At 65.8% G+C, this 57132-nt stretch carries 50 protein-coding genes and 1 pseudogene (1 of these 51 only partly in view); 29 read left to right on the top strand and 22 right to left on the bottom strand.

The annotated features are described in order from the left end of the window. Both AB4Z51_RS15455 and AB4Z51_RS15450 read left to right on the top strand, forming a co-directional pair. Positions 1–760, top strand: partial view of a ribonuclease HII gene (locus tag AB4Z51_RS15455; RefSeq protein WP_085402590.1) — the 3' portion only. 92 nt of this gene lie to the left of the window's left edge; 760 of the gene's 852 nt are visible here — the last part of the coding sequence; its start codon lies beyond the left edge, outside the window; it ends in the stop codon at positions 758–760. Between the two features lie 99 nt (positions 761–859). Further along, entirely contained in the window at positions 860–2368 is a 1509-nt protein-coding gene (locus AB4Z51_RS15450; protein WP_085402547.1) for a glycosyltransferase family 39 protein, read from the top strand. A gap of 122 nt (positions 2369–2490) precedes the next feature. Here AB4Z51_RS15450 and AB4Z51_RS15445 read toward each other — a convergent pair whose 3' ends face one another. Continuing rightward, positions 2491–3297 (bottom strand): uracil-DNA glycosylase, encoded by an 807-nt coding sequence (locus AB4Z51_RS15445; protein ID WP_071916142.1) that lies wholly within the window; start codon positions 3295–3297, stop codon positions 2491–2493. Positions 3298–3436: 139 nt separating this feature from the next. Between AB4Z51_RS15445 and AB4Z51_RS15440 the strand changes: the two genes are divergently transcribed. The 3 genes from AB4Z51_RS15440 (at position 3437) to AB4Z51_RS15430 (ending at position 8131) form a co-directional block, all read left to right on the top strand. Further along, the gene (locus AB4Z51_RS15440; RefSeq protein WP_085402548.1) at positions 3437–5098 is read left to right on the top strand and encodes an electron transfer flavoprotein-ubiquinone oxidoreductase; all 1662 of its coding nucleotides are present in this window, start codon (positions 3437–3439) and stop codon (positions 5096–5098) included. Between the two features lie 329 nt (positions 5099–5427). Next, on the top strand, positions 5428–7221 hold the full coding sequence (locus AB4Z51_RS15435) for a tetratricopeptide repeat protein (protein WP_094184200.1): 1794 nt from the start codon (positions 5428–5430) through the stop codon (positions 7219–7221). 25 nt (positions 7222–7246) lie between these two features. Further along, positions 7247–8131, top strand: coding sequence for a 4-(cytidine 5'-diphospho)-2-C-methyl-D-erythritol kinase (locus AB4Z51_RS15430; protein WP_441497607.1), 885 nt, complete (start codon positions 7247–7249; stop codon positions 8129–8131). A 127-nt stretch (positions 8132–8258) separates the two neighbouring features. Here AB4Z51_RS15430 and AB4Z51_RS15425 read toward each other — a convergent pair whose 3' ends face one another. Further along, on the bottom strand, positions 8259–9131 hold the full coding sequence (locus AB4Z51_RS15425; RefSeq protein ID WP_441497606.1) for an alpha/beta fold hydrolase: 873 nt from the start codon (positions 9129–9131) through the stop codon (positions 8259–8261). 483 nt (positions 9132–9614) lie between these two features. On the opposite strand from AB4Z51_RS15425, the gene AB4Z51_RS15420 reads away from it, so the two are divergent. Continuing rightward, the gene (locus tag AB4Z51_RS15420; RefSeq protein WP_085402592.1) at positions 9615–9878 is read left to right on the top strand and encodes a hypothetical protein; all 264 of its coding nucleotides are present in this window, start codon (positions 9615–9617) and stop codon (positions 9876–9878) included. Positions 9879–9942: 64 nt separating this feature from the next. Here the strand turns inward: AB4Z51_RS15420 and AB4Z51_RS15415 are convergent, their stop codons facing one another. The 4 genes from AB4Z51_RS15415 to AB4Z51_RS15400 all read right to left on the bottom strand — a co-directional run bounded on the left by AB4Z51_RS15415 (position 9943) and on the right by AB4Z51_RS15400 (position 13851). Further along, positions 9943–10575, bottom strand: a complete 633-nt coding sequence (locus AB4Z51_RS15415) for a LysE family translocator (protein WP_135215917.1) — start codon at positions 10573–10575, stop codon at positions 9943–9945. A 44-nt stretch (positions 10576–10619) separates the two neighbouring features. Continuing rightward, a complete protein-coding gene (gene fabF / locus AB4Z51_RS15410) occupies positions 10620–11882 on the bottom strand; it encodes a beta-ketoacyl-ACP synthase II (RefSeq protein WP_135215918.1) in 1263 nt (420 codons plus the stop codon). Between the two features lies 1 nt (position 11883). Continuing rightward, a complete protein-coding gene (locus AB4Z51_RS15405) occupies positions 11884–12399 on the bottom strand; it encodes a winged helix-turn-helix transcriptional regulator (RefSeq protein ID WP_085402554.1) in 516 nt (171 codons plus the stop codon). Positions 12400–12843: 444 nt separating this feature from the next. Continuing rightward, positions 12844–13851: a polyprenyl synthetase family protein gene (locus AB4Z51_RS15400; protein ID WP_085402593.1), complete on the bottom strand. Its 1008-nt coding sequence runs from the start codon at positions 13849–13851 to the stop codon at positions 12844–12846. Between the two features lie 133 nt (positions 13852–13984). On the opposite strand from AB4Z51_RS15400, the gene AB4Z51_RS15395 reads away from it, so the two are divergent. The 6 genes from AB4Z51_RS15395 to glyS all read left to right on the top strand — a co-directional run bounded on the left by AB4Z51_RS15395 (position 13985) and on the right by glyS (position 19676). Beyond that, entirely contained in the window at positions 13985–14212 is a 228-nt protein-coding gene (locus tag AB4Z51_RS15395; protein WP_014497336.1) for a putative signal transducing protein, read from the top strand. Next, complete coding sequence (locus AB4Z51_RS15390) at positions 14205–15035, top strand: tRNA1(Val) (adenine(37)-N6)-methyltransferase (RefSeq protein ID WP_135215919.1); 831 nt, start codon at positions 14205–14207, stop codon at positions 15033–15035. The genes AB4Z51_RS15395 and AB4Z51_RS15390 overlap by 8 nt, the downstream gene beginning before the upstream one ends. Before the next feature lie 151 nt (positions 15036–15186). Continuing rightward, positions 15187–16095, top strand: a complete 909-nt coding sequence (locus tag AB4Z51_RS15385) for a S49 family peptidase (RefSeq protein ID WP_085402555.1) — start codon at positions 15187–15189, stop codon at positions 16093–16095. Between the two features lie 104 nt (positions 16096–16199). Continuing rightward, positions 16200–16391, top strand: coding sequence for a hypothetical protein (locus tag AB4Z51_RS15380; protein WP_071916131.1), 192 nt, complete (start codon positions 16200–16202; stop codon positions 16389–16391). Between the two features lie 238 nt (positions 16392–16629). Continuing rightward, the gene (locus tag AB4Z51_RS15375; RefSeq protein ID WP_028153882.1) at positions 16630–17577 is read left to right on the top strand and encodes a glycine--tRNA ligase subunit alpha; all 948 of its coding nucleotides are present in this window, start codon (positions 16630–16632) and stop codon (positions 17575–17577) included. Continuing rightward, on the top strand, positions 17577–19676 hold the full coding sequence (gene glyS, locus AB4Z51_RS15370; RefSeq protein WP_085402556.1) for a glycine--tRNA ligase subunit beta: 2100 nt from the start codon (positions 17577–17579) through the stop codon (positions 19674–19676). Before AB4Z51_RS15375 ends, glyS begins: the two co-directional genes overlap by 1 nt. Positions 19677–19975: 299 nt before the next feature. Here glyS and AB4Z51_RS15365 read toward each other — a convergent pair whose 3' ends face one another. Continuing rightward, positions 19976–20329, bottom strand: coding sequence for a DUF1236 domain-containing protein (locus AB4Z51_RS15365; RefSeq protein WP_038944551.1), 354 nt, complete (start codon positions 20327–20329; stop codon positions 19976–19978). A gap of 223 nt (positions 20330–20552) precedes the next feature. On the opposite strand from AB4Z51_RS15365, the gene AB4Z51_RS15360 reads away from it, so the two are divergent. From AB4Z51_RS15360 to AB4Z51_RS15350, 3 genes are all read left to right on the top strand, one after another. Next, positions 20553–20708: a DUF3096 domain-containing protein gene (locus AB4Z51_RS15360; RefSeq protein ID WP_014497329.1), complete on the top strand. Its 156-nt coding sequence runs from the start codon at positions 20553–20555 to the stop codon at positions 20706–20708. A 96-nt stretch (positions 20709–20804) separates the two neighbouring features. Continuing rightward, entirely contained in the window at positions 20805–23768 is a 2964-nt protein-coding gene (ppdK, locus tag AB4Z51_RS15355) for a pyruvate, phosphate dikinase (RefSeq protein WP_085402557.1), read from the top strand. Between the two features lie 505 nt (positions 23769–24273). After that, positions 24274–25728 (top strand): cell wall hydrolase, encoded by a 1455-nt coding sequence (locus AB4Z51_RS15350; protein WP_441497605.1) that lies wholly within the window; start codon positions 24274–24276, stop codon positions 25726–25728. A gap of 108 nt (positions 25729–25836) precedes the next feature. Here the strand turns inward: AB4Z51_RS15350 and nadC are convergent, their stop codons facing one another. From nadC to nadA, 3 genes are read right to left on the bottom strand one after another with little or no spacing between them, the layout of a single operon-like run. Continuing rightward, positions 25837–26715, bottom strand: coding sequence for a carboxylating nicotinate-nucleotide diphosphorylase (gene nadC, locus AB4Z51_RS15345; protein ID WP_441497604.1), 879 nt, complete (start codon positions 26713–26715; stop codon positions 25837–25839). Between the two features lie 11 nt (positions 26716–26726). Then, the gene (locus tag AB4Z51_RS15340; RefSeq protein ID WP_441497603.1) at positions 26727–28334 is read right to left on the bottom strand and encodes an L-aspartate oxidase; all 1608 of its coding nucleotides are present in this window, start codon (positions 28332–28334) and stop codon (positions 26727–26729) included. 9 nt (positions 28335–28343) lie between these two features. After that, positions 28344–29450 (bottom strand): quinolinate synthase NadA, encoded by a 1107-nt coding sequence (nadA, locus tag AB4Z51_RS15335; protein WP_085402562.1) that lies wholly within the window; start codon positions 29448–29450, stop codon positions 28344–28346. Positions 29451–29787: 337 nt separating this feature from the next. On the opposite strand from nadA, the gene AB4Z51_RS15330 reads away from it, so the two are divergent. The 8 genes and pseudogenes from AB4Z51_RS15330 (at position 29788) to AB4Z51_RS15295 (ending at position 40886) form a co-directional block, all read left to right on the top strand. Then, positions 29788–31041: an MFS transporter gene (locus AB4Z51_RS15330; RefSeq protein WP_135215921.1), complete on the top strand. Its 1254-nt coding sequence runs from the start codon at positions 29788–29790 to the stop codon at positions 31039–31041. Between the two features lie 41 nt (positions 31042–31082). Continuing rightward, positions 31083–32069 (top strand): acrylyl-CoA reductase (NADPH), encoded by a 987-nt coding sequence (gene acuI / locus AB4Z51_RS15325; protein ID WP_085402564.1) that lies wholly within the window; start codon positions 31083–31085, stop codon positions 32067–32069. A 112-nt stretch (positions 32070–32181) separates the two neighbouring features. Next, positions 32182–32781, top strand: a complete 600-nt coding sequence (locus AB4Z51_RS15320; protein WP_085402565.1) for a hypothetical protein — start codon at positions 32182–32184, stop codon at positions 32779–32781. A 154-nt stretch (positions 32782–32935) separates the two neighbouring features. Further along, positions 32936–33169, top strand: a complete 234-nt coding sequence (locus AB4Z51_RS15315) for a DUF6894 family protein (protein WP_028152150.1) — start codon at positions 32936–32938, stop codon at positions 33167–33169. Between the two features lie 224 nt (positions 33170–33393). After that, a complete protein-coding gene (locus AB4Z51_RS15310) occupies positions 33394–35136 on the top strand; it encodes a methyl-accepting chemotaxis protein (protein ID WP_085402595.1) in 1743 nt (580 codons plus the stop codon). 180 nt (positions 35137–35316) lie between these two features. Beyond that, the gene (locus AB4Z51_RS15305) at positions 35317–37023 is read left to right on the top strand and encodes a methyl-accepting chemotaxis protein (protein ID WP_085402566.1); all 1707 of its coding nucleotides are present in this window, start codon (positions 35317–35319) and stop codon (positions 37021–37023) included. Positions 37024–37228: 205 nt separating this feature from the next. Continuing rightward, positions 37229–39199 (top strand): methyl-accepting chemotaxis protein, encoded by a 1971-nt coding sequence (locus tag AB4Z51_RS15300; protein ID WP_441497602.1) that lies wholly within the window; start codon positions 37229–37231, stop codon positions 39197–39199. 284 nt (positions 39200–39483) lie between these two features. Next, a pseudogene (locus AB4Z51_RS15295) lies at positions 39484–40886 on the top strand (MCP four helix bundle domain-containing protein). 3 nt (positions 40887–40889) lie between these two features. Here the strand turns inward: AB4Z51_RS15295 and AB4Z51_RS15290 are convergent. The 6 genes from AB4Z51_RS15290 to ygfZ form a co-directional block, all read right to left on the bottom strand. Continuing rightward, on the bottom strand, positions 40890–43631 hold the full coding sequence (locus AB4Z51_RS15290; protein ID WP_135215922.1) for a DUF2339 domain-containing protein: 2742 nt from the start codon (positions 43629–43631) through the stop codon (positions 40890–40892). A 51-nt stretch (positions 43632–43682) separates the two neighbouring features. Further along, the gene (locus AB4Z51_RS15285; protein WP_085402571.1) at positions 43683–44651 is read right to left on the bottom strand and encodes an NUDIX hydrolase; all 969 of its coding nucleotides are present in this window, start codon (positions 44649–44651) and stop codon (positions 43683–43685) included. 19 nt (positions 44652–44670) lie between these two features. Then, the gene (locus AB4Z51_RS15280) at positions 44671–45177 is read right to left on the bottom strand and encodes a tyrosine phosphatase family protein (protein WP_028152156.1); all 507 of its coding nucleotides are present in this window, start codon (positions 45175–45177) and stop codon (positions 44671–44673) included. 144 nt (positions 45178–45321) lie between these two features. Next, on the bottom strand, positions 45322–45936 hold the full coding sequence (locus tag AB4Z51_RS15275; RefSeq protein WP_085402572.1) for a YfbR-like 5'-deoxynucleotidase: 615 nt from the start codon (positions 45934–45936) through the stop codon (positions 45322–45324). Beyond that, a complete protein-coding gene (locus tag AB4Z51_RS15270) occupies positions 45933–46559 on the bottom strand; it encodes a DNA-3-methyladenine glycosylase I (RefSeq protein WP_063985089.1) in 627 nt (208 codons plus the stop codon). Before AB4Z51_RS15270 ends, AB4Z51_RS15275 begins: the two co-directional genes overlap by 4 nt. Next, positions 46556–47431 carry a CAF17-like 4Fe-4S cluster assembly/insertion protein YgfZ gene (ygfZ, locus tag AB4Z51_RS15265; protein WP_085402573.1) on the bottom strand — a complete coding sequence of 292 codons (876 nt, stop codon included), beginning with the start codon at positions 47429–47431 and terminating at the stop codon, positions 46556–46558. Before ygfZ ends, AB4Z51_RS15270 begins: the two co-directional genes overlap by 4 nt. A gap of 101 nt (positions 47432–47532) precedes the next feature. On the opposite strand from ygfZ, the gene AB4Z51_RS15260 reads away from it, so the two are divergent. The 5 genes from AB4Z51_RS15260 (at position 47533) to AB4Z51_RS15240 (ending at position 51644) form a co-directional block, all read left to right on the top strand. Continuing rightward, on the top strand, positions 47533–48867 hold the full coding sequence (locus AB4Z51_RS15260) for a dihydroorotase (RefSeq protein WP_441497601.1): 1335 nt from the start codon (positions 47533–47535) through the stop codon (positions 48865–48867). A gap of 143 nt (positions 48868–49010) precedes the next feature. After that, on the top strand, positions 49011–49874 hold the full coding sequence (locus AB4Z51_RS15255; RefSeq protein ID WP_085402575.1) for a sulfurtransferase: 864 nt from the start codon (positions 49011–49013) through the stop codon (positions 49872–49874). 127 nt (positions 49875–50001) lie between these two features. After that, positions 50002–50691 (top strand): RNA polymerase sigma factor, encoded by a 690-nt coding sequence (locus AB4Z51_RS15250; protein ID WP_085402576.1) that lies wholly within the window; start codon positions 50002–50004, stop codon positions 50689–50691. A gap of 88 nt (positions 50692–50779) precedes the next feature. Next, a complete protein-coding gene (locus AB4Z51_RS15245) occupies positions 50780–51313 on the top strand; it encodes a DUF4142 domain-containing protein (protein ID WP_085402577.1) in 534 nt (177 codons plus the stop codon). A gap of 10 nt (positions 51314–51323) precedes the next feature. Then, positions 51324–51644 carry a cupredoxin domain-containing protein gene (locus tag AB4Z51_RS15240; RefSeq protein WP_085402578.1) on the top strand — a complete coding sequence of 107 codons (321 nt, stop codon included), beginning with the start codon at positions 51324–51326 and terminating at the stop codon, positions 51642–51644. Positions 51645–51840: 196 nt separating this feature from the next. Here AB4Z51_RS15240 and AB4Z51_RS15235 read toward each other — a convergent pair whose 3' ends face one another. The 4 genes from AB4Z51_RS15235 to AB4Z51_RS15220 form a co-directional block, all read right to left on the bottom strand. After that, positions 51841–52107, bottom strand: coding sequence for a hypothetical protein (locus tag AB4Z51_RS15235; RefSeq protein ID WP_014497305.1), 267 nt, complete (start codon positions 52105–52107; stop codon positions 51841–51843). Between the two features lie 294 nt (positions 52108–52401). After that, complete coding sequence (locus AB4Z51_RS15230; protein WP_011085347.1) at positions 52402–52779, bottom strand: TIGR02301 family protein; 378 nt, start codon at positions 52777–52779, stop codon at positions 52402–52404. Positions 52780–52826: 47 nt separating this feature from the next. Further along, a complete protein-coding gene (locus tag AB4Z51_RS15225) occupies positions 52827–53261 on the bottom strand; it encodes an NUDIX hydrolase (RefSeq protein WP_085402579.1) in 435 nt (144 codons plus the stop codon). Positions 53262–53291: 30 nt separating this feature from the next. Then, positions 53292–53792 carry a hypothetical protein gene (locus tag AB4Z51_RS15220; protein WP_028152167.1) on the bottom strand — a complete coding sequence of 167 codons (501 nt, stop codon included), beginning with the start codon at positions 53790–53792 and terminating at the stop codon, positions 53292–53294. 63 nt (positions 53793–53855) lie between these two features. Here AB4Z51_RS15220 and AB4Z51_RS15215 point away from each other — a divergent pair, with 63 nt between their 5' ends. Beyond that, a complete protein-coding gene (locus AB4Z51_RS15215) occupies positions 53856–54626 on the top strand; it encodes an SOS response-associated peptidase (protein WP_135215924.1) in 771 nt (256 codons plus the stop codon). A gap of 108 nt (positions 54627–54734) precedes the next feature. Here AB4Z51_RS15215 and AB4Z51_RS15210 read toward each other — a convergent pair whose 3' ends face one another. Together AB4Z51_RS15210 and AB4Z51_RS15205 are read right to left on the bottom strand one after the other, a co-directional pair. Beyond that, on the bottom strand, positions 54735–55928 hold the full coding sequence (locus AB4Z51_RS15210; protein WP_085402581.1) for a CaiB/BaiF CoA transferase family protein: 1194 nt from the start codon (positions 55926–55928) through the stop codon (positions 54735–54737). Between the two features lie 36 nt (positions 55929–55964). Beyond that, complete coding sequence (locus AB4Z51_RS15205; protein WP_441497600.1) at positions 55965–56894, bottom strand: glycine reductase; 930 nt, start codon at positions 56892–56894, stop codon at positions 55965–55967. Positions 56895–57132: the final 238 nt, after the last annotated feature.

Below are 57132 nucleotides of genomic sequence, written 5' to 3'. Positions count from 1 at the left end.
GAAGGCGGCCAAGGGGGCGGCCGGTAGGCAGCGCGCCATCATCGCCGTCGCCTCGCCGAGCTTCCGCCGCGAGCGCGCGCTGATCAAGCGTGGCATCTGGCCGGTTGCCGGCTGCGACGAGGCCGGCCGCGGGCCTCTGGCTGGTCCCGTGGTGGCGGCCGCCGTGATTCTCGATCCCGACCGCATTCCGCGCGGCATTGACGATTCCAAGCGCCTGACGGCCGAGGAACGGGAAAGACTGTTCGACAAGATCTGCGCCACCGCGCAGGTGTCGGTCGCCGTCGCCTCGCGCTCCCGGATCGACCGCGACAACATCCTGCGTGCCTCGCTGTGGGCGTTGAAGCGCGCCGTGGTGGCGCTGCCCGACACGCCGCGTCATGTGTTTGTCGACGGCCGCGATCGGCTCGACACCGCCTGCGACTGCGAGGCCGTGATCGGCGGCGACGGCATCGTCCTGTCGATCGCCGCCGCCTCGATCATCGCCAAGGTAACGCGCGACCGGCTGATGTGCGCGCTGGCGCAGGACTGCCCCGGCTACGGTTTCGAGCAGCACAAGGGCTACGCCGTTCCCGAGCACCTCGACGCGCTCGACCGCCTCGGCCCCACCGTCCACCACCGCAGCTTCTTCGCCCCCGTCGCCGCCGCCCGCGCCAAGCACATGCCCTGGACGGTCGAGCCGGTGCGGGACTTGTTTGCGGTGACCGAGATGGACGTGCAGGTGGAAGCAAGCGTTGAAATTGATGCGCCAGCGGGCCTCTAGGGCAGACGGTCGTTGCCACAACGCGCAGCGCCCTTTATCAAAACAGATGTGAGCGAATAGGGCCGGCTGGACGGGTTGGCTGCATCTTTCGGACGTTGTATGCGGTTTACCTCCCTGGTCATCGAGCTCATTCGCGCCCGGCCGCGGCTGATCGTGTGGATCGCCGTGCTGCTCCAGGCCGCGATGTGGCTGTTCGTGGCGCTGGTGTTCTATCGCAGCCCGCCCGGCACCCTCGCGACCCTGCTCGCCTTCGGGCGCGAGTACCAGGTCGGTACTGATCTGGGCCCGCCGCTCCCGGTCTGGCTCGCCGACATCGCCTATCGCGCCGCCGGCGGCCACATGTTCGGCGTCTATGTCCTCGCCCAGCTCTGCGAGGTCGCGACCTTCATCGCGCTCTATCATCTCTCCCGCGCCGTGGTCGGCTCACAGCAGGCGGTGCTCGCCGTGCTGCTGACCATGACGGTGCTGGCCTTCTCCTCGCCGGCGCTCGACTTTGGCCCGCTGGTGCTGGCGCGGCCGCTCTGGGCGCTGCTGCTGTTGCATTCCTGGCAGATCATCGGCCAGCGCCGCGGCAATGCCTGGTTCGCCTGGTCGATCGAGGCGGGCCTCTTGCTGCTGACGACGCCCGCGGCGATCTTCCTTCTCCTCCTGCTCGTCGTCTTCGCGATCTCGACCGCCGGCGGACGCCGGACGCTACGCGCGCTCGATCCGCTGTTCGCGCTGATCGTCGTCGCCGTGCTGGCGCTGCCCTATGCGGTCTGGCTGATGCGCGCCGAGACGCTTGTCATGCCGACCCTGCCTGAAGTCGCCGCGCTGAACGCCCGCGCGCTGCACGCGGCCTGGCTGCTCGGCGGGCTCGTGCTTGGCGCGGCGGCGATCCCGGCGCTGACCTTTCTCAATAGCGGCCTGTTCGTCGCCAAGGGCGAGGAAGCGCCGATCATCTACCGGCCGCCGGTCGAGCCGCTCGCGCACAACTTCGTCTATTTCTTCGCGCTGGCGCCTGCGCTCGGCGCGGTCCTGATCTCCGGGCTGCTCGGGCTCGATGCCGTCGTCGGCGGTGCCGGTGTCGTACTGGTCATGTCGGGACTTGCCGTGGTCGTGACGGCCGGGGACCTCATCGCGATGCGCCGCGCGCGGGTGCTGCGGACGGTGTGGGCTGCCGCCGTCCTGGCGCCCGCAGCCGGCGTCGTGCTCGCCGTGCTGTTTCTGCCCTTGACCGGCGCCAACGAGATTGCGACCTCGATGCCGGCGCGCGCGATCTCGGATTTCTTCGACGAGAGCTTTGCCCGCCGCACCAATCATCGCCTGCGCGCGGTCGCCGGCGAGACCCAGCTCGCGAGCCTGATCACGCTGCATTCCGGCCGGCCGCATCTCTTCATCGATGCTCAGCCCGCGCGCACGCCGTGGATCAATCAGGCCAAATTCAGCGAGACCGGCGGCGTCGTGGTCTGGCGCGCCTCCGACACCGCCGGCACCCCGCCGCCGGAAATCCTCGCGCGCTTTCCCGGCATCGTTCCGGAAGTGCCGCGCGCGTTCGAATGGCTGGTGACTGGCCGCCAGCAGTTGCTGCGCATCGGCTGGGCCATCGTACGGCCGAAGGGGACGTAGCGACAAACGCTGAAATCGTAGGGTGGGCAAAGGCGCAAAGCGCCGTGCCCACCATCAAGTCTATCCGTCGTCGACCTAGTGATGGTGGGCACGCTTCGCTTTGCCCACCCTACGACAGCTCGCTATCCCGCCAGCACCTTCGCGATCGCGCGCAGATCCTGCCAGGCCAGCCGCTTGTACGACGGTGAGCGCAAGAGATAGGCCGGGTGGAACGTCGGCAGCGCGCGGATGGTGCGCCCACCCGTCTCGTAGTCGAACCAGCGGCCGCGGGTGCGCATGATGCCCTCGCGCGTCGACAGCAGCGTCTGCGTTGAGGGATTGCCGAGCGTCACCAGCACGTCGGGATTCACCAGCTCGATCTGGCGCTGGATGAAGGGCAGGCAGATCTGCGTTTCCTGCGGCGTCGGCGTGCGGTTGCCGGGCGGCCGCCAGGGAATCACGTTGGCGATGTAGGCGGTGGTGCGGTTGAGCCCGATCGCGCCGATCATGAGGTCGAGCAGCTTGCCGCTCCGCCCGACGAAGGGCAGCCCCTCGATGTCCTCGTCGCGGCCCGGCGCCTCGCCGACGAACATGATGCGCGCCTGCGGATTGCCGTCGGCGAACACCAGCCGCGTCGCGGTATGCTTCAGCGCGCAGCCTTCAAAATTCTGCATCAGCTCGCGCAGTGCCTCGAGCGTCGGCGCGGTACGCGCGGCCTCGCGTGCGGAGGCGATCGCAATGTCCGGCGCAGGTGCGGCCTCGCCGCGCATCACCGCGGGCGCGGCAACAGGCCGTGGTGCCTCGACCGGAGGTGCGGCGCGCGGGGCCGGCGGCGGAGCATCCAATTCCGCCAGGCGGTCGACAGGTTCCTCCGCGAGCGCGCAATCGACCCCGGCCTCCAGATAGAAGGCGAGAAGCTCTCGGACGGTGGGTGCGGGCTCGGGGATCATTTGGAAAGTCAGACTTTTACTATATCAGTTTGGGGTGCCTTGCATCCCAGTGGAACGCATTTCCGTGGTTGTCCTACCCGGAAAAATCGGAAACAAGGGGGCGCAAATGACGAGGAACCGTCTCAAGGGCTGAGATCAGATGAGCACCGAAGAACTTCCCCCGCGCGAATCCATGGAATTCGACGTCGTCATCGTCGGCGCCGGCCCGTCTGGCCTGGCGGCCGCGATCCGGCTGAAGCAGCTCAATGCCGATCTCAACGTCGTCGTGGTGGAGAAGGGCTCCGAGGTCGGTGCGCACATTCTCTCCGGCGCCGTGATCGATCCGGCCGGGCTCGACAAGCTGATCCCGGACTGGCGCGAGGATTCCGACTGTCCGCTGAAGACGCAGGTGAAGGACGACCGCTTCTACTGGATGACGGGAGGCGGCGCGATCAAGCTGCCGAACTTCATCATGCCGCCGCTGATGGACAATCATCACTGCTATATCGGCTCGCTCGGCAATGTCTGCCGCTGGCTGGCGCGCAAGGCCGAGGCGCTTGGCGTCGAGATCTATCCGGGCTTTGCCGCCGCTGAGGTGCTCTATGACGAGCAGGGCGCGGTGAAGGGCATCGCCACAGGCGACATGGGCATCGGCCGCGATGGCAAGCCGAAGGACTCCTTTACCCGCGGCATGGAACTGCTCGGCAAGTACACTCTGTTCGCCGAGGGCGCGCGCGGCAGCCTGACCAAGCAGCTGATCGCGAAGTTTGCACTGGATTCCAAGAGCGAGCCGGCGAAGTTCGGCATCGGCCTCAAGGAAGTCTGGCAGATCGATCCCGCCAAGCACCAGAAGGGCATGATCCAGCATTCGTTCGGCTGGCCGCTCGACCTGAAGACCGGCGGCGGCTCGTTCCTTTATCACTATGACGACAATCTCGTCGCCGTCGGCTTCGTCGTGCATCTCAACTACGACGATCCGTATCTGTCGCCGTTCGACGAGTTCCAGCGCTTCAAAACCCATCCCTCGATCCGCGGCACCTTCGAGGGCGCCAAGCGGCTCGCCTATGGCGCGCGCGCCATCACCGAAGGTGGCTATCAGTCGGTGCCGAAGCTGAGCTTCCCCGGCGGCGCGCTGGTCGGTTGTGCGGCGGGCTTCGTCAACGTGCCTCGCATCAAGGGCGTGCACAATGCGATGGGCACCGGCATGCTCGCCGCAGAGCATGTCGCGGCCGCGCTCGCTGCCGATCGCGCCAATGACGAGATCGTCGACTACGAGAACGCCTGGCGGTCCTCGGCGGTCGGCAAGGACCTGTTCCTGGTCCGCAACGTCAAGCCGCTATGGTCGAAGTTCGGCACCGTGCTCGGCGTCGCGCTCGGTGGCTTCGACATGTGGTGCAACACGCTGTTCGGTGGCTCGCTGTTCGGCACGCAGTCGCATGCGAAGCCCGATCGCGCCACGCTTGATCCGGCGAAGAGCCACGCGCCGAAGAACTACCCGAAGCCGGACGGCAAGATCTCGTTCGACAAGCTCTCGTCGGTGTTCCTGTCCAACACCAATCATGAGGAGGACCAGCCGGTCCATCTCAAGGTCGCCGACATGAACCTGCAGAAGACCTCGGAGCACGACGTCTTCGCCGGTCCCTCGAATCGCTATTGCCCGGCCGGGGTCTATGAGTGGGTCGAGGAAGGCGCGAGCCCGCGCTTCCAGATCAATGCCCAGAACTGCGTCCACTGCAAAACCTGCGACGTGAAGGACCCCAACGGCAACATCACCTGGGTTCCCCCGGAGGGCGGCGGCGGTCCGAACTACGAGGCCATGTAAGCTAGGCCATGCAAGCCGGGATCATTGGACCAAAGCGATCGAGCCGGGGCCAATGTGACGTGCCCCCGGCATTGTGACGCACGTTCGCGTGAGAACCGGCCCGGGGTAGCGGTCCGCGGCCACGATAAGGCCATACTGGCAGCGTCTTGGGGCGTAGTCGGCCGATTTGGGGCGTGCGGAGGGGATCGCATGCCCGAATCCTTGCGGTGAAGCGCCAAAAGCGGCATTGTCGGCCCGACGGTTCCGGGTCCCCATGCCACCGGCCGCGTTCGCATGCGATACGGCCTACTGCTGCAAACCCAGGCACTACAACTCAAGGCGAGCCCCTGATGTTCTCAAATCGTTTCAACCGCTGGACTGTTGCCGCCATCGCCCTCATGGGCACAGCGATCGCGACGGTCCCCGGCGCGGTCCTGGCGCAGACGCCGGACCATCCGTCCGACACGGCGGCGCAATTCCCGACCCGGAACGATCTGAAGTCGCTGACGACCTCCGGCAGCTATCTCGCCGCCCGCCACGCCAGCGTCGAGCGCGACGCGGCCTCGGCCGCCGCATTCTACCGCTCGGCGCTCCGCACCGATCCCAAGAACAACGAGCTGCTCGATCGCGCCTTCATCTCGTCGGTTGCCGACGGTGACATCGACGAGGCGGTCAAGCTCGCCGAGCGCGTCCTGACCATCGACAAGACCAACCGCGTCGCGCGTCTCGTCGTCGGGGTGCACGATCTCAAGATGAAGAAATACGCGACCGCGCAAACCAACATCAACCAGTCGATCCGCGGTCCGATCACCGATCTCGTCGCCACGCTGCTGTCGGGCTGGGCCGCCTATGGCGCGGGCGATGCCAAGGGCGGCGTCGCCACCATCGACAAGCTCGCCGGTCCGGAATGGTATCCGCTGTTCAAGGACCTCCATGCCGGCATGATCCTCGAGCTCTCCGGCAAGGAGAAGGACGCCGGCGTCCGCTTCGAGCGCGCCTACAAGCTCGACGATTCCATGCTGCGCGTCACCGAGGCCTATGCCCGCTGGCTGTCGCGCAACAAGGATTCCGCGGCCGCGACCACCGTCTACCTGGCTTTCGACAAGAAGCTCGCCCGCCATCCGCTGATCGTGGAAGGTCTGCGCGACACCAAGGCCGGCAAGAAGATGCCGCCGCTGGCCGACTCCGCGCAAGCTGGTGCCGCCGAAGCGCTCTACGGCATCGGTGCCACGCTGACCCGCCGCGGCGGCGAGGATCTGGCGCTGGTCTATCTTCAGCTCGCGCTCTATCTCCAGCCGACCCATCCGCTGGCGCTGCTCTCGCTCGCCGATCTCTATGAATCGGTGAAGCGGCCGCAGATGGCGATCAAGGTTTATGAGCGGGTGCCCGCGACCTCGCCGTTGAAGCGCAACGCGCAGATCCAGCTCGCCATCGATCTGGATTCCGCCGACCGCACCGACGAGGCGATCAAGATCCTCAAGGGCGTCACATCGGACGATTCCAAGGATCTCGAAGCCATCATGGCGCTCGGCAATATCGAGCGCGGCCGCAAGAAGTTCGGCGATTGCGGCGCGACCTATTCGCGGGGCATCGACGTGCTGCCGGCCGGCAACGACAAGGCCAACAGCGTCTGGTATTATTATCGCGGCATTTGCGAGGAGCGCTCCAAGGAGTGGAGCAAGGCCGAAGCCGACATGAAGAAGGCGCTCGAGCTCCAGCCCGACCAGCCGCATGTCCTCAACTATCTCGGCTATTCCTGGATCGACCAGGGCGTGAATCTCGACGAAGGCATGAAGATGATCAAGCGTGCCGTCGAGCAGCGTCCCGACGACGGCTACATCGTCGACTCCCTCGGCTGGGCCTATTACCGCATCGGCAATTACGAAGAGGCGGTGAAGAACCTCGAGCGCGCGATCGACCTCAAGCCCGAGGATCCCACCATCAACGATCACCTTGGTGATGCCTATTGGCGCGTCGGCCGTACGCTGGAAGCGAAATTCCAGTGGGCCCACGCCCGCGATCTCAAGCCCGAGCCGGAGGAGCTTCCGAAGATCGAGGCCAAGATCGCCAACGGTATGACCGACGATTCGAACTCTTCGGCCGCGCAGGCGGACAAGAAGAAGGACGACGGCAAGGGCGGCTAAGAGCGCGTTTGGGGGCTGATCGCCAATGTCGGCGTTGATTGAAGAAGGGCGCGCGAAGGTCAATCTGAGCCTTCGCGTCGTCGGCCGTCGTGCCGACGGCTATCATGATCTCGAAAGCGTGGTCGCGTTTGCCGACTGCGCGGACCAGCTGACGCTGGAGCCGGGCGGCGAGCTGAAGCTCGTCACCACCGGGCCGCTGGCCGCGGCCTGCGGCGATACCGCGGACAATCTCGTGGTCAAGGCGGCCAGGCTCCTGGCCGAGGCCGTGCCGAACCTGAAGCTCGGGGCCTTCGCGCTCGACAAGGTGCTTCCCGTCGCGGYCGGCATCGGCGGCGGCTCGGCCGATGCCGCGGCGGCACTGCGGCTGCTCGCACGTCTCAACAATCTCTCGCTCGACGATCCGCGCCTGCAGAAGGTTGCGCTCGCCACCGGCGCCGACGTGCCGGTGTGCCTGTTCTCGCGCGCCTGCGACATGACCGGCGTCGGCGAGCAGCTCCTGCCGCTGGCGCTGCCGAGCATGCCCTGCGTGATGGTCAATCCGCGCGTGCCTGTTGCCACCAAGGACGTGTTCCAGGCGCTGGGCCTGCGCAACGGCGAACTCTTGGTCGGCGCAACGTCCGTTCTCGACGCTCCGGCGTGGCCCGAAGAGGGTGAGTCGATCGCCGATTGGGTCGACGTTCTCGAAACCGTGGCCAACGATCTCGAAGCCCCTGCGCTGCGCATCGAGCCTGTGATCGGCGAGGTGCTGGAAGCCTTGCGTGACTCCGCCGGCGTCAAGCTGGCCCGCATGTCCGGCTCCGGCGCGACTTGCTTTGCGATCTATGGCGCAGCGAGCGATGCGCATGCCGGCGCGGAAAAGATCCGGCGCACCCACCCCGGTTGGTGGGTGCATGCGGGGACGTTGAGCTAGGTTTTTCCGGGCTACGATTCTGCCGTAGGGTGGGCAATGCGAAGCGTGCCCACCAAACTTATTCTCGCAATCTGGCTGCGTGGTGGGCACGGCGCCTTGCGCCTTTGCCCACGCTACGGCAGTGGAGCTAGCCGCCGTCTTCGGCGAGCCCGAGAAACCGCCGGATCTCACTCAACACCTCTTGCGGCTTGTCATGCTGTAGCCAGTGCCCCGCGCCGGCGATGGTCTCGATGCGTGCCTGCGGGAAATAGCGCTCCAGGCCTGCGGCCCTGGCACCCGCGAGAAAACTTTCTCCGGCATTCAGCAGCAGCGTCGGACTTGTGATGCGCGACCACAGCGCGACGTGATCGTCCGGCCAGAGCCGGTGCGGCGCAGAGGYGCGCTGGTAGGGATCGAACTTCCAGCTATAGGTGCCGTCCTCATTCCGCCGCGAGCCGTGCGTTGCAAGATGCAGCGCGAGGTCGCGGGCGAGGCGCTTGTTGTGAAGCACCATCTGCGCGGCCGCGTCTTCGAGGGTCGCATAGCGGCGCGGCGTGCGGTCGTGCAGCCTGTCGAGCTGGCTGACCCATTTGCTGATGCGCTCATGCGTCGGCGCTTTGGGGGTGTCCGGCAACATGGTGACGCCGTCGAGGACGACGAGCTTCGTGACCAGCTCTGGGAACGACCCCGAAAAGATCAGGCTCACCATGCCGCCCATGGAATGACCAATGAGAGTCACTTGAGGCGCTGCGATGCTGCGAATGAGCTGGGCGAGGTCGTAGACATACTCGGTCAGCGCGTAGCTGCCGCCCTTGGTCCAGTCGGAATCGCCATGGCCGCGCAGATCGGGCGCGAGCACGTGAAAGTGCGGCTGAAGCGAGCGGGCGATGGCGTCCCAGCTCCGGCAATGATCGCGGCCGCCATGGACCAGGATGGCGACGGGCGCGCCGTGATTGCCCCAATCGGCATAGTGCAGCCGCAGGCCGTGGGACTCGTATGTGCGACTTTGCGGGGCAAGCATCGGGCGCCGATCCTTCGAAATGCCGGACGAGATAGCAGCACGACTGGAGTAGCCTGCTGCCGCCCATTCCACAAGCAAGCCGCAGGTCACGGGCGCTTCGGCGGCGAGCTCGTGCCGCCTAGGCGGCGCATGGCGCGTCGGCGCTGCCGGGTCTTGCGCATCTTCGCGTCGTGACAGCGACGCGCGGTGCGCGACAACGACCTTGTCAGGAGGCGATAACGCGACCAGGACATCATCCTCATCGAACTCTCCATCGCAACAACCATGGGTGAGCCGCGAGCGATGGGTCGTTCGAATTCCACGCGTTACATCTTGGTCATTACGGGTTGGAAAGTGTTTCGGGGCGATGGCGACAATGTTGCGCGCACGCCGTCATCGCGAGCCGATCGCTTCATCGAAATCGTTCATCGGTATTAAACCTGCGTAAGGCGCCGAACGCAGGACGCACTCATCGCCTCCAACGGATGTTAGGAGGTGAACATCATGAAACTTGTATCTGCGTTTGTCGGCCTTGCCGCACTTGGCGGGGTCACGCTGTCGAGCGGGGCTGCGTCAGCAGCACCGATCGAGGTGCCGACCGGCTATGTCTGCAATGAATGGGGCCATTGCTGGCAACGCCACTACCATGGAGGCTACTACCATCCGCACTACTGGGGTGGTTACGGCTGGCACCATCATTGGGGTGACGGCTGGCGCTGGCATCATTGGGCTCGCTGGCACCGCTGGCATCATTGGCACCACTGGTGAAATCTGAGAAAGGGGCTGCGGCCCCTTTCTTTTTTCGGTGGATGCCCGTCGGGAATGACGCGAGCTAGCCCTGCACCGGCCGCCGCGCCAGCGCGAGCGAGAGGCCAAGGCCGGCGATGAAGACGCCCGAGCCCTGCGTGAGACGCCGCATCAGATGTGGCCTGCCAATCAGCTGCGTGCGCGTTGCAGTTGCCATCAGCACGACGACGACATCGGCGAGCGTGTTCAGGATCACCGAGATCGCGCCGAGCACGATGAATTGCAGCGTGGGGCTCGATCCCGCGGGATCGAGGAACTGCGGAATGAAGGCGAGGAAGAATGCGGCGGTCTTCGGGTTCAGCGCCTCGACCAGCACGCCGTCGCGGAACGCGCGCCTGTCGCCGACGGGCTCGTTCTCCAGCGAGAGCGCGCGGCCGGCGCTGCGGAAGGTCTTGATGCCGAGCCAGACCAGATAGAGCGCGCCGATGAATTTCACGACGGCAAACAGCTCCGCACTGGCAAGGATGATCGCGGAGACGCCGAGGCTGCCCGCGACGACATGAACCAGCCCGCCCAGCGCGGTGCCCGCGGTTGACGCAAAGCCGCTGGCGCGTCCTTCGGACAAGGTCCGTGCCGCGACGTAGAAGATGCCGGGGCCGGGAACGGCGGCAATGAGACACGCTGCGGCCAGGAACAGCCAGAAATTCGTTTCGATCATCCCGGTTTGGTAACGAAGCGTGCCGCGATTACAAGGCCTCTCGTTCAGCCCATCCGGCGGAAGATCACGCTGGCATTCACCCCGCCGAAGCCAAATCCGTTGGAGATGGCGTTGAGCATCGGCATCGGCCGCGCGCTGCCTGCGACGATGTCGATGCCATCAGCGCCGGGATCTGCGTTTTCGAAATTGCGCGTCGGCGGCGCGACCTGGTCGCGCAAGGCGAGGACGGTGAAGATCGCCTCGAGTCCGCCGGCAGCGCCGAGCAGATGGCCGGTGGCCGATTTCGTCGCGCTCACCGCGATGTTCCGGTTGCGGCCGAACAGCGCGGCGATCGCGCCGAGCTCGCTTTCGTCGCCGGCCGGCGTCGACGTCGCATGCGCGTTCAAATGTTGCAAATCCGCGGGCGCAAGCTTCGCCTGGCGGAGCGCGATCTCCATGGCACGGCGGGCGCCGTCGCCATCGGGCGGGCCCGACGTCATGTGATAGGCGTCCGCCGTCGTGCCGTAGCCCACGATTTCCGCAATCGGGGAGGCGCCGCGCGCCAGTGCATGCTCCAGCTCCTCGATCACCAGGATGCCCGCGCCTTCGCCCATGACAAAGCCGTCGCGGTCGCGATCGAACGGGCGCGAGGCGCGCGCGGGCTCGTCGTTGAATCCGCTCGACAGTGCGCGGGCCGCGGCAAAGCCGCCGATGCTGACGATATCGATGCAGGCCTCCGCGCCGCCGCAGATCGCGACATCGGCTTCGCCTGCACGGATCATGCGCGCGGCATCGCCGATCGCCTGGACGCCGGCGGCACAGGCCGTGACCGGTGTGCCCAGCGCGCCCTTGTAGCCGTATTTGATCGAGACGTGGCCGGCGGCGAGATTGGCGAGAAACGAGGGGATGGTGAAGGGCGAGAGCCGGCGCGCGCCGCGCTGCTCGGTGATGCGCACCGCCTCCGCCATTGCCGGGAAGCCGCCGACGCCGGAAGCGATGATCGTCGCGGTTCTCTCCAATGTCGCCGCGTCCTGCGGCGTCCATCTGGCCTGCGCGACCGCTTCTGCGGTGGCGAGCAGGGCGAACAGGATGAAGCGGTCCATCTTGCGCTGGTCTTTTGGCGCGGCAGCTTGCGCGGGGTCGAAGCCGCCTTCGGCATCGTCGGCCTTGTCGGGCACGAGACCGGCAATGCGCGCGGGCAGTGCCTGCGACCATTCCGGCAGAGGGCGCAGCCCACTCTGGCCGGCGAGCAGCCGGCGCCAGGACAGTTCAACACCGCAGCCGAGCGGCGACACCGCTCCCATTCCCGTCACGACGATACGACGCATGTCAGTCTCCAGCCGGCGCAACGGCCGGGTTCATGGCTTTGAGCGAGCCGAGCCGCTTGCGCATCCCGCGGCTGGCGCGGGGACCCGGGACGACGACCGCATTGGCGAGGGTGATCGGACGCATGTCGGCGGCATCGACCACGATCGGATCGAACGGGCGAGCGTCGCTCCGATTCGCCAGCATGATGGATTCGCCCTTGGGCGCGAGATGCCTGTTGCCCCAGGCCAGCAGTGCCACGACCACAGGGAAGAAATCCCGCGCCTTCTCCGTCAGCACATATTCGTACCGCGGCGGCCGTTCGTGATAGCGGCGGCGGATGAACATGCCGCTCTCGGTGAGATGGGCAAGGCGCCGCGACAGGATGTTCGGCGCGATGCCGAGGCTTTGCGAAAATTCGTCGAACTTCGTCGCGCCCTGGAAGGCATCCCGCAAGATCAGGATGCTCCACCATTCGCCGACCGTCTCCACGGCGCGGCCGACCGGGCATTCCAGGATGGAGGGGGATTTCGGCTGCATGGCGGGAGCGTAGGAGAGTGGCTTGCAAAATGCAAGTCACTGGGCAGGCGGCGGCAGGTAGAGTGAGCGGTGAGGATGCGGAGGCGGGGCTGGCGGTGAGGTGCGCAGCGGGCGAGCGGTGAGTATGTGAAAGCAGGCTGGTGGTGGGATTTAAGGTAGCCGCCGGATAGCCGCTATCGTGCCCCGGACGCAGCGCAGCGCCTCTTGGCGGTGCGCTGCAGAGCCGGGGCCCATGTTGCGGAGAGCCTTGCGTGTCGCTTCCCGGCTCCGCGCAGCAGCGTTTCCCGCTGCAGCGCGTCCGGGACAAGAGAGGGAATGCGCCGTTGCCTAGCTCTCCGTCGTTGCGAGCGCAGCGAAGTAATCCAGACTGTTCCCGCGGAGGGATTCTGGATTGCTTCGCTGCGCTCGCAATGACGACGTGGAAAGAGCGTCAGCCTTTGTCGCCTAGTGCGACCGGGCCAGACAGAACGCGACCACCTGCTCCAGCGCGCTCTTCATCGGTGAGGACGGGAACAGCGCCAGCGCGTCGACGGCCATGGCGCCGTAGTGCTGAGCGCGGCTGAGCGTGTCCTCGAGCGCGCGATGCTTGTTCATCAGGCCCAGGGCGTGGTCGAGGTCGGTGTCGCCGATCTCGCCGCGCTCCAGCGCGCGGATCCAGAAGGCGCGCTCGGTGTCGTTGCCGCGGCGGAAGGCGAGCACGACCGGCAGCGTGATCTTGCCCTCGCGGAAATCGTCGCCGGTGTTCTTGCCGAGCTTGGCGCTCTTGCCGCCATAGTCGAGCACGTCGTCGACGAGCTGGAAGGCGATGCCGAGATTCATGCCGACCGAGCGGCACGCGGTCTGCTCCGCCTTCGGGCGGTTGGCGATCACGGGGCCGACCTCGCAGGCGGCCGCAAACAGCTCGGCGGTCTTGCCGCGGATCACGGCGAGATATTCGTCCTCGGTGGTCGCGGTGTTCTTGGCGGCGGCAAGCTGCATCACCTCGCCCTCGGCGATGGTGGCGGCGGCCGCGGAGAGGATGTCGAGCGCGCGGAGCGAGCCGACCTCGACCATCATGCGGAACGCCTGGCCGAGCAGGAAGTCGCCGACCAGCACGCTCGCCTCATTGCCCCAGAGCATGCGCGCCGACAGCTTGCCGCGGCGCATCTCGCTCTCGTCGACCACGTCGTCGTGAAGGAGCGTCGCGGTATGCATGAACTCGACGCTTGCAGCGAGCTTGATGTGACCGTCGCCGGCGTAGCCGGCGAGGTTGGCCATGGCGAGCGTCAGCATGGGCCGCAGGCGCTTGCCGCCGGAGGAGATGAGGTGGTTGGCGACCTCCGGGATCATGGTGACATCCGACCCGGTCCGCGACAGGATCGTGGCGTTGACGCGCTCCATGTCACCAGCGACAAGGGCAACCAGCTGTTCGATCGACGCGCCGGGAGTTTCGAAAGGTACGATGACGGCCACGCCGGTCTCCAATATTTGCCCCGGAGGGGCTATTCTGATGCAAATACAATAGAAACTGGCAGCGGATGCGGCAAGTGCCGCGGAACCATTGACATTTGCCGCTTTAGCCCCTTTCAGGCAGGAGACCTGCGTTTTGCGTGAACTGGTTCGGACCAACGACATGGTGCTGGTGTCGGCGATCGGCGCGCTGCTCGACGGCGCCAACATCCATCATCTGGTGCTGGACCAGAACATGAGCATTATCGAGGGCTCGCTGGGTATCCTGCCGCGGCGGATCCTGGTCCATGAGGATGACGCCCAGGAGGCCAGGGAGCTCCTCACCGAGGCCGGCCTCAGTCATGAACTGCGCGGCGATGATTGACGTCGTCACAGACTTCACCGAGGACGCCTTTCTCGGCGGGCAATTGCGCTTGAAGCAGAAGCGGTCCGGCCACCGCGCCGGGCATGACGCCATCCTGCTCGCGGCGGCGACGGAAGCGCAGGCGGGCGACCGTGTCGTCGATCTGGGCGCCGGCATCGGCACCGCCGGGCTGGCGCTTGGCCGGCGCGTCGCGGGAATCAGCCTCAGCCAGGTCGAGATCGATCCGGAACTGGCGGAACTCGCGCGCGCCAATGCGGCGGCGAATGCGATCGCCGCGGAGACGATCGTGCTCGACGTTACGGCCGACGCACAGGCGTTTGCGGCTAATGGCCTCGCGCCCGACAGCGTCGACGTGGTGYTGATGAACCCACCCTTCAACGATCCCGCACGCCATCGCGGTTCGTCCGATCAGACGCGCCGCACCGCGCATGTTGCGAGCGAGGAGACGCTGAATGCATGGGTGCATGCGGCGCGGCGCATCCTCCGATCGGGTGGCGCGCTGACCTTGATCTGGCGCGCCGATGGAATCGAGGAGGTTTTGGCAGCGCTGTCACGTGGTTTTGGAAGCCTGTCGATCCTGCCGGTTCACGGCGAGGCAGGACGGCCCGCGATCCGCGTGCTGGTGCGCGCAATCAAAGGCGGCCGGGCTCCGACGCGGCTGCTGCCGGGCCTCATGCTCAACGACGAGTCAGGCGTGCCTAAAAATCAGGTGAGGGAGATTCTGGAAGGGAGGGCGTTCTTGCCGCTGGCGGAGCCGCGACGGCCTACTGCGGAAGCGATTCCGACTGCTGCTCTTGCGGGGTCGTCAGACGGATCGCCATGAACAGCGCACCGACCAGCAGCAACAGCAGATAGATTTTCATGGTGTTCTCCGCTGCCTCATTGCAGCTTCCTAACGGGGAATCTGCAAAACACGTTCCGGGCACTTCCAATGACAGTCGCGTGATAAGAAATGGTTAAGCAGAGGTAACGGCATGGCCGAACAATTGAACGATCGTGAGGGTTCCGGCCTGGCCGACAAGCTCATGCAATATCTGCCGGCGCGCTTCCGTCCCGGCACGGCGGTGGTGCCGGTGGTGCGGCTGTCCGGTGTGATCGGTGCGGTGACGCCGCTGCGCCCGGGCATGACGCTTGCGGGCGTCGCGCGGGTGCTGGAGCGGGCGTTTTCGTACCGGAACGCCAAGGCGGTGGCGCTGGTGATCAATTCGCCCGGCGGCTCGCCGGTGCAGTCGCGCCAGATCTATCTGCGCATCAAGCAGCTCGCGGCGGAGAAGAAGCTGCCCGTGCTGGTGTTCGTCGAGGACGTCGCGGCGTCCGGCGGCTACATGATCGCCTGCGCCGGCGACGAGATCATCTGCGATCCGTCTTCCATCCTGGGCTCGATCGGCGTGGTCGGCGGCAGTTTTGGTTTCCAGGAGGCGATCAGGCGGCTCGGCATCGAGCGGCGGCTCTACACGGCCGGCGCGCACAAGGCGATGCTCGATCCGTTCCTCCCGGAAAACCCCGACGACGTGGCGAAGCTGAAGGCGCTCCAGCGCGAGATCCACCAGATCTTCATCGCGCTGGTGAAGGAGAGCCGCGGCGCGCGGCTGAAAGGCGCCGACGACACCCTGTTCACCGGCGAATACTGGGCCGGCGAGAGTTCGATCGCGCTGGGGCTCGCTGACGGCATCGGCGATCTCCGCTCAACTCTTCGTGCCCGCTATGGCGAGAAGGTTCTCACCCCTGTGATTGCGCCGCCGACCGGTCTGCTCTCGGGCCTTTTGGGGCGGAAATCGCCCGGTGCGGGCCAGCTTTCGGCCATGGAATCAATGGCCGGCCTGCCGGACGAGTTGATCTCGGCGGTCGAGACGCGGGCGATTTGGGCGAAATTCGGGTTCTAGGCGACACCCTCCCGCGCCATTTGGTCCGGGCCGAGCCAATTGCGGCGCGGCCCGGTCTGCGCAAGAATGTCTGTGGGGGCTGAGCACTAGACAAGGATCGACCGATGCCGCCGTTTGTCGCTTTCGCGGGCGTCCTGGGCGGGCTTGCCGTGGTCCGCTGGGCCTACAAGACCGCTGTCCGGATCAACCATGAGCTGGAGGAGATGCGCCTGTCGCGCGTCGCTGAAGCCGCCCATGCCGGGGATATTCAGAAGCTGAAACGTGACCCCGTGACCGGAGCGTATCGGCCCGGCTAGGTAGCGCCACTCGCGTCATGCCCGGGCTTGTCCCGGGCATCCACGTTCTTCGTACCGCGACCAAGGTCGTGGATGGCCGGGACATAGGCGAGCGGAAGTGACGCCGTCCTTCGGACGGCTATGCCCGGCCATGACGGAGCACAGGGCCGCTTTCCAGGCCCCCTTTGCCTTGATTCCCATCCCCGCCGTCGATACGGTCCCGCGCGATTCAACCCCCCCGCGAGAGCCTGATCTGACGATGGACGCCTCATTGCCCGCCCATATGCGCCCGGAACGCTCGTTCCAGGGCTTTATCCTCGCGCTCCAGCGGTTCTGGGCCGAGCAGGGCTGCGTGATCCTGCAGCCCTACGACATGGAAATGGGCGCGGGCACCTTCCATCCGGCGACCACGCTGCGCGCGCTCGGGCCGAAGCCCTGGAACGCCGCCTATGTGCAGCCCTCGCGCCGGCCCAAGGACGGCCGCTACGGCGAGAATCCGAACCGGATGCAGCACTACTACCAGTTCCAGGTGATCATGAAGCCGTCGCCGCCGAATCTTCAGGAGCTGTACCTGAAGTCGCTCGCCGCGATCGGCATCGATTCCGCCGTGCACGACATCCGCTTCGTCGAGGACGATTGGGAGAGCCCGACGCTGGGTGCCTGGGGCTTAGGGTGGGAATGCTGGTGCGACGGCATGGAAGTCAGCCAGTTCACCTATTTCCAGCAGGTCGCGGGATTTGAGTGCGCGCCTGTTGCCGGCGAGCTCACCTATGGGCTCGAGCGCCTCGCGATGTATGTACAGGGCGTTGATCGCGTCTACGACCTCAACTTCAACGGCCGCGAGGGCGACGCCAAGGTGACCTATGGCGACGTGTTCCTGCAGGCCGAGCGTGAATATTCGAAGCACAATTTCGAAGTCGCCGACACCGCGATGCTGTTCGAGCAGTTCAAGATGGCGGAAGCCGCCTGCCGGAAGTACCTCGACGCCGGCTGGCAAAAAAACTCAGAGTCCGGCAAGCGCGAGGCGCACCTGATGGCGCTGCCGGCCTATGACCAGTGCATCAAGGCGAGCCATGTCTTCAACCTGCTCGACGCGCGCGGCGTGATCTCCGTGACCGAGCGGCAGAGCTACATTCTTCGCGTGCGCGAGCTGGCAAAGGCCTGCGGCGAGGCCTGGATCCATACTGAAGCGGGCGGAGCGGCCTGATGCCCGATCTTTTGCTTGAACTGTTCTCGGAAGAAATCCCCGCGCGCATGCAGGCCAAGGCGGCCGACGATCTGCGCCGCATGGTCACCGACAAGCTGGTCGCCGAGGGCCTCGTCTACGAGGGTGCGAAAGCGTTCGCGACGCCGCGCCGCCTTGCACTGACCGTGCATGGCATCCCCGCGCGTCAGCCTGACCTGAAGACCGAACGCCGCGGTCCGAAAATGGGCGCGCCCGATGCGGCCGTGCAGGGTTTTCTGAAGGCGACGGGTCTAAACTCGCTCGACGAAGCCAAGATCCAGCGCGACCCGAAGGGCGACTTCTACATCGCGCTGATCGAAAAGCCCGGCCGCGACGCGATCGACGTGCTCGCCGAGATTCTGCCGGTCATCATCCGCACCTTCCCCTGGCCGAAATCGATGCGCTGGGGCGCGCGCTCCGGAAAACCGGGATCGCTGAGCTGGGTGCGTCCGCTGCACGCGATCACCGCGACGTTCGGGCCCGAAACGGAAGATCCCGATGTCGTCAAATTCTCGATCGACGGCATCGAGACAGGCCAGACCACCTACGGTCATCGCTTCATGGCGCCGGCGGCGATCAACGTACGCCGCTTCGAGGACTACGAAGCGAAGCTGAAGGCCGCCAAAGTCATCCTCGATCCGCAGGCGCGCAAGGACATCATCTTCGCTGACGCCAAGGAGCTGACGTTCGCGCAAGGGTTTGAGCTGGTCGAGGATCAGGTGCTGCTCGACGAGGTTTCGGGCCTCGTCGAATGGCCCGTCGTCATGATGGGATCRTTCGAGCCGGAATATCTCGCGATCCCGGAAGAGGTGATCCGCGCCACCATCCGCAACAACCAGAAGTGCTTCGTCGTCAGGGATTCCAAGACGGGCAAGCTGACCAACAAGTTCGTCCTCACCGCCAATATCGAGGCGGCCGACGGCGGCAAGACTATCGTATCAGGCAACGAGCGCGTGATCCGTCCGCGCCTGTCGGATGCGAAGTTCTTCTATGAGACGGACCTGAAGACGAAGCTCGAGGATCGGCTGCCGAAGTTCGAGCAGATCGTGTTCCACGAGAAGCTCGGGACTCAGGCTGCGCGCATCAAACGCATCGAACGTCTCGCCGCCGAGATCGCGCCTTTGGTCGGTGCCGATGTCGCGAAGGCCACGCGTGCCGCGCATCTCGCCAAGGCCGATTTGCTGACCGAAGTCGTCGGTGAATTCCCGGAAGTGCAGGGCTTGATGGGCAAGTACTACGCGCTGGCCCAGGGCGAGGATGCCTCTGTCGCCGCCGCGTGCGAGGAGCACTACAAGCCGCAGGGCCCCGCGGATCGCGTACCCACCGATCCGGTCAGCGTTGCGGTCGCACTTGCAGACAAGATCGACACGCTCGTCGGCTTCTGGGCGATCGACGAGAAGCCGACCGGCAGCAAGGACCCGTATGCGCTGCGGCGCGCGGCGCTGGGCGTGATCAGGCTGATCGCTGAGAACAACCTGCGTCTGTCGCTCATGAAGGTGGCAGCATCTGCACTCGCGGGCCTGTCGGTGAAGTCGGCCGATACGGAGAAGCTTCCAAGCGATCTCCTCGCCTTCTTCGCCGATCGCCTGAAGGTCCAGCTGCGCGAGCAGGGCGCACGGCACGATCTCGTCGACGCCGTGTTCGCCCTCGGCGGCCAGGACGATCTCCTGATGATCGTCCGCCGCGTCGAGGCGCTCGGCAAGTTCCTCGAGAGCGATGACGGCAAGAACTTGCTCGCTGGTATCAAGCGCGCCAGCAACATCCTCGGCATCGAGGAGAAGAAGGACAAGCGCGCGTTCGACGGTGCGCCGGATGCTGCGCTCTATGGCCTCGATGAGGAGAAGGCGCTGGCGAAGGCGATCGGCGAGGTGCAGGCGGAAGCAAGCGCTGCCGTCGCCAGGGAAGACTTTGCCGCCGCGATGAGCGCGATGGCAAAGCTGCGTCCGCCGGTCGATGCGTTCTTCGAGAAGGTTCGCGTCAACGACGACGATCCGAAGGTGCGTGAAAACAGGCTGAAGCTGCTCAACGAGATCCGCAGCGCCACGCGTGCGGTCGCGGATTTCTCGAAGATCCAGGATTGAGGCGGGGCCACAACAACGGTGTCATTCCGGGGCGTGCGAAGCACGAGCCCGGAATCCATTGAGCCGCGCGTGACGTAGAGAAATGGATTCCGGGCTCGCGCGAAGTGGCGCGCCCCGGAATGACGACCACACAAAAAAGCCCCGCCCGGCGGGGGGAGAACCGGGCGGGGCCTGATGTCCGTACTTCGCGATGCGCGCCAGCCTGATTGAAGTGACACGCCGGACATCGAGTTGATCGGAAGCGTTTTCAAGCGAAGTGGATACCGGTTCGCGTGAAGAAAACGCGTTCAGACGAGAATCTAATCCATCACCTCGACGACGCGCCGCGAGCGCGGCTCGACCAGCACGGTTGCGCCGTTTACGACGGTGTAGCGGTAGGTGGTGGCGCCGAAACGTTGCGGCACGTCATAATAAGTGACGCCGCTTTCAGGTAAGGTGGCGCCGACCACCACGCGATCCGGGACACGGAAGGCCGGCACACGTTGCTCGACGACATATTCGCGGAATGCCGGCCTCTGTTCGACCGCAATCGTCGGGCCGCTGTCGACGACAACAGGCGCGCGGCCAACGGTGAGACCGGATTGCGCAGACGCTGCGATCGGCGAGCCGAGCGCGGCGCCAAGCGCAGCGAGGGCGAGAATCCTGTTCCGCATGGGCAACTCCTTCGAACTGATTTCAGCCGGCGCTACTGGCGCGACCGGTTGCCAATGCATGTCCCCTTCGCAATGTTCCGGGAAAAGCCCTGCCGCATCAGCGGCAATTTCGGGCAGTTTTCGCGAAGCCGGGAACCTGTTCGCGCCTTGTGCGTCTCTACCCGCGGAACCCGGTCCGGTATGATCCAGCCGCGATTCGCCTCACGTCACGGAAAGACAATTCATGCACATCACCGTCGCCCACATCTCGCCGCTTCTGTCGCTGCTTGCGGGCGTGCTCATCCTGATCATGCCGCGCCTTCTCAACCTGATCGTCGCGATCTTTCTCATCATAAATGGTGCGATCGGGCTCGGATTGTTGAAGTGGCTCCATCTCTAGGCCTTCATTTTCCGGAACTCTTCGACTTGCGCGGGCCTGCCCAAAGTGGTGTAAGGCGCGCGATTTCCCTTTCCTCTCGCAGGTTGTGTGCAAGCTATGGCCAAAGCCGCCTCGAAGCCCAATAAAACTCCAGCGAAAACGCCAGCGAAATCAAAGTCCTCCGCCGCGGCGAAAGCCGCGCCGGCGGCTCGCAAGGCGCTCGCCAAGAGCACCTTGAAGAGCGCCCCGAAGCCGGTCGCCAAGGCGGCTGTAAAGTCGGCTGCAAAGCCCGCTCCGAAGCCCGCGGCGAAGGCTGCGACCAAGTCGGCTGCGCCGAAGGTTGCCGTGAAGCCCGCCCCCAAAAAGGCCGCGCCCGCCAAGGCGGCGCCAGCCGCGGCCAAGGCCGGCAAATGGGTGTTCACGTTCGGCGACGGCAAAGCCGAGGGCCGGACGGAGATGCGCGACCTGCTTGGCGGCAAGGGCGCCAACCTCGCCGAGATGGCCAATCTCGGCCTTCCCGTGCCTCCCGGCTTCACCCTCCCGACCTCGGTCTGCACCTACTTCTACGCACACGACAAGTCCTATCCGAAGGAATTGCAGTCGCAGGTTGAGAAGGCGCTCGACCATGTCGGCAAGTTGACCGGCAAGGTGTTCGGCGACGTCAAGAACCCGCTGCTCGTCTCCGTGCGCTCCGGCGCGCGTGCCTCGATGCCGGGCATGATGGACACCGTGCTCAATCTCGGCCTCAACGACGAGACCGTGGAAGCGCTGTCGGAACTGTCGGGCGACCGTCGCTTCGCCTATGACAGCTATCGCCGCTTCATCACGATGTATTCGGACGTGGTGCTCGGCTTCGAGCATCATCACTTCGAGGAAATCCTCGACACCTTCAAAGACAGCCAGGGCTATTCGCTCGATACGGACCTCAGCGCCGAGGACTGGGTCGGGCTGGTCGGCAAGTACAAGGACGCGGTCGCGCGCGAGACCGGCAAGGATTTCCCGCAGGACCCGCACGACCAGCTCTGGGGCGCGATCGGCGCGGTGTTCTCATCCTGGATGAACGCGCGTGCGGTGACCTATCGCAGGCTGCACGACATTCCGGAATCCTGGGGCACCGCGGTCAACGTGCAGGCCATGGTGTTCGGCAATATGGGCGAGACGTCGGCGACCGGCGTTGCCTTCACCCGCAACCCCTCGACCGGCGAGAGCAAGCTCTACGGCGAATTCCTGATCAACGCGCAAGGCGAGGACGTGGTGGCGGGCATCCGCACGCCGCAGGACATCACCGAGGAAGCGCGCAAGGAATCCGGTTCCGACAAGGCGTCGATGGAAGCGGCGATGCCGGAAGCCTTCAAGGAGCTGACGCGGATCTACACGCTGCTCGAGAAGCACTACCGCGACATGCAGGACATGGAGTTCACGGTCGAGCAGGGCAAGCTGTGGATGCTCCAGACCCGCGGCGGCAAGCGCACCGCCAAGGCGGCGCTGCGCATCGCGGTCGAGCTCGCCAATGAAGGGCTGATCTCGAAGAAGGAAGCGGTGACGCGGATCGATCCCGCCTCGCTCGACCAGCTGCTGCATCCGACCATCGATCCCGACGCCAAGCGCGACGTGATCGCGACCGGCCTGCCGGCCTCGCCCGGTGCTGCCTCCGGCGAGATCGTGTTCTCCTCGGACGAGGCGGCCAAGCTCCAGGCCGACGGGCGCAAGGTGATCCTGGTCCGCATCGAGACCAGCCCGGAAGACATCCACGGCATGCACGCCGCCGAAGGCATCCTGACCACCCGCGGCGGCATGACCTCGCACGCGGCGGTGGTCGCGCGCGGCATGGGCAAGCCCTGCGTCTCCGGCTGCGGCACCATCCGCGTCGATTACGGCCGCGGCACCATGAGCATCGGCTCCCGCACCTTCAAGACCGGCGACGTCATCACCATCGACGGCTCGCTCGGCCAGGTGCTCGCCGGCCGCATGCCGATGATCGAGCCGGAGCTGTCCGGCGAGTTCGGCACGCTGATGAAATGGGCCGACCAGGTCCGCAAGATCGGCGTGCGCGTCAACGGCGACACGCCGGAGGATGCGCGCACCGCGATCAAGTTCGGCGCGGAAGGCATCGGCCTGTGCCGCACCGAGCACATGTTCTTCGAGGAGACGCGCATCCGCACGGTGCGCGAGATGATCCTCTCCGAGGACGAGCAGTCGCGCCGCGCCGCGCTGGCCAAGCTGCTGCCGATGCAGCGCGCCGACTTCGTCGAGCTGTTCGAGATCATGAAGGGCCTGCCCGTCACGATCCGACTTCTGGATCCTCCCCTCCATGAATTCCTGCCGCACACCCATGCCGAGGTCGAGGAAGTGGCGCGCGCCATGAACACCGACCCGCGGCGCCTGGCCGACCGTGCGCGCGAGCTCTCGGAGTTCAATCCGATGCTCGGCTTCCGCGGCTGCCGCATCGCAATCGCCTATCCTGAAATCGCCGAGATGCAGGCGCGTGCGATCTTCGAAGCCGCAGTCGAGGCCGAGAAGCGCACCGGCAAGGCCGTCGGCCTCGAGGTGATGGTGCCGCTGATCGCCACCAAGGCCGAGCTCGACCTCGTCAAGGCGCGCATCGATGCCACCGCGAAAGCCGTGATGCGCGACACCAACACCAAGATCGCCTACCAGGTCGGCACCATGATCGAGCTGCCGCGCGCCTGCCTGCTCGCGGCCGAGATCGCCGAGAGCGCGGAGTTCTTCTCGTTCGGCACCAACGACCTCACGCAGACCACCTACGGCATCAGCCGCGACGATGCCGCGAGCTTCCTCGGGACCTACGTGTCCAAGGGCATCCTCCCGGTCGATCCCTTCGTCGCGCTCGACCAGGAAGGCGTCGGCGAGCTCGTCAAGATCGGCGTCGCGCGCGGCCGCAAGACGCGCCCGAAGCTCAAGGTCGGCATCTGCGGCGAGCACGGCGGCGATCCCGCCTCCGTCGCCTTCTGCCACGATATCGGCCTCGACTACGTCTCCTGCTCACCCTACCGCGTGCCGATCGCCCGTCTCGCCGCGGCGCAGGCGGCGCTCGGCAAGGCGATCGCGAGCCAGGCGTAAGCCGATTTGAAATGTTGAATGCGAAGAGGCGGGGCTAGGCCCCGCCTCTTTCATTTGAGGCGACACTCCACCCACACTTCATTTGCGAGCGCCCACACTCACTGTCATCGCCCGGCTTGACCGGGCGATCCAGTACGCCGAGGCCGTTGTGGTTGAGCGGACAGGCCGCGGCGTACTGGATGCCCCGGTCAAGCCGGGGCATGACACCGATGAAGCGGACACACTGCGCAAAAACAACGGAACTCGTCACGCGTCCCGTAATGATACGCGCGCGCAAGAGTTCCTTCACCATTCGCGTTGACCGAATGTTTACCGCTTTACGAGAGGCGGCGTTTACCAACGTGCATCATTGCCCGTGAAAACACCTGCAATCGCTTGAGTGTGCCGCACGCGCAACGCCGATTAACGCCCCGGCAACCTAAATTGGATATTGACGATAAAGATCGAATTGTACGGACGTACTGCGGTTCGATTTTTCTGGCGTAAGCGTAGCGTGAGCGTGTCGATGTCAGTGTTGCGTAACCATCCGAAGGGCGCGCGGTTCGCGTCCTTCGGAATCGGTCTCTGCATCTTCGCATTGATGCCGAGAGAGACCGGCTATCAGGATATCGCGTCGTTGCTGGCGCGTCAGCCCGGCGTCGCCGAGCGCTGGCAGAAGCAGGTGTTTTCCGCCGCGTCCTCGATCCAGCTCGCCACCTACAGCTTTTCCCGTCCGATCGGCACGTCGCTTCCGCAGAGCGCGATGGTTCGCCTCGCGAGCCTCGATGGTCGCGACGTCACCGGCGCGATCGGCCGCAATCCTGCGCTTCAGACGCCGCCGCGCTACCAGGCCGCCGATTTTCCCAAGGTCGATCGCTCCATGAAGGGGGATCGCCTCGCAAGCGTCACACCCACGCAGGCTCCCGAGACGACCGCACCATCGRCCGCGCCGGCACAGCAAGATCCCGCGACATCGAACAGCTCGGTGTTCGGCGCCAAGACCGCCGCGTTGCCGCAAATCATGTCGCCGGAGTCCGCGGCGGCGCTCGATCCCGAGCTTCAGGAAGCGCTGCGTGCGCCGCCGCTGCCGCAATATGCCAATCCGCCACAAGCCAGCGACGCAGCGCGCGCGTTCGCGGTCCAGCCGCTCGAGGCGCTGAAGCGGGCGACCCTTCCGGACGCAGCGCCGCGCGATCCCTTCCGCGTCAAGACCTCGAACCTGTTTTTCGGGAGCTCCTCGCTCGGCGGCAATCTCGAGAGCATCGAGAGCTGGCAGCCCGGCGCCGAGCCGCTGATCGTGATGCCCGATCCTGATATGAAGGTGACGGCCGCGCTGTCGCCGCCGTCGGCCGAGATCGCCAGGGACATCGAAAGCGGCGAGAGCGTCGCGCCGAAGGGCGAGGTCAACGCCGACAACCAGCGCGCCAGATCGCCGGCGGAGCGGCTCGCGCTCGACGACAAGTCGCGCGCAAAGGCCGAGAAGTGTCTCGCCGAAGCCGTCTATTTCGAATCGCGCGGCGAGGCCGTGCGTGGCCAGATGGCGGTTGCGCAAGTCGTGATGAACCGCGTCTTCTCCGGCAAATATCCGGACACCGTGTGCGGCGCGGTCTATCAGAACAAGCACCGCCATTTGGCGTGTCAGTTCACATTCGCCTGCGACAACAATGCCGATGTGATCCGCGAGCCCGAGATGTGGGAGCGCGCGAAAAAGATTTCGAAGGCGATGCTCGACGGCCAGATCTGGCTGCCCGAAGTGGGCAAGTCCACGCACTACCACGCCTACTGGGTGCGTCCGTCCTGGGTCGCCGAGATGAAGAAGATGTACAAGACCGGCGTCCACACCTTCTATCGCCCGCGCGCCTGGGGCGACGGCAGCGAAGAACCGAGCTGGGGCACCCCGGCCCAGACCGCCGCGCTCTCCGCCGAGCTCGCCCAGGAAGCCAAGAGCTCCGCCGAGATGGGTGTGAGCGAGCGAAGGTAATCATTCACGGAAGTTCGTCATGCCCGGGCTTGTCCCGGGCATCCACGTTCTTTGTGTTGCGAGGCGAGGCGTGGACGGCCGGGACAAGCCCGGCCATGACGGTGTGGCTCACGCCTCGATATCCAGCGCGCAGTCGAAGTTCGGCGCTGAATGCGTCAGCGCGCCGGATGAGGCGTAGTCGACGCCGGTCGCCGCGATGGCCGCGATCGAGTCCAGCGTGACGCCGCCGGATGCCTCCAGCTGGAGGCATCCCTCGTTGAGCCTGACGGCCTCGCGCAGCGTCGCGAGGTCCATGTTGTCGAGCAGCACGGCATCGGCGAGCCCGGTGCCGAGCACCTCGCGGAGTTGCGCGAGCGTATCGACCTCGATCTCGATCTTGACGAGATGACCGGCATGGGCACGAGCGCGCTCCAGAACCGGGCGGATGCCGCCGGCGACCGCGATGTGGTTGTCCTTGATCAGGATCGCATCGTCGAGCCCGAAGCGGTGGTTGAAGCCGCCGCCGCAGCGCACGGCGTATTTCTCCAGCGCCCGCAATCCCGGCGTGGTTTTTCGCGTGCAGCAGATGCGCATTTTGGTGCCTTCGGTGCGCGCGACATAGTCCGCCGTGAGCGTCGCGACGCCCGAGAGGCGGCCGACGAAATTCAGCGCGGTCCGCTCCGCCGTGAGGATGGYGCGCGCCGGGCCCGTGATCGTCAGCACGTGCTGGCCGCGGGCAATCCGTGCGGCGTCGCGGACATGTGCGCGCACCTCGATGTCGGGTGAGAGCTTTTGCAGCGTCGCCAGCGCCAGCGGCAAGCCGGCGATCACGCCAGACTGGCGGGCGACCAGGATCGCCTGCGCCTTGGTCGTCTCCGGGATCGTTGCAAGCGAGGTGATGTCGCCGGCGCGGCCGAGATCCTCGTCGAGTGCGCGATGCACGGCCTCGTCGATCGCAAGCGGCGACAGGAAGGCGTCGGGATAGAGCAGTGACGTCGGGGTGATCATGGGGGACTCCATCAGGCGGTCATCGGTCGGGCGGTGCGTGGCAGCGGACGCTCGCTCAGGCTCTCCGCGATCTCACGTGCCTCCGTGAGCGTCGTCGTCGTTCTCTGTGCCAGCGCCGGGACATCGGCCGGATGGTCGGAGCGGAAATGCGCGCCGCGGCTCTCGCGCCGGCTCCAGGCGGAAGCTGCGACGAGCAGGGCTGACGCCGCCATGTTGCGGAGTGCGATGCTTGCGGGCCCGCGTTCGACTGCGGCGAAGCTGCGCACGGCCTCCGCAAGCCCGTCACTGTTGCGGATCACGCCGACATGCGCGCTCATCATCGTTCGCAACCGCTTCACGGTGGCAGCGTCCGGCGTGCCGCCACGCGATGTCACCAACGCATCGGGAAGGCGGGCAGGCGAGGGGATCGCGCGGCCGGCGATGTCGTCGGCGATGCGGGCGGCGTAGACCACGGCCTCCAGCAGCGAATTCGAGGCGAGCCGGTTGGCGCCGTGCGCGCCGGTGGACGACACTTCGCCGCCGGCCCAGAGCCCGTCGATCGAGCTGCGGCCGCGCTCGTCCACTGCGATGCCGCCCATGTGGTAATGCGCCGCCGGCGCGATCGGGATGGCCTGCGTGGCGGGATCGATGCCGGCCGCGATGCAGCTTGCATGCACGGTCGGGAATTTGTCGGCGAAGCGCGCACCGAGCGCCTGCCGGGCATCGAGAAAGGCACCGCGCCCGGCCGCGATTTCGGCGAATACGCCGCGGGCCACGATGTCGCGCGGAGCGAGCTCTGCGAGCGGATGGAGCGCCGTCATGAAACGCTCGCCATCGCCGTTGATCAGCGTTGCCCCTTCGCCGCGCAGCGCTTCGGTTGCGAGCGGCGCCGGATCGCGGCCGACCATGATGGCGGTCGGGTGGAACTGCACGAATTCAGGGTCGGCGATGACTGCGCCGGCGCGCGCGGCGATCGCAAGGCCGGAGCCGCTGGCCTCAGGCGGGTTGGTGGTGACGGCATAGAGATGGCCGAGGCCGCCGGTCGCCAGCACCACCGCGCGAGAGGCCAGCAGGAGCGGACGTGCAGCGGGATTGCCGGCCTCGCGCAATTTAAGGCCGGTGACGGCGCCGTCCTCGGTCAACAGCGCTTCGGCGACGAGCCCTTCGATCAGTCGGATCGACGGCGTGCGGCGTACGGCCTCGCTCAGTGCCGCGATGATCGCGGCTCCGGCCCCGTCGCCGCGCACATGCACGATGCGCCGCGCCGAATGCGCGGCCTCKCGGCCGACAGCGAGCTTGCCTTCGAGGTCGCGGTCGAACGGCACGCCATAGGCGAGTAGGTCATGAATGCRTGGCGCCGCCTCGCGCGCGATGCCGAGTGCGACCGCTTCATCGACAAGACCGCCGCCGACGGCGATGGTGTCAGCGGCGTGCGCCTCCGGGCTATCGCCTTCGGCCACGGCCGCAGCGATGCCGCCCTGCGCCCATGCGGACGACGCCCCTTGTCCGAGCGGGGCGGCCGAGATCAGCGTTACCGGCCGCGGCGCGAGCTTCAGTGCACAAAAGAGTCCGGCGAGGCCACCGCCGACGATGACGACGTCATCGGTGCTGCGGGTGAGATTGTGGATGTTGTCTTGCATGTTCTGCGCTCAATTCTTCAGATTGATCATCCGCTCGACCGAACGCCGCGCGCGTTTCGCGAGCGCGGGATCGATCGTGACCTGCTCGCCAAGCGTGAGCAGGCTGTCCAGAATGTTGGCGAGCGTGATACGCTTCATGTGCGGGCAGAGATTGCAGGGGCGGAGCATCTCCACGTCAGGCAGCTCGGCGCGGACATTGTCGGCCATCGAGCATTCCGTGATCATGACTAGCCGCCGTGGCCGCCGCTCGCGCACCCAGTTGATCATGTGCGCGGTCGAGCCGGTGAAATCGGCTTCCGCCAGCACGTCAGGCGGACATTCGGGATGCGCGATGATCTGCACGGACGGGTCGGCGTCGCGATAGGCGCGCAGCTCCTCGCCCGTAAAGCGCTCGTGCACCTCGCAGGCGCCCTTCCAGGCGATGATCTTCACGTCGGTCTTCGAGGCGACATACGTTGCAAGGTAGCGATCGGGCAGGAAGATCACGGTCGGTGCGTTCAGGCTCTCGACCACTTGCACCGCGTTCGACGAGGTGCAGCAGATGTCGACCTCGGCCTTCACCTCTGCGGAGGTGTTGACATAGGCGACGACAGGCACGCCGGGAAATTTTTCGCGGAGCAGGCGAACGTCCGCGCCCGTGATGCTGTCCGCGAGCGAGCAGCCGGCGCGGCTATCTGGGATCAGCACCGTCTTGTCCGGGTTGAGCAGCTTTGACGTCTCCGCCATGAAGTGCACGCCGCATTGCACGATGATGTCGGCCTTCACCTTGGTCGCTTCGACCGCGAGCTGCAGCGAGTCGCCGCCGATGTCGGCGACGCAATGAAAGATCTCCGGCGCCTGATAGTTGTGCGCGAGGATGACCGCGCCCCGGGCCTGCTTCAGCTCGTTGATCGCCTTGATCGTCGGCGCCATCAGCGGCCACTCGATCGGGGGGATCACGTGCTTCACGCGCTCATAGAGCGGTGCAGTGGCCCGCTCGACGTCCGCAGTCCATTCCAGTGAGGGCTTCGGCAGCGCGGGGCCGGTTCGCGCTGCTATGGCGCGCGGAGGGGCGGGGACTTGGCCCTGCGGCCGGTTGGCAAAGTCGTCGGGGCCGTAAATTCCAGTGATGGGCATCGAAGCCTCCCGTGAATGCTAATTATGCTCCATGTGAGTATATATAGGGTCTGAGAAATCCGGCCGAGAGGGCCGGTGGGTTTCGCTAGAGCTCACATATACTCAATCTGAGTAAATCAAAGATAACACGCGCCTGAGCAGGCCGCTAGCCCCAGCCGCACACATTCCCGTCAAATCGCGCCCGGCGCGTCGGGGAGGGCCGCGATGAAACGCAATGCTCCGGCGGCAGCCCTTCGTGGAACGCAATCATTTTTGACTTGGGATCTTCATGCATTTGCATTAAACGCCTGACTCGCGGTTGCCTATTCCGGATCCGCCAGCGACTGATGAGGAACCCATGTCCACTCAAGCGGGCGAACTCGGTCCGGTCTCGCGTTCCTCCACCTGGCGCACCCCGGCGATCATCATTCTCTGCGGTTGTGCCATTGGCATGCTCGGCTTCGGCCCGCGCTCGGCGCTCGGGTTCTTCGTGCAGCCGATGAGCCACGAATTCGCCTGGGGTCGCGACGTGTTCGGCCTCGCGATCGCTTTCCAGAATTTGCTGTGGGGATTGGGCCAGCCCCTTGCCGGCGCGGTCGCCGATCGCTTCGGCCTGTTCCGGGTGATGTGTGTCGGCGCGCTGCTTTACGCCGGCGGCCTGCTGCTGATGCGCTATTCCTCGACGCCGCTGTCGCTGAATCTCGGCGCGGGCGTGATGGTTGGCTTTGGTCTCGCCGGCTGCTCGTTCAACCTGGTGCTGTCGGCCTTCACCAAGCTGTTGCCGGCCGAGAAGCGCGGCCTCGCGCTCGGTGCCGGCACCGCGGCGGGCTCGTTCGGGCAGTTCCTGTTCGCGCCCATTGGCGTCGCGCTGATCGACAATTTCGGCTGGCAGCAGGCGCTCACCGTGTTCGGCTTCCTGATGCTGCTGATCATCCCGCTGTCGCTGGCGCTCTCGACGCCGCCGGTGGCAACCACGGCCAACACGGCGCCGGCGGATGAGCAGACCTTTACGAAAGCGCTCGCCGAAGCCTTCGGCCATCGCTCCTATGTGTTGCTGGTGCTCGGCTTCTTCACCTGCGGCTTCCAGCTCGCCTTCATCACCGTGCATCTGCCGGCGTTCCTGGTCGATCGCGGCATCTCGACGCAAACCGGCGGCTGGGTGATCGCGGCGATCGGCCTGTTCAACATCATGGGATCGCTGAGCGTCGGCTATCTCCAGAACTCGCTGCCGAAGCGCTACATCCTCTCCGCGATTTATTTCACGCGCGCGCTTGCGACGCTCGCCTTCATCTCGTTCCCGATCACGCCGTTCTCGGCGATCGCATTCGGTGCGGTCTCCGGTCTGACCTGGCTGTCGACGGTGCCGCCGACCTCGGCGCTGGTGGCGCTGATGTTCGGCACGCGCTGGCTCGCCACGCTCTATGGCTTCGCCTTCGTCAGCCATCAGGTCGGCGGCTTCCTCGGCGTCTGGCTCGGCGGCATCGTGTTCGAAAAGTTCGGTTCCTATACGCCGATCTGGTGGCTCTCGATCCTGTTCGGCGTGCTGTCCGCGCTGATCAATCTTCCGATCGTCGAGAAACCGGTTCAGCGAGCGGTTGCGCAGCCTGCCTGATCGGCTAAACATCCCCTGAAACAAGTCCAGGGAGTTCAGTCGTGGCCACATTCAAGGCGATCCGGATCGACAAGGCGGACAAGGGCACCACCGCCGCACTCACGCAGTTCGACGACGCCGAACTGATGGACGGTGATGTCACGGTCGGCGTGGAATGGTCGACGCTGAACTACAAGGATGGCCTCGCGCTCACCGGCAAGGCGCCGGTGGTGCGTCGCTTCCCGATGATCGCCGGCATCGATTTCGCCGGCACGGTTGAAACCTCCTCCCATCCGCAATGGAAGGCGGGCGACAAGGTCGTCTGCACCGGCTGGGGCGTGGGCGAGACCCATCTCGGTGCCTATGCCGAGAAGGCGCGGGTCAAGGGCGACTGGCTGGTCGCCTTGCCGCAGGGCCTGTCGGCGCGCGACGCCATGGCGATCGGCACGGCCGGCTTCACCGCGATGCTGTCGGTGCTGGCGCTGGAGAAGCACGGCCTGTCGCCGAAGAGCGGCCCTGTGGTGGTGACGGGCGCGGCCGGCGGCGTCGGCTCGGTCGCCACCGCCGTGCTCTCGAAGCTCGGTTATCACGTCATCGCCTCGACCGGCCGCGCCTCGGAAGCCGACTATTTGAAAGAGATCGGTGCGGCCGAGATCATCGACCGCAATGAATTGTCGGCGGCGGCCAAGCCCCTCGCCAAGGAGCGCTGGGCGGGCGGCGTGGACAGCGTCGGCTCGACCACGCTCGCGAATCTCCTGTCGATGACGAAGTATGGCGGCGCAATCGCGGCGTGCGGCCTGGCGGCCGGCATGGACCTGCCGTCTTCTGTCGCACCCTTCATTTTGCGCGGGGTGTGCCTTCTCGGCATCGATTCCGTGATGTGCCCGATCGAGCCGCGGAAAGCCGCCTGGCAGCGTCTGGCCTCGGATCTGGATCGGACAAAACTATCTGAAATTACTCATGAAATTCCGATCGAGGAAGTTTCGGAATGGGGCGCGAAAATACTCGCCGGCCAGGTCCGCGGCCGCATCGTGGTAAAAATTGTCTAACGGCGTTCAGACTTTACCAACCAAGCTGCTTCAATGTTGCCTTGGTTAGTATGGTAAGCAGCGGGTAAAGAGATAAGGCATCGCCCGCGCTGGGGTTGGTTCGGAGTTGAGCATGCTTGCGCGTATTGTGTTGGGGGCTGTCACGGCGGCAGCGACGTTTGTGCCGGCCATTGCAGGAAGCATGAACGCCGACGAGGCGCGCCGCTTCGTTGCCGGCAAGGTGTTCGCGTTCACCTGCTTCGACGGTACCCGCGGCGCAGGCCGCATCCTCGACGACCTTGGCGCCGCCGGCGCGGTGCAGTTCTCGGGCGCAGGCCCGGTGAAGCATCTCCGCCTGCCCGGCAACACGCTCCAGATCCGCGGGCAGAACGTCTGCGCCTCGATCAAGGGCATTCCGTTCGAGCCCTGCTTCAACCTGGAAAAGACCGACGATCGCAGCTTCCGCGGCTCGGTGTCGGGCATGGGCTTCGCCTATTGCGACTTCCACCACCAGGGCGGCAATCAGATGCTGATGGCGCGCGCCGTGGCGCGTCCGCGTTCGCTGCGCTCTTCGGAGCGCACCGGTTCGGTCGCTGCGTCCAATACTGAAGTCGCCGCGCGCGTCGAGACGCCGCGTGTCGAGAGCAGCCGGCTCGAGCCGGTGAAGTCCGAAGCCAGATCGGAGCCCGCCAGGAACGACGCTCCGCTGGAATTGCGCCGCTCGACCCAGTGAGCTGGCTGCGCGGGACCGCCCGCGCATTTTGTCGTTGAAAATATTCATCGGTCACCAAGCCGCCGCGCCGTAGTCATACGGACGGCGGCTTTCATGCCTTGGTAGCGACTCGCGTCCCAGTTTGCGCAGGGCCGGGGGGTGCAAGGGTACTACGATGTCGCTGTATTTCTTTCGCATCAGCACCGGTCGTTATTCCGGCGCCGCCGACCAGCCGTACGAGTTCGAGGATCGCGCCGCCGCTTGGGCCGAGATGAGCGAGGTCTGCGCCAACCTGCTCGGCAGCATCGCGCGCAACCTGAAGCCGAACGCGAAGTGGAGCATGGAGCTGCTCGACGAGAACAAGAAGCCGGTCTTCCGCGTCAGCCTGGTCGGTGAGACCGTGTGCTGATGACCGCGAACGGGCAACCGTTAACGGACGCCAGCGCGTGCAAATCCGCGAGTTCCATTTCATTGCACGTGAAAAGTGTGCAACTGCAGTAGTTTAAGCACGATTTCAGTATTTCTACCCAGGCTGCCGCGGCCACCCTTAACGTTAATGAGTAACCTCGCGGTTAGCCTTCCCGGACTGTTCACGCGCGTCGGCGCGGCAATGCGTATCCGGGGATTATGTCGATGATGTTCATTCAGAACCTGCGAATTGGCACCAAGCTCGCTGTGACCTCGGCACTCACCATCGCGCTCGTCGCGCTGATGATCGTCCTCCAGATGAACGGCGACGCTGCGGTTCAGAAGCTCAGCAATGGGGCATCGGGGCAGCAGTCGATCGCGCAAAGCGCCGCGGAAGCCAAGGCGTCGGTCCGCGGGATGCAGATCGGCATTCGTGACATCCTGAGCTCCACGTCGCCGGCCGAGTTGCAGAAGGCCGTCACCTATTTCAACGATCGGCAGACCGCGGCCCTGAAATTCGCGGACGAGATGGCGAAGCTGTCGCGCTCGCCGGAGAATCACAAGCGGATCGACCGCCTGATCGTGTTGGTCGGCAATTTCAGCAAGGGGCAACAGCAGATCGAAGCGATCCGCAAGCAGGAGCTCGCCCTGAGCGCGAAGAAGGACGGTGAAGCCGCAGCGCCGCTCGCAAAGCTCGTGGCCGAGGTCGACCGCATCCGCAAGGAGATGCTGGCGCCGATCAACGAAGAGATCTCGGAGCTGACCAACGAGATCATCAACTTTGCCAAGCAGAAGAGTTCCGAAGCCCGCGCCGAAGCCGAAGCTGAGGCCGCGTCCGTCGCGCGGACCTCGTTCGTCGCCGGCGTGCTGGTCGCGCTGGTTTTGATCGGGGCGTGCATCTTCTCCGTCTTCAGCATTGCGCGGCCCATGCGCGCATTGACGGCGGCGATGGAGAAGCTCGCCGGCGGCGATTTCTCCGTGGTGCTGCCGGGCCTCGGCCGCAAGGACGAGGTCGGCGAAGTCGCCGGTGCCGTCGAGAAATTCAAGATCGTGTCCGAACAGAAGGCGCGAGAGGACGCGGAAGCCAAGTCGCGGCAGGATCAGCTCGCGGCCGAGCAGCGCAAGTCCGAGATGCGCAGGCTCGCCGACAGCTTCGAAGGCGCCGTCGGCGAGATCGTCGGTACGGTGTCGTCGGCTTCCACGGAGCTTGAAGCATCCGCCACCACGCTCACCTCGACCGCGGAGCGCACGCAGCAGCTCACCACCGTGGTCGCGGCGGCCTCCGAAGAGGCCTCCACCAACGTGCAGTCGGTGGCGTCGGCAACGGAGGAGCTGTCGTCGTCGATCACCGAGATCAGCCGCCAGGTGCAGGAATCTGCGCGCGTCGCCAGCGAGGCGGTCGGCCAGGCCCGCACCACGACCGACCGTGTCAGCGAGCTGTCGAAGGCGGCGACGCGGATCGGCGACGTGGTGGAGCTGATCAACACCATCGCCGGYCAGACCAACCTGCTGGCGCTCAACGCCACGATCGAGGCCGCGCGCGCCGGCGAAGCGGGCCGCGGTTTTGCCGTGGTCGCCTCCGAAGTCAAGGCGCTCGCCGAGCAGACCGCGAAGGCGACCGGCGAGATCGGCCAGCAGATCGCCAGCATTCAGGCCGCGACCGAGCATTCGGTCGGCGCCATCAGGGACATCAGCGACACCATCGAGAAGCTGTCGGAGATCTCCTCGGCGATCGCCGCTGCGGTCGAAGAGCAGGGCGCCGCGACGCAGGAAATCTCCCGCAACGTGCAGCAGGCGGCGGAAGGCACCCATCAAGTGTCGTCCAACATCACCGACGTGCAGCGCGGCGCGAGCGAGACCGGCTCGGCGTCCTCGCAGGTGTTGGCGGCGGCGCAGTCGCTGTCCGGCGACAGCAATCGCCTCAAGCTCGAGGTCGGCAAGTTCCTGGGTACCGTTCGCGCGGCCTGACCAAAACCGCAGGGAGAGCCTTGCTCCCTGCGCAACTCTCGGAACGCAAGAGCGGCGTCGATCGCGGTGAAAACTCCGTGTTTCTACGGCAAACGTGGTTAAGGGAAGCGGAATGGTTTTTGGACGAAGTTCATGGGAATTCAGCCGCTTGAGCGGCAACGTCCATGAAGGATTCCAGTCATGCATTTTCTCGGCCGCTTCCGCATCCTGAGCAAGATCCTCGGGATCGTCCTCCTGCTGTGCGGGATCGGCGCCGCGATCGCCTGGATCGGCGTCTCCGCCCTCAGCGATCTCAGCGAAAAGGCCGACGTGATGTCGACCGCGGCCAAGCGGGCCCTGCTCGCCGCGCGCGCCAACCAGAACGTCATCGCGCTGAACCGCGCTGAATTCCGCAGTGCGCTTGATCCGCGTGACGACAATCGCCTCGCCGCGCGTGATGTCATCAACGCCCAGCTCAAGCAGTATCAGGAGCGTTTCGACGAGGTCAGCCAGACCCCGGACGAGAAGGCCAAGACGCTGCTCCCGGGCGTGCGTGAGGCGTTCTCGGCCTACAAGAGCCAGATGGACACGACGCTCGCGGCCGTCGATGCCGAGAAGTCGGCGAAGCTCAGCGACAGCGCAGACAAGCTGCGCGACATCGCGATGAAGAGCAGGACCGCTGCGGAGAACCTTCAAGGCAAGATCCGCGAACTCGCCGATCGGCTGAATACGCGTGTCGAGGAGAAGAGCAAGGAAGCGCGCGAGCAGTATGAATCGACGTCACGCTTCCTGATCATCCTCGCAGGCCTCGGTGTCATCATCGGCGGCGCGTTGGGCTTCATCATCGGTCAGTACGGCATCGCGCGGCCGATCCGCATGATCGTCGGTGTGCTCCAGGAGCTTGCCTCCGGCCGCTATCAGGTCGAGATCGCCGGCCTTGATCGCAAGGACGAAGTCGGCGAAGTCGCCAAGACCGCGGAAGTGTTCCGGGAGAACGGCCTTGCCAAGATCCGGATGGAAGCCGAGCAGAAGGAGATGGAGCAGCGCAGCGCGGCGCAGCGTCGCCAGGACATGCTCCGGCTTGCCGACCAGTTTGAAACCGCCGTCGGCGAGGTGATCGAGACCGTGAGCTCGGCCTCGACCGAGCTCGAGGCTTCCGCGACGACGCTGACCTCGACCGCGGAGCACGCGCAGCAGCTTGCGACGGTGGTCGCTTCGGCCTCTGAGGAAGCCTCCACCAACGTGCAGTCGGTGGCCTCGGCGACCGAGGAGCTGTCGTCCTCGATCACCGAGATCAGCCGCCAGGTGCAGGAATCCGCGCGCGTGGCGAGCGAAGCCGTCGGCCAGGCCCGCACCACCACCGAACGTGTCAGCGAACTGTCGAAGGCGGCAACGCGGATTGGCGACGTCGTCGAGCTGATCAACACCATCGCCGGCCAGACTAACCTGCTGGCGCTCAACGCCACGATCGAGGCTGCGCGTGCAGGCGAAGCTGGCCGTGGCTTCGCCGTCGTCGCTTCCGAAGTGAAGGCGCTTGCCGAGCAGACCGCGAAGGCCACCGGCGAGATCGGCCAGCAGATTTCCGGCATCCAGTCTGCTACCCAGGAGTCGGTCGGCGCCATCAAGGACATCAGCGACACCATCGAACGGCTGTCGGAGATCTCTTCGGCGATCGCGGCGGCGGTGGAGGAGCAGGGCGCGGCGACGCAGGAGATCTCCCGCAACGTGCAGCAGGCGGCGGAAGGCACCCATCAAGTGTCGTCCAACATCACCGACGTGCAGCGCGGTGCGAGCGAGACCGGCTCGGCGTCGTCGCAGGTGCTTTCGGCTGCGCAGTCGCTGTCCGGCGACAGCAACCGCCTCAAGCTCGAGGTCGGCAAGTTCCTCACCACGGTGCGCGCCGCCTGAGGGCGGCCGTCCTCACCCCATCGTCCGCCGATTGCAACCKCCGCGCGAGGACGCGTGGCGGTTCGCATGCGTCCGCAGCCGATGCCGCGGTGAGAAGGTCTGCACGGTTAACCTTCCGGAAAACCGATGCAGTCATGATCTCGCAATATTCGGGTGCCGAGTCGCCCTCCCTGTATTGCGTATCGAACGTATCGGAGCACATTCAATGAGCGGCTTCTCCATTCGCCTCACCCACAAGGTCATGGCGATCGGACTCTTCGGCCTTGTCGGTCTCGTCGTCTTCGGCGCGATCTACGAGATCGGCAGCCTCTCTCAGGACGCCTCCCGCACCGTTGCCAACCGCGCCCGCGCGATCGCTGACCTGAACAAGCAGCTCACGATCGAGATGCTGGAGGCGCGCCGCAACGAGAAGAATTTTCAGCAGCGCCGCAACGAAAGCTACGCCAAGGCCCATGCCGAGCTGATGGGACCGATCAACCGCGATTTCGACGAGGTCGAGCGGTTGATGGCGGCCGGCGGTATGAGCGCGCTGTCCGACAAGACCAGGCAGGCGCATGACGGCTTCAAACGCTATGCCGAGGATTTCAAGGCGCTCGTCGTGGCCGAGACCAGACTCGGGCTGAACGAGACGCTTGGCCTGTCCGGCTCGCTCCGCGCCGCCGTGCACGACATCGAGGTGAAACTCAAGGAGATCGACGATCCCAGGACGACGAGCTGGATGCTGATGATGCGCCGGCACGAGAAGGACTTCATGCTGCGGCGCGACCCCAAATACATTGCCGAAGTGAAGAAGGCCGCGGTCGAATTCTCCAAGGCGATCGAGGTGGTCGCAGTCCCGATGGCAGTGATGAACGACATCACGGCCAAGCTCCAGAAATACCAGTCCGAGCTCGCGGCCTGGGCCGAGACCGCGCGGCAGAGCGCTACGCTGGACGCGAGCATGATGAAGACATTCCGCGAGCTCGAACCCTCCATGGTCGAGGTGCGGACCGCCGTCGACGCCATGTACAAGCAGGCGGACGCCGCGGAGGCCGCAACGCGCGATGCCGTGCGCATGTGGATGATGATCGCCTTCGCGCTCACCGTCGTCGTGCTCGCCGTGGTCGGCTTTGTCCTCGGGCGCTCGATCTCGAAGGCGCTGTCCGGCATGGTCGGTGCGATGACGCGGCTGGCGCGCGGCGAGCTTTCGATCTCCGTCCCCGGCGTCGGGCGCAAGGACGAGATCGGCGAGATGGCCGGTGCGGTCGAGGTGTTCAGGACCAACATGGCGGAGGCCGAGCGGCTGCGTGCGGAGCAGGCCGAGGCTGACGCGCGCGGGCGCGAACGGCGCAAGGCGGACATGCACCGCCTCGCCGACGGGTTTGAAGGCGCGGTCGGCGAGATCATCGACACGGTGTCGTCGGCGGCAACCGAGCTCGAGGCGTCCTCCAATACGCTGACCCAGGCCGCCGAGCGCGGCAACGGGCTCGCCACGGCGGTGGCGGCGGCCTCGGAGGAGGCGTCCGCGAACGTGCAGTCGGTGTCGTCCGCGAGCGAGGAGATGACCACATCGATCTCGGAGATCAGCCGCCAGGTGCAGGAATCGGCCCGCGTCGCCGACGTCGCGGTGGAGCAGGCCCAGCGCACCAACGCGCGCGTCGCGGAGCTGACCAAGGCGGCAGGGCGTATCGGCGACGTGGTCGAGCTGATCAACACGATCGCCAGCCAGACCAATCTGCTGGCGCTCAATGCCACGATCGAGGCGGCACGGGCGGGCGAGGCCGGCAAGGGCTTTGCGGTGGTTGCGACCGAAGTGAAGGCGCTCGCCGAGCAGACCGCGAAGGCCACCGGCGAGATCAGCCAGCACATCGGCGCGATCCAGACCGCGACGCAGGATTCGGTCGGTGCGATCAAGGAGATCGGCGACACCATCGCGCGGATGTCGGAAATTTCCTCGGCCATCGCCGCAGCGGTGGAGGAGCAGGGCGCCGCGACGCAGGAGATCTCCCGCAACATCCAGCATGCCGCGCACGGCACCTCGGAGGTCTCCGCCAATATCGGCAACGTTCAGCGCGGTGCAGGCGAGACCGGGGCTGCGTCGGCCCAGGTGCATTCGGCAGCACAATCGCTGTCTCAGGAGAGCAACCGGCTGAAGAGCGAGGTCGCGCGCTTCCTGGAGTCGGTCCGGGCGGCCTGAGGTCGTCAGTTGCTCCGTTCGAGCCGCGCATCGCGGTGCGCCGGTGTGGCGTCGCGCGATGTCTGCTGCACTGCAACTAATAATTGCGGAACATATAACGGCGGCGACAGCGAATTCCGTAGTTTCACGTAGGTTCCTGTTAACGCCTGTTTGCAACTATGAGCGCAATCTTACGGGATAAAAATCAGCCAGCATTGTTGAACTGACTTCCGCCCTGTCGTCCGTCGTGACGATGGCGGCGCAGGTGATTTGCGCGTTGCTAGGTCTCATCGGGATTTGCTGTGATGTCGAAGTTGTCGATCGTGTTCAAGCTTCTGACCGTGTTGTCGGTCCTCGTGCTGTCGCTCGCCGGCGTCGGCGTGATGGCGATCGGCACCATGCAGAGTATCAATTCCCACACCGTCGAGATCGCGGAGAGCTGGCTGCCGAGCGTGCGTGCGCTCGGCTCGCTTCGCGCCGACATCAACGAGCTGCGCGTCGCGCTGCGCCTGCACCTGATGCAGGACACCGCCGAGGGCAAGGAAGCCGCCGAGAAGCGCCTCGCCTCGCTGCAGGCGCGCATCGACCAGACCCGCAAGGTCTACGAGCCGCTGATCACCTCGGCCGAGGAGCGTTCGCTCTATGAGCAGTGGAGCAAGGCGTGGGCCGAGTACCTGAACGGGGTGCAGGACGTCATGGCGCTGTCGCGCAAGGGCGTCGGTCGCTTCCCGACCGATGCCAACGAGCTGTTGCAGACCAAGGTCGCGAAGATGGCCCAGGCCGCCGACCCGCTGCTCCAGAAGGGCATCGAGATGAACAACCGGGGCGCCGAGCTGGAGACGAAGCAGGCAGCCGACAGCTACGCCACGATCTTCCGCGTGCTGGTCGGCATCATCGTGTTCTCGGTCGTGATCGCGATCGGTGCCGCCTATTATCTCGTGCGTGACGTTTCTCGCGGCATTGCCTCGATCATCCATCCGATGCAGTCGCTTGGCGAAGGCGACCTCTCCGCCGAGGTGCCGCATCGCGGCGAGAAGACCGAGATCGGCTCGATGGCGGATGCGCTCCAGATCTTCAAGGAGGCGTTGATCGCCAAGAAGGCCGCCGACGAAGTCGCTGCTGCCGACGCCGAGGCCAAGATCGAACGCGGCCGCCGCGTCGACGCCATCACCCGCAAGTTCGAGGCCATGATCGGCGAGGTCGTCGGCACCGTGTCGTCGGCCTCGACCGAGCTCGAGGCCTCCGCGACCACGCTGAGCAGCACCGCGCAGCGCGGGCAGGAGCTTGCGACCGTGGTCGCTGCGGCGTCCGAGGAAGCCTCGACCAACGTCCAGGCGGTTGCGTCCGCCTCGGAGGAGCTGTCGTCCTCCATCACCGAGATCAGCCGCCGCGTGCAGGATTCGGCGCGGATGGCCGCGGAATCCAGGAGATCGGCGGCACCATCGAGCGGCTGTCCGAGGTGGCGGCGGCCATCGCAGCCGCCGTCGAGGAACAGGGCGCGGCCACGCAGGAGATCTCGCGCAACGTGCAGCAGGCTTCGGTCGGTACGCAGGAGGTCTCGATGAACATCACGGACGTGCAGCGTGGTGCGATCGAGACCGGCTCGGCGTCGACGGAGGTGCTGTCGGCGGCGAAATCGCTGGCGACCGACAGCACGCGGCTCAAAGTCGAGGTCGCGCAGTTCCTGGAGTCGGTCCGCGCGGCTTGATCCTCAAGTGCTCGCCTGCGGAGCCGGCGGCGGTGCGACCTGCCGCCGGAACAGGATGCGCTGGTAGAGCCAGCCGATCGCGACCAGCACGATGCCGAGGCACATGAACGACAGCGCGCGGTAGACGCCTGTCAGCGTCGACATGTCGATCACGAAGGCCTTCAGGATCGTCAGCGCGATCACCGCGGCCGACGCCAGCCGTGCCCGCTCGGAGTTGACGAGAATGCCGACGCCGAGCAGCACCACGCCGAAGCCGAGCCAGCCGATCGAATAGGTGTATTGCTCCGCGCCCGTGGTGGCGCCGTAGAGCAGGACCGGGCCGTGATAGAAGCGGCGGATCTCCAGCGTCAAATAGGTCAGCGCGAACACCAGCGCAGCGCCGGCAATCGTGTTCGCATAGGCGACGGGGCGATGTCCGGCCACCGCATAGGACAGCAGCAGCATCAGCACCGCCGGGAGAGCGTAGCCGAGCAGCAGCAGGTTGAAGACGAGACCGCCGACATCGACGCTGGAGAGCAGCCACGGATTCTCCAGGATCAGCAGGCCGAACACGCTGATGAGCCCGGCGATCGCGGTGAGCGCGATTGCGCCGACATTGTGAACGATGCTGTGGCTCCTCAGCCGCAGCCGCTCCAGCCCGATCGCCATGGCGAGCGCGACGCAGACTTGCAGGGCAAATTCGAGCAGTGAGGGCGGCGACGTCATGCGGCCGCCGGTGGCAAGATGCCGGATCTCCATGAAGGCGAGCAGCGCGGTGAACAGGATCGCGGCGGCCTCCACGATGCGCAGCGGCGGATCGTCGCCGCGGCGGCGCAGGAAGATGCTCGCGCCCCAGAACGAGGCCGCCGGCAGGCCGTAGCCCCACAACAGCCAGTTGATGATCGGCGTGGTGCCGACGGCATCGCCGACGATGCGTGGATCATAGCCGATGCGCGCGGTAACGATCGCGGCAAAGATGGCGGCGAGCCGGCGCAGGACCGGGATCGGCCGCTGCAGCGAGATCCAGGCCGTGCCGAGCGACATCAGGGCCAGCGCGATGGTGAGCCAGCCCTTTTCGAGGGCGAAGGTCAGCGCCAGTGCCAATGCGCCGAGCGTGCCGGTCGCGAACAGCGCGACGGAGGTCGCAGCGCCCGGCCGATCTTCGCGGCGTGCCAGCGCTTCGGTCGCAGCGCCGAAGGCCGCGGCGAGCAGCACCGCGAGGATCGCGAACGGGATCGAGCGGTCGAGATGGGCGATGCGCGCGTAGAGCGCAACGAGGATCGCGGTCGGCGTCGCAACGGCTGCCGCCGACCACACCACCGGAATGACCGCCGAGCTCGAGCGGCCCTGCGCGAGAAAGCCCGCGATGCCGAAGCCGGCAGCGAAGATTGCGGCCATCACCAGATGCAGCGTCACCGCGCCGTCGATCGCTGTCGGTCCGACGCCGGGCATGGGGCCGCCCGGCAGCACCAGCATGTCGGGATTGGCGCGCACCGCCCATTCGGCGAACACGATGAAGACGGTCGCTGCGGCCGCGCCCAGCGCGCCGGTCGCCGCCGGCGCGCGCCAGGCGACGAACAGCGTCGCACCAACCAGAAGCGTGAAGGCGATCAGCGCAAGGTCCGCATGCGCGCTCGACAGCACGATCAGCATCGCGCCGAACAGATAGGCGCCGAGGGAGCTCGACGACACCGGCTCGATCTCGCCGTCCTCGATGGTCGGGCCGAACATGAAGCCGCAGACCACGAGCAAAGCGGCGAGCACGAAGCCCGCGATCGCATGGAAGGCGTGCGGCGCGACCTGCAGTTCGCTGGTATCGAGACCCGGGAAGATCCAGAGCACGGCGAAGGCGATGGTCGTCACCGCGAGCCAGCGCCACAGCCGGATGTGCGCGAGGCCGAAGCTCGCGGCGGTGACGATCGCAAGATAAACATAGAGCGCCCAATAATCCGGCTTGCCGCTGGAGACGAGGATCGGCGTCACGAACGCGCCGACCACGCCGAGGCCCGCGAGTGCGGGCCCATGCAACAGTGCCGCGGCGAGCGTGCCCATCGCGACGATGCCGAGCAGCACGAAAGCGGTGGCGGGCACGAGGAAGCCATAGAGCGCATAGGCGGCGTAGATGGTCGCGAACGCCACGGCCGTTCCGGCCGCGGTGAGGATCGCGGGGATGTTGGCGATCGGCAGCGCCGCGATGTTGGAGATGCTCTCCTTGCGTCGCGACCATTCGCCGGCGCCCAGCAGCGCGGCTGCGAACAGCCCGCCGAGGAACACGCGCACGCCGGGGCCGACGAGGCCCGCCTCGATCGAATAGCGCACCATGAAGAAGCCGCCGAGCGCGAGCGCGAGGCCGCCGATCCAGACCACCCAGCGCGTGCCGAGCCGTTCCTCGAAGCCGGGCGCCGGCGCGGGCAAAGGCGGCGGTGCGTAGGCCTCGGTGCTCGCCGCAAGCGGCGGCGGTGCATCGGCTTCAGTGCTCGCTGCGAGCGGCCGCGGTGAAACCTCTTCGGTGACGAGCGGAGGCGGTGCTGCCTCGACTTCGGGCGCGAGCGGCGGCGGCTCGGCGGCCGTCGTCGCGGGCGCCTCGGCCTGCACCTGCGTGGGCATCAGCGGCGGTGGCTGCACCTGCCGCTGCGCGTAAAACATCTCTTCGAGCGAGGCGAGCCGGCGGCGCAGCTCGGTCGCCTGGCTGGAGGCCTTGATCGCGATCAGGACAGCGATGATCGCAATGATCAGCGCAAAGACGTCAAACGGGCCGTCGAACATAAAGCCTCCAGGCAACCGGCGGGCAGGGGCCGGTCACGCAAATCCTAGGATCTAGCGCCGGGAGCGTACGCGCAAGCCCGGCGCGGGTCGTTCCTGGAGCACGTCGCGGCGGAAGCGGTAGAGCGCCGCCGGCCGTCCGCCGGTCTGTGTCGACATCACCCCGGTCGGTTCGACCAGGGCTTCGGTTTCGACCAGGCGGCGGAAATTTTGCTTGTGCAGGTGCCGGCCGGAGATCGCCTCCACCGTGTACTGCAGTTCAGTGAGTGTGAACTCCGCGGTCAAAAGTTCAAACACCACAGGACGATACTTCAGTTTCGCACGCAGCCGCGCGATCGCGGTCGCGAGAATCCGGCGGTGATCGAATCGCATCGAGGTGCCGAGCGCGGGAAGCTCCTTGCGCGCCAATGCCGCAGGGCGGCCGTCGCGCCGCGCCTCCTCGATCAGCCCGGCCTCGTACAAGAGCTCGTAGCGGTCGAGCACGCGCTCCTCGTCCCAGGGCGCGCCGTCGAGACCGAAATAGAACCGCACGCGATCCCGGCGCGGCAATGCGCGTGTGGTCTCCGGCGTCTCCTCCTCGGCCCATAGCGTCAGCGCCGGGATGATGTCACGGGCGATGATCGCGGGCGGCTCCTCGCGCCAGTCTTCCCAGGGGAGGAAGCGATACCATGGTTCGAAGCTCGCGCCGGTCGCTGCGAGCTCGCCGCCCACCGCGCGCGTCAGCGCGAGATAGCCGATCGACACCATATGCGCACCGGTGTCGCCGGCCTCGGCATGACGACCACGATCGCCGAACGTGTAGAGCTGCTCGACATAGCCGAGCCGCAAGCCCGCCTGTGCCTCGACCCAGGCGCGCAGGCCGATCTCGAACGTGCGATGGCTCGGCGCATCGAACGGCCCGAACGGCAGGCCCGCCAGCCCATCACTGCTGTGCGCGGTGAGGATCAGCGGCTCATGATCCTCGATCGCGACGATCGCCGCGGTCAGGCCGATCTCGATCGGCGTCAGCTGCGTGTCGCTCATGCGGCTGATGTCGCAGTTGTCATTCGAGCTCGATCACGAAGGGGCGGCCCTCGACCATCATCGCGCCCGGGCCCATCTCGTCGAGCGCGCGCAGCATGCGGCCGTTGCGCCCAAGCGCGCGGTCGGCAAGGCCGACGATGCGGCGGTTCGGCGAGGCTATCGGGGAGGCCGCGCGGATCTTCTTGGCGATCTCGATCTCGTCGCGATCCGGATTGAGGGCGCAGACGGCCGCGAACGCGCTCGCAGTGGAGCGGCTGATGCCGGCATAGCAATGCACCACCAGCGGCGCGCTGCGGTCCCAGCCGCGCACGAAATTCAGCACCTGGTCGATATGAGCTTCGGATGGTGCGGTGAAGCCGTCCATCTCCTCGGTGATGTCGTCCATCGACACTTTGAGATGGTTGGCCGGCAGCACCGACACCGGACGTGCCACCTGCTCGACATTGGCCATGACGGTCAGCACATGGCTGGCCCTGGTGAGGCGGACGGTTTCGGGAAGGGCGGCGAGGGAACAGACGTGGATCATGGCGGACCTTTTTGCCGCTGATTATAGCGAGCGCTCGTACGGTGGGCAAAGGCGCATCGCGCCGTGCCCACCGTTTCGCACCGCGCACATTGCGGCTAGTTTGGTGGGCGCGCTTCGCTTTGCCCACCCTACGAAGGGATGATGCTACGCGAACACCGCGTTGAACCGCTCCAGAAACTGCTTCTCGGCCCGCGCCGCGGTCCAGGGCGTGAGGTAGTCGCGCCGGACGCTGTCGGAGAGGCCGGGGTCCCTGCCGAACAGGCGCTTCGCCTCGCTTTCGCTGAAGCCGGCGAGCTCGGTTGCCTCCAGATAGGCCGCCCCGCGATCGGCGGCCTTGATGGCTTGCGTGATCTCCTCGGGCAGCGCCGGCGGCAGGCCGAAGCGGATGTGGATGGCGCCGAGCAGGCGCTTCTCCACCGCCTTGTAATGGCCGTCGAGCACGGCCTTGAACGGCGAGATCATGTCGCCGATCACGTATTCGGGCGCATCGTGCAGCAGCGCGGCCAGCCGCATGCGCTCGTCGACGCGCGGCATCTCGTGCCGCATCACGGTCTCCACCAGAAGCGTATGCTGCGCGACCGAGAAGATGTGCGCGCCGGTGGTCTGCCCGTTCCAGCGCGCCACGCGCGCGAGCCCATGCGCGATGTCGGCGATCTCGACATCGAGCGGAGAGGGATCGAGCAGATCGAGCCGCCGGCCCGACAACATGCGTTGCCAGGCGCGGGATGCCACGTCGCGTGCCGTTTTCTTCGCGGTCATTTGGCCTTGAGGCGCGGCTTGCGCTGCGTCTTGCCGCAGCTCGCGTGACAATGGCAGTCGACGAGATGGTCGTTGACCATGCCGGTCGCCTCCATGAAGGCGTAGACGATGGTCGGACCGACGAATTTGAAACCGCGCGAGGACAGTTCCTTGGAGATCTGCGTCGACAGCGGCGTCGAGGCCGGCACGCTCGCAGTGGTCTTGAAATTGTTGACCTTGGGCCGGCCGTCCATGAAGTCCCACAACAGCTTCGAGAAGCCCGGGCCCTTCTCCATGATGTCGAGATACGATTTCGCGCTCAGGATCGCGCCGTCGATCTTGGCGCGGTTGCGCACGATGCCGGCATCGTTCATCAGCGCGTGCACCTTCTTGTCGTTGTAGCGCGCGATCTTCTCCGGCTGAAAATCATCGAAGGCTTTGCGGAAATTGTCCCGCTTGCGCAGGATCGTGATCCAGGAGAGGCCGGCCTGGAAGCCGTCGAGGATCAGCTTTTCGTAGAGCGCACGGTCGTCATATTCCGGCACGCCCCATTCGGTGTCGTGATAGGCGACATAGAGCGGGTCTTCGCCGGGCCAGGGGCAGCGGGTCTTTCCGTCGGGATGCAGGCGGGGGGCTCGGCTCATGCGATGGGCTGCTTCAGGGGAATGCGGACGACGTCGGGTTCGGCGAGCCGCACGGCGAGGCCGCCGGCGGTGAGCGGCTGGCCGGCATCGAGCGCGTCCGCAACGCGGTCGATGCGCACCAGCGCGATGCCCTTGCCCTGGGCGGACGAGCCCATCGTGCCGACCGGCTTGTCGCCGGCCATAACACTGACGCCGGCCTCCGGCGAGAGGTCATCGAGCAGCACCTTGACGCTGCGGGTGCGCGCGGTGCCGCGATGCTGCATACGCGAGACGACCTCCTGGCCGACATAGCAGCCCTTGTCGAAATCGACGCCGGCGAGGCGGTCCATGTTGGTCTCGTGCGGGAACGCATCGCTGTACATGAAATCGAGCCCGCCGCGCGGCACGCCAAGCGCAATACGATGCGCCTCATAGGCGGAGGCATCGACCAGCTCGGCGCCGATGAGATCGGACAGCTTCTGCTTGAGATCTTCGGGGATCAGGATGCGAGTGCCGAGCGCATCATTGCGCGGATCGGCGAATGCAAGGTCCGGCTGCGCCGCAAGCTGGCCGTCCCAGGCCGCGAGCACACCGAGATCGAGGTTTTCCACCGTGACCTTGGCGCGCAGCTTGTAGAATTTCAGCTTGGTGGCGAGGCCCTCGGCCAGCGCCTTCGGACAGTCGATCAGGAACCCGCCGCCATGGCCTGCGGGCACCTCTGTGATCAGGAAATCCACGATGATCTTGCCCTGCGGCGTCAGCAGCGCACCGAATCGCCCCAGGCCCGGCTTCAGCCTGTCGAGATCGGTCGTGATCAGGCCGTTGAGGAAGTTGCGCGCATCCTCGCCCGCGACCTTGACCACGCTCCGGTCGGGAAGAAACGCTGATTTCATGTGAAAATCTCTTGCGACATGTTGCTCCGGAACGTAAGCCCGCAAGGCATAAACGACAAGACCTCAAGCCCCGCGCTTGGGGATGAGAGAGGCCTTCAGCCATGACCCAGCGCTTCGATGTGATCCTCAAAGGCGGCACCGTCGTCAACCAGGACGGCGAGGGTGTTCGCGATATCGGCATCACCAACGGCCGCATCGCGGAGCTGGGCCCGCTGTCGCAGGCCTCCGCCGCTGAGGTGATCGACTGCAAGGGCCTCCACATCCTGCCCGGCGTGATGGACACCCAGGTGCATTTCCGCGAGCCCGGGCTGGAGCAGAAGGAAGACCTCGAGACAGGGTCGCGCAGCGCCGTGATGGGCGGCGTCACCGCCGTGTTCGAGATGCCGAACACGTCGCCGTTGACCGTGACGGAGGCCACCTTCACCGACAAGGTGAAGCGTGCCCATCATCGCATGCATTGCGATTTCGCCTTCTTCATCGGCGGCACCCGCGAGAACGTGCAGGATCTGCCGGTGCTGGAGCGCGCGCCCGGCTGCGCGGGCGTCAAGGTGTTCATCGGCTCGTCGACCGGCGCGCTGCTGGTGGAGGACGACGAGAGCCTGCGCCGCATCTTCCAGGTGATCCGCCGCCGCGCCGCCTTCCACGCCGAAGACGAATACCGCCTCAACGACCGCAAGTCGTTGCGCATCGAGGGCGATCCGCGTTCGCATCCGGTCTGGCGCGACGAGACCGCGGCGCTGATGGCGACGCAGCGGCTGGTCAAGCTCGCGCACGAGACCGGCAAGCGCATCCACGTGCTGCACATCTCGACCAAGGAAGAGATCGAGTTCCTGCGCGACCACAAGGATGTCGCGTCCTGCGAGGCGACGCCGCATCATCTGACGCTGGTCGCACCCGAATGCTACGAGCGGCTCGGCACGCTGGCGCAGATGAACCCGCCGGTGCGCGGGGCCGATCACCGCGCCGGCATCTGGCGCGGCATCGAGCAGGGCATCATCGACGTGCTTGGCTCCGACCATGCCCCGCATACGCTGGAAGAGAAGTCGAAGACCTATCCGGCCTCGCCCTCCGGCATGACCGGAGTGCAGACGCTGGTGCCGCTCATGCTCGACCACGTCAACGCCGGCCGCCTGTCGCTGGCGCGCTTCGTCGATCTCACCAGCGCCGGCCCCGCGCGTCTCTACAACATGGCCTGCAAGGGCCGCATTGCCGCGGGCTACGACGCCGATTTCACGATCGTCGATCTCAAGCGCAGCGAGACCATTACCAACAAATGGGTGGCGTCGAAGGCCGGCTGGACCCCCTATGAGGGCGTTCGCGTCACGGGCTGGCCCGTCGGCACCTTCATCCGCGGCCGCCGCGTGATGTGGCAGGGCGAACTGGTGACGGCCTCGCAGGGCGAGCCGGTGCGGTTCCTGGAGACGCTGAAGCAGTAAGGGGCATTCTTTAGCCTCGTCATTGCGAGGAGCGCAGCGACGAAGCAATCCAGAATCTCTCCGCGGAGGCAGTCTGGATTGCTTCGCTGCGCTCGCAATGACGAGGGGAGAGAGCTACAATCCCTCGACAGGGAGAGTAGTCCATGACCCAACCCCTCATCACCACTGTGCAACTCGCCGCGATTCTCGGCGATCCCAACCTCCGCCTCTACGACTGCACGACCTACAACGAGCCTGTCCCGCCCGGCAGCGACGTGCCGTATCGCGCTGTCCCGGGCGACAAGACGTTCGCGGCCGGCCACATCCCCGGCGCGGATTTCTTCGACCTGCAGGGCGAGTTCTCCGACACCTCCGCGCAACAGCTCTTCATGATGGCTGGCGTGCCCCAGCTAGAGGCCGCCTTCGGTCGCCACGGCGCTGACGCATCCAAGACCATCGTGCTCTACAGCATCGGCACCATGATGTGGTCGACGCGATTCTGGTGGATGCTGCGCTCGCTCGGTGTCGATGCACAGGTGCTCGACGGCGGGTTTGACAAATGGAAGGACGAGGGGCGGCCGGTCGAGACGGGCGCGCCGAAGGGCTATCCCGCCACCACCTTCAAGGCCGTGCCGCGCGCGGGCTTCTTCGTCGACAAGACCACCGTGAAGGCGCGGATCGGCGATCCCTCGACCGTGATCGTCAACGCGCTCGGGCCGCAATTTCATCAAGGCCTCGAGCCGAGCCGCTACGGCCGGCCCGGCCGCGTGCCCGGCAGCGTCAACGTGCCCGCGGCCACGCTCGCCCAGGCCGACAAGACACTGACGACGCTCGCCGATGCCGAAGCGAAATTCGCGGCCCAGGGCGTTACGCGCGACAAGAATGTGATCTGCTATTGCGGCGGCGGCATCTCGGCGACGATCGACCTGCTCATGCTGACACAACTCGGCTACGACAAGCTGACGCTGTACGATGCCTCCATGGGCGAATGGGCGAGGGATCCGGCACTGCCGATCGAGACGGACTAGAGGACTCTCTTACCCTCCCCCCTCCAGGGGAGGGTAAGGAAGGAGGGGGAGTGTAAGGAAGAAAGTCGGGAACCTTTATCGCGGGCCCGCATCCAATGTCCGGAACGAATGGAAACAGGTGACCACCATGCAGCGGACCGCAGCCGGCCTGTCCGCCGGCGCCAGAGCATCGGAAGCCGAACTGATCGACCGCGCGCGGGGCCGTGACGAGGCCGCGTTGCGCGAGATCATGCAGGCCAACAACCGCAGGCTCTACCGTCTTGCGCGCGGTATCCTGCGCAGCGACAGCGAAGCCGAGGACGTGGTGCAGGAAACCTATGTCCGGGCCTTTACCCATCTGGACGACTTTCGCGGCGAGTCCGGGCTGTCGACCTGGCTGTCGCGCATTGCCATCAACGAGGCGCTTGGCCGGGCGCGAAGCCGCAAGCCGCATGTCGAGCTCAGCGCTCTGCCGGAAGAGGCGCTCGACGCGCAGATCATAAAATTTCCCGTTTCTCCCGCAGGCGATCCGGAAAGGACCATGGCCCAACGTGAAATCCAGCGCGTCGTCGAACGCGCAATCGACGAACTGCCGGATGTCTTCCGCATGGTCTTCGTCGCGCGCGTCATGGAGGGGATGAACATCGAGGAGACCGCCGATCTGCTCGGCGTCAAGCCCGAGACCGTGAAGACGCGGCTGCACCGTGCGCGCACCATGCTGCGCGAGAACGTCGAGAAGGAGATCGGTCCGGTGGTGATGGATGCCTTCCCGTTCGCCGGGTGGCGCTGCGAGCGGCTGACCGTATCGGTGCTGAAGCGGCTCGGCAGCGGCGGCTGAAGTTTTTCGGGAACGTTTGCGCGAAAATCCCATCCAATGCCTGTGAAGCAACGCCGGCAAACCGTCCGGCAGCACAGGAGTTTCAAACATGTCCACCCGATGGAGCGCGGCGATCGCCGCGGCAATTCTGTTGTCGAGCCCCGCGCTGCTTCGGGGCGCCGGCGCAGCCGACAAGCCCACCGATCCGCAGATCGCTCACATCGCCTACACAGCGGGCGTGATCGACATCAACGCGGCCAAGCAGGCGCAGAAAAAGGCCAAGAACAAGGACGTCAAGGCGTTTGCCGAGGACATGCTGCGCGACCACGAGGCGGTCAACAAGCAGGCGCTGGCGCTGGTCAAGAAGCTGAACGTTACGCCTGAAGACAACGATACCAGCAAGGCGCTGTCGAAGCAGGCGAGCGACAAGCTGGCTGAGTTCGACAAGCTGAGCGGCGCGGCCTTCGACAAGGCCTATGTCGCGAACGAGGTCGCCTACCACAAGGCGGTCAACGGCGCGCTGGAAACCCAGCTCATCCCGTCCGCCGGCAATGCCGAGCTCAAGAGCCTGTTGCAGACCGGCCTGAAGATTTTTCAGGGCCATCAGCAGCACGCCGAGCATGTCGCGGCCGAGCTGAAATAGGGGGTGTGGGATGAAGCCGGGACACCTCGCTTCGATCGCGCTTGCGGTCGTCTTGCTGTCGATCGTCGTCCCGGCGCGCGCCGCGACCATTCAGATCACAATGGAAAATCTCGTGGTTTCACCGGCCGAAACGTCCGCGAAGGTCGGTGATACCATCGAATGGATCAACAAGGACGTGTTCGCGCACACCGCCACGGCGAAGAACGGCGATTTCGACGTAATGYTGCCACCGAAGAAGTCGGCAACGTTTGTTCTGAATAAGGCGGGAACAGTCGATTATTACTGCCGCTATCATCCCAACATGAAAGCGACGCTCAAGGTCGCGCCGTGAGGGAGGAGGGAGTGCATTCCCGATCGTAGTGGGAATATCTCCCGGTCATCGCGAGACTAATGCTAGTCCGGGGGAGGCGGCTTCCGTGCGATAAACGCAGCAGACTTCGCGAACCTGTTCGCCAGATCCCGTTCGCCAGGTCATTCATCCGTAGACTGGCCCCGCCCGTGTGGCGGGGTCATTTTTCGCAAGCAGCTTACTGCCTTGCGAGAGTGACCGAGAATTCGCCGTTGCGGATGCGGCCCGGAAAGCCCTCGACGAATTTCGCCACCGCATCCTCGCCGTAGGTGCCGACGAGCTCGGCGAATGCCGCAAACAGGCTCGCCTGCGCCAGGCAGTCGCCGTCGACGCCATCATGGCGCGCTTCGGCCCAGGCCTCGTTGAGATAGCTCAGCGCGGCCTGTTTCTGCTCGTGATCGGGCAGCGGCGCGCGGGCGGGGGCGTAGGACACTGAATGGCTCATGAAACTCGATCAGGGCTGGGGCGCGATCCACGGCGATGCGCTGTACGAAAGGTGTAGCACGCGTATTAACGCCCGCTAGGCCACATCTTTAGGAACGGTTAACGGCTGTGAACAAAGTCGATGACAGGGTTCCAGATGCGCGTTCGCGTTCATCTCTCGTCATTCCGGGACGCGCCGACAGGCGCGGGCCCGGAATCCATCGTGCGTCAGAGTTGGTGGCCCGATGGATTCTCAGATGCGCAATTGCGCATCGTAGCTCGCGCTTCGCGCGCCCCGGAATGACGGAAAGAGAAATCAGTTCGCGTAACGCGCGGTGAGATCACGCGAGATCTTCGAGCCTTCCTCGATATAGCGGCGGATCGCCACCGTCGCGGCCGGCGTGCAGCTCCGATAGGTCTGCTGGAAGCCGTTATAGCCGCGGTTGAAGCCGGCGATCATGCGGGTGCGGCGCTCGCCCGAGGGGGTTTCGGCATCGATCAGCGCCTGCATCTCGCTGCGCCATTTGTTGCCCTCGTTGGACCCGCAGATGCCGCGCAGATAGTGCAGGCCGCCCAAAATCTCCGCCAGCCGCTGCAAATCGGCGTCAAACGGCGCCGCCACGTCCTGGGCCCTCGTGGGCACGGAGGCGCAGGCGAGAATCAGGGCAAAAATGGCCAGAAATCGCGTGGACATCGGCGGGGTGTATGCCCCCTCGGGGCGGAGGACGCAAGACGGGGCAGTCAGGGCCCGATCAGCCGGGCGGCCGACAGGATGACCTCCTCCAGCCCCCCGGTCAGCTTGAGGTCGCCGAGGCTCGCCAGGGCGCCGGGGGCGATCCAGCGGTAATCGTCGAGCTCGTCGTTGAGAGCCGGCTCCTTGGCCACCCAGCGGGCGGCAAAGGACATGATCAGGTAATGGCCGGCGCCGGGGGCGGTCGGCAGCACCTCGCGCCAGCCGGCGAGGCCGATGATTTCGATGGCGAGCCCGGTCTCCTCGTCGACCTCGCGCGCCAGCGCCTGGTGCAGCGATTCGCCGAACTCGACCCGGCCGCCGGGCAGCGAATAGAACCCCTTGGCGGGCGAGCGGGCGCGGCGGGTCAGAAGCACCTTGCCGTCGCGGAAGATGGCGGCGCTGACCGCGATCTGGGGGTGGGTGGGCTGGATGACCGCAGGCATATCTTCAACGACCCTTCAACAGCCCTTGGCTCAATTCGCCATGATGGTGTCGACGTCGGCTTCCGCGCCGCCATTGATGATGCCGCCGCAGGCCGCGATCAGCGGCTTGACCCAGAGCGTGGCCTGCTCGGCGAGGCGGACGCGGGTCGTATCCTTCTCGACCTCGCGCATGGCCGAGCCGACCGCTGTCAGGATCGAGGTCATGGTATCAGTGATGTGGTCGAACTGGGCGCGCACGTTCGGATCGGCCTTCTCATAGGCTTCGATGGCCAGATCCCGTGCCTTGAAATTCGACGCGGTGAAATGCTCGGCATAGGACAGCGGCGACCAGGTCAAAAAATCTTCGGCGCATTCCGGCATGTCCGGGACCATTTCCAGCAGCATCACGGCTTCATTGAAATGGTTGAGATAGTCGGTGGCAAGCCCGGTTCGCGGGTTGATGTTGGCCACGCGCAGCCGCTCGGCCCAGGCGGCGGCCTCGGGGCCCGTCTGTACATGCGTCCGCGCGGGTTGGGAGGCCTTTGAGCTCATCTGCCGCAGTGTTAGCGTTCGGGGTTAAAACGACCTGAACGGACCCTATATAGATCGCCAAGGATGTGTGGACGCTTCGTCATAACTTCGGCCCCCGCGGCTTTACGGCAACTGTTCGGCTACATCGAGCAGCCGAATTTCCCGTCACGGTACAACGTCGCGCCGACACAACCGATTCCAGTCGTGCTGCTCGAGAACGGCGCGCGCCATTTCCGCTTGATGCGCTGGGGATTGTTGCCCAGCTGGGTCAAGGATCCCAAGGGATTTACGCTCCTGATCAACGCGCGCTCCGAGACGGTGCTGGAAAAGCCCGCCTTCAAGAACGCGATTCGGAGGCGCCGCGGCCTGATTCCCGCCGACGGCTATTATGAATGGAAGACGGAGGGCGGCCGCAAGCAACCCTTCTTCATCCACCGCGCCGATGGCGAGCCGCTCGGCTTCGCTGCGGTATTCGAGACCTGGGTCGGGCCGAACGGTGAGGAGCTCGACACCGTCGCGATCGTCACGGCGGCGGCGGGCGAGGATCTCGCCGCGCTGCATGACCGCGTGCCCGTCACCATCAGCCCGCGCGATTTCGAGCGCTGGCTCGACAGCCGCGGCGACGATGTCGATGCGGTGTTGCCGCTGATGTCCACCCCGCGCATCGGTGAATTCGCCTGGCACCCGGTCTCCACCCGCGTCAACCGCGTCGCCAATGACGACGATCAGCTCGTGTTGCCGATCAGCGCGGAGGAGATGGAGGCCGAGGCAGAGGCAGAGGCTGCGAAGCCGAAGAAGGTCGCGCGGAAGGTTGCTGCTAGCTCGTCAGATGACGGGCAGGGGTCGTTGTTCTAGGCGGCGGTGCCGTAGGGTGGGCAAAGCGAAGCGTGCCCACCATCGTGTTTCAAGCAAGTGGATAGACGGTGGGCACGGCGCGTTGCGCCTTTGCCCACCCTACGCGATCTACACGATCTCTTTTGCCCTGAGCGCCGCGATCTCCGCTGCATCAAATCCCAGCTCGCCCAGCACAGCATCCGTATCCGCACCCAATTCCGGCGCCATCCGGTCCAGCCGGCCGCCGCCATGGGCGAGCTTGAAGCCGCTGCCRGCAAAGCGCAGGCGGCCGTAGGGCGTATCCAGCTCCTGGATCGCGCCGCGGGCCTGGATTTGCGGATGATCGATGACCTCCTCGACCTTCCAGATGCTGGCGCAGGGCGCGCCGGCATCTTCCAGGATTGTCTCCCACTCGCGCGCAGGCCTGGCCGCCAGCGCCTCCTCGATGATGGCGCGCAATGCGCTCTCGTTCTCGTTGCGCGCGAACCAGTCGGTGAAGCGCGGGTCCGACAGCGTGTCCTCGCGGCCGAGCGCGGACATCAGCGCGCGGTACTGCTTCTCGTTGTTGACGGCGAGCAGGATGTGGCCGTCGCCGCATTTGAACAGATTTGCCGTGGTCCGACGGCTCACCGCCTGGTTACCCGACAGCTGCTGGCGATGGCCGGCGACCGACCAGTCCGCGATCTGCCCCGAGAGAAACGCCATCGTTGCCTCCAGCATCGAGACGTCAATGAGCTGTCCCTTGCCGGTGCGGTCGCGCTGATACAGCGCGCTCGACACGCCGAATGCGGCCGTGGCGCCCGAGAGCACGTCGCACACCGCAAAGCCCGCGCGCGTCGGCCCCGTCTCGGGATGGCCCGTGATCGCCATGATGCCCGACAGCGCCTGCATCTTGCCGTCATAGCCGGGCCGCAGGCGGTCCGGGCCGGTCTGGCCGAAGCCGGACACGGCGCAATAGATCAGTTTTGGATTGATCGCCGACAGCGCCTCATAGCCGATCCCGAGCTTGTCCATCACGCCCGGGCGAAAGTTCTCCATGACGACGTCGACTTGCATCACGAGCTTCTTCACGATCGCGATCGCATCGGGCTTTTGCAAATCGAGCGTCAGGCTGCGCTTGTTGCCGTTGATGGCCTGGAACGCCGGCGCCAGTCCGCGCTCGGCCCATTCGCGGCTGAGCGGCGTGCGGCGCATGTCCTCGCCCTCGCGCCGCTCGACCTTGATGACATCTGCCCCCAGCAGCGCGAGCTGGTAGCTCGCATAGGGGCCGGCCAGCACTTGCGTGAAGTCGAGAATCTTCACGCCCTCGAACGGTCGCGTCACGTCGCTCTCCCCATTGTTTGTTGTTGTCGGAGGACGTCAGGCGGCGCGGTTGCCGCGCGCGATCTCCTTCTGCTTGTCGAATTCGGCGCGGCGGCGCGCCAGCTCTTCGGGCGAGAGCTGCGCGACATTGTTGTAGTCGAGCTTCCAGGACGCGTCCTCGCTCCAGCGCAGCGGCGACTGCATCGTGGTCTGCGGCCCGCTCGCGCTTTCCAGCAGCGTCAGCGCGAGCTCGAGTGTTTGCGCCTGCGAGGCGACGTCGTGCGGCTTGCCCGCCGAATTGCCGAGCGGGAAGTCCGAGAACAAGAAGCGCGGCACGGCGGCATGCTCGATGATGTCCTTGGCGCAGCCCATCACCACGGTCGGAATGCCGTTGGCCTCGAGATGCCGCGCCACCAGTGCGGTGGTCTGATGGCAGACCGGGCAGTTCGGCACCAGCACGGCGACATCGACCTTGTCAGCGAGGCAGCGCGCCAGGATTTCCGGCGCGTCGGTGTCGAGCGTGACGCGATGGCTCCGGTTGGTCGGCGCGCCGAAGAAACGCTGGCTCACCTCGCCGATGCGGCCTGCGGCAGATGCCTTCAAGAGCTGCGGCAACGGAAACCAGGTGCCGTTGTCGGTCGCCGTGGTGTGCTTGCGGTCGTAGCCGATGTGCGAGATGCGCAGATCGTGCTGCTTCKAGGTGTYGCCGTCATAGACCTGGTAGAATTTCGCCCCGCCATTATACGCCGCGCCCGGGCCCTGGTCGCCCTTGGTGGGATCGTAAGGCGCGGCCGTGGTGATGATCGTCACGCGCGATTGCGCCAGCGGTTTTTTCAGCGGCTGGAACGGCGCCTCGGTGTAATGCGCCCAGCGATATGGCGTGGTGTAGCCGATCGCGGTGTAATATTCGCGCGTGCGCTGCATATAGGGGACGGGGGAGTCATAGTCGGGCGCAAAGCCGAATTCGTCGTCGCGCGAAGCGGACATGGGGCGCGTCTCCTGGTTCTTGGTTGGGACCAGACTAGAGATAGTTTTGGGGTAGCTCAACCGGGGCGGGGCGGCGCAGGGCAGAATTGCAGGCTTAGTGGAGCCGATTGCGCTGTCTTCCCCTCTCCCCTTGTGGGAGAGGGTGGCTCGCGGCGGAGCGGCGAGACGGGTGAGGGGTATCTTTCCGCGAGCCCGCTTTTTCTGAATTTGCGGACGCATACCCCTCATCCCCTCATCC

Source organism: Bradyrhizobium sp. 2TAF36 (genome assembly GCF_052114925.1).
Classification (GTDB): Bacteria; Pseudomonadota; Alphaproteobacteria; order Rhizobiales; family Xanthobacteraceae; genus Bradyrhizobium; species Bradyrhizobium barranii.
This window is presented reverse-complemented; position numbering and strand designations above follow the sequence as displayed.

What these genes read in the sequence shown, in the direction of transcription:
- ygfZ (WP_085402573.1), bottom strand. Translation starts at nt 47,431, where the DNA reads ATGAAATCAGCGTTTCTTCCCGACCGGAGCGTGGTCAAGGTCGCGGGC.
- AB4Z51_RS15440 (WP_085402548.1), top strand. Translation starts at nt 3,437, where the DNA reads ATGAGCACCGAAGAACTTCCCCCGCGCGAATCCATGGAATTCGACGTC.
- AB4Z51_RS15255 (WP_085402575.1), top strand. Translation starts at nt 49,011, where the DNA reads ATGACCCAACCCCTCATCACCACTGTGCAACTCGCCGCGATTCTCGGC.
- AB4Z51_RS15365 (WP_038944551.1), bottom strand. Translation starts at nt 20,329, where the DNA reads ATGCGGAACAGGATTCTCGCCCTCGCTGCGCTTGGCGCCGCGCTCGGC.
- AB4Z51_RS15445 (WP_071916142.1), bottom strand. Translation starts at nt 3,297, where the DNA reads ATGATCCCCGAGCCCGCACCCACCGTCCGAGAGCTTCTCGCCTTCTAT.
- fabF (WP_135215918.1), bottom strand. Translation starts at nt 11,882, where the DNA reads ATGCGTCGTATCGTCGTGACGGGAATGGGAGCGGTGTCGCCGCTCGGC.
- AB4Z51_RS15435 (WP_094184200.1), top strand. Translation starts at nt 5,428, where the DNA reads ATGTTCTCAAATCGTTTCAACCGCTGGACTGTTGCCGCCATCGCCCTC.
- AB4Z51_RS15285 (WP_085402571.1), bottom strand. Translation starts at nt 44,651, where the DNA reads ATGAGCGACACGCAGCTGACGCCGATCGAGATCGGCCTGACCGCGGCG.
- AB4Z51_RS15270 (WP_063985089.1), bottom strand. Translation starts at nt 46,559, where the DNA reads ATGAGCCGAGCCCCCCGCCTGCATCCCGACGGAAAGACCCGCTGCCCC.
- AB4Z51_RS15275 (WP_085402572.1), bottom strand. Translation starts at nt 45,936, where the DNA reads ATGACCGCGAAGAAAACGGCACGCGACGTGGCATCCCGCGCCTGGCAA.
- AB4Z51_RS15245 (WP_085402577.1), top strand. Translation starts at nt 50,780, where the DNA reads ATGTCCACCCGATGGAGCGCGGCGATCGCCGCGGCAATTCTGTTGTCG.
- AB4Z51_RS15250 (WP_085402576.1), top strand. Translation starts at nt 50,002, where the DNA reads ATGCAGCGGACCGCAGCCGGCCTGTCCGCCGGCGCCAGAGCATCGGAA.
- AB4Z51_RS15215 (WP_135215924.1), top strand. Translation starts at nt 53,856, where the DNA reads ATGTGTGGACGCTTCGTCATAACTTCGGCCCCCGCGGCTTTACGGCAA.
- AB4Z51_RS15405 (WP_085402554.1), bottom strand. Translation starts at nt 12,399, where the DNA reads ATGCAGCCGAAATCCCCCTCCATCCTGGAATGCCCGGTCGGCCGCGCC.
- AB4Z51_RS15300 (WP_441497602.1), top strand. Translation starts at nt 37,229, where the DNA reads ATGAGCGGCTTCTCCATTCGCCTCACCCACAAGGTCATGGCGATCGGA.
- AB4Z51_RS15385 (WP_085402555.1), top strand. Translation starts at nt 15,187, where the DNA reads ATGGCCGAACAATTGAACGATCGTGAGGGTTCCGGCCTGGCCGACAAG.
- AB4Z51_RS15225 (WP_085402579.1), bottom strand. Translation starts at nt 53,261, where the DNA reads ATGCCTGCGGTCATCCAGCCCACCCACCCCCAGATCGCGGTCAGCGCC.
- AB4Z51_RS15260 (WP_441497601.1), top strand. Translation starts at nt 47,533, where the DNA reads ATGACCCAGCGCTTCGATGTGATCCTCAAAGGCGGCACCGTCGTCAAC.
- AB4Z51_RS15330 (WP_135215921.1), top strand. Translation starts at nt 29,788, where the DNA reads ATGTCCACTCAAGCGGGCGAACTCGGTCCGGTCTCGCGTTCCTCCACC.
- AB4Z51_RS15230 (WP_011085347.1), bottom strand. Translation starts at nt 52,779, where the DNA reads ATGTCCACGCGATTTCTGGCCATTTTTGCCCTGATTCTCGCCTGCGCC.
- AB4Z51_RS15320 (WP_085402565.1), top strand. Translation starts at nt 32,182, where the DNA reads ATGCTTGCGCGTATTGTGTTGGGGGCTGTCACGGCGGCAGCGACGTTT.
- nadA (WP_085402562.1), bottom strand. Translation starts at nt 29,450, where the DNA reads ATGCCCATCACTGGAATTTACGGCCCCGACGACTTTGCCAACCGGCCG.
- AB4Z51_RS15375 (WP_028153882.1), top strand. Translation starts at nt 16,630, where the DNA reads ATGGACGCCTCATTGCCCGCCCATATGCGCCCGGAACGCTCGTTCCAG.
- AB4Z51_RS15380 (WP_071916131.1), top strand. Translation starts at nt 16,200, where the DNA reads ATGCCGCCGTTTGTCGCTTTCGCGGGCGTCCTGGGCGGGCTTGCCGTG.
- AB4Z51_RS15415 (WP_135215917.1), bottom strand. Translation starts at nt 10,575, where the DNA reads ATGATCGAAACGAATTTCTGGCTGTTCCTGGCCGCAGCGTGTCTCATT.
- AB4Z51_RS15420 (WP_085402592.1), top strand. Translation starts at nt 9,615, where the DNA reads ATGAAACTTGTATCTGCGTTTGTCGGCCTTGCCGCACTTGGCGGGGTC.
- AB4Z51_RS15315 (WP_028152150.1), top strand. Translation starts at nt 32,936, where the DNA reads ATGTCGCTGTATTTCTTTCGCATCAGCACCGGTCGTTATTCCGGCGCC.
- AB4Z51_RS15305 (WP_085402566.1), top strand. Translation starts at nt 35,317, where the DNA reads ATGCATTTTCTCGGCCGCTTCCGCATCCTGAGCAAGATCCTCGGGATC.
- AB4Z51_RS15450 (WP_085402547.1), top strand. Translation starts at nt 860, where the DNA reads ATGCGGTTTACCTCCCTGGTCATCGAGCTCATTCGCGCCCGGCCGCGG.
- AB4Z51_RS15290 (WP_135215922.1), bottom strand. Translation starts at nt 43,631, where the DNA reads ATGTTCGACGGCCCGTTTGACGTCTTTGCGCTGATCATTGCGATCATC.
- AB4Z51_RS15280 (WP_028152156.1), bottom strand. Translation starts at nt 45,177, where the DNA reads ATGATCCACGTCTGTTCCCTCGCCGCCCTTCCCGAAACCGTCCGCCTC.
- AB4Z51_RS15235 (WP_014497305.1), bottom strand. Translation starts at nt 52,107, where the DNA reads ATGAGCCATTCAGTGTCCTACGCCCCCGCCCGCGCGCCGCTGCCCGAT.
- AB4Z51_RS15360 (WP_014497329.1), top strand. Translation starts at nt 20,553, where the DNA reads ATGCACATCACCGTCGCCCACATCTCGCCGCTTCTGTCGCTGCTTGCG.
- AB4Z51_RS15220 (WP_028152167.1), bottom strand. Translation starts at nt 53,792, where the DNA reads ATGAGCTCAAAGGCCTCCCAACCCGCGCGGACGCATGTACAGACGGGC.
- ppdK (WP_085402557.1), top strand. Translation starts at nt 20,805, where the DNA reads ATGGCCAAAGCCGCCTCGAAGCCCAATAAAACTCCAGCGAAAACGCCA.